The 57,671-nt window shown below is 67.2% G+C and carries 39 protein-coding genes and 1 riboswitch (2 of these 40 cut by a window edge); of the genes, 20 read left to right on the top strand and 19 right to left on the bottom strand.

What is annotated here, in order from left to right:
- On the bottom strand, positions 1 to 79 hold the beginning of the coding sequence (gene rpsL / locus ACFJI2_RS29050) for a 30S ribosomal protein S12 (RefSeq protein WP_107869949.1). The gene continues 305 nt to the left of window position 1, outside the view; only the first 79 of its 384 coding nucleotides appear in the window; the start codon lies at positions 77 to 79; its stop codon lies beyond the left edge, outside the window.
- A 243-nt stretch (positions 80 to 322) separates the two neighbouring features.
- Between rpsL and ACFJI2_RS29045 the strand changes: the two genes are divergently transcribed.
- The 3 genes from ACFJI2_RS29045 (at position 323) to ACFJI2_RS29035 (ending at position 4,644) form a co-directional block, all read left to right on the top strand.
- Positions 323 to 1,303, top strand: a complete 981-nt coding sequence (locus ACFJI2_RS29045; RefSeq protein WP_377702954.1) for a GlcNAc-transferase family protein — start codon at positions 323 to 325, stop codon at positions 1,301 to 1,303.
- A 96-nt stretch (positions 1,304 to 1,399) separates the two neighbouring features.
- Complete coding sequence (locus tag ACFJI2_RS29040; protein WP_377702953.1) at positions 1,400 to 3,343, top strand: phosphoethanolamine transferase; 1,944 nt, start codon at positions 1,400 to 1,402, stop codon at positions 3,341 to 3,343.
- A 107-nt stretch (positions 3,344 to 3,450) separates the two neighbouring features.
- Entirely contained in the window at positions 3,451 to 4,644 is a 1,194-nt protein-coding gene (locus tag ACFJI2_RS29035) for a DUF1624 domain-containing protein (RefSeq protein ID WP_377702952.1), read from the top strand.
- A gap of 53 nt (positions 4,645 to 4,697) precedes the next feature.
- Here the strand turns inward: ACFJI2_RS29035 and ACFJI2_RS29030 are convergent, their stop codons facing one another.
- Positions 4,698 to 6,302, bottom strand: coding sequence for a DUF5597 domain-containing protein (locus tag ACFJI2_RS29030; RefSeq protein ID WP_377702951.1), 1,605 nt, complete (start codon positions 6,300 to 6,302; stop codon positions 4,698 to 4,700).
- Positions 6,303 to 6,366: 64 nt separating this feature from the next.
- The gene (locus ACFJI2_RS29025; RefSeq protein WP_377702950.1) at positions 6,367 to 9,471 is read right to left on the bottom strand and encodes a TonB-dependent receptor; all 3,105 of its coding nucleotides are present in this window, start codon (positions 9,469 to 9,471) and stop codon (positions 6,367 to 6,369) included.
- A gap of 344 nt (positions 9,472 to 9,815) precedes the next feature.
- Here ACFJI2_RS29025 and ACFJI2_RS29020 point away from each other — a divergent pair, with 344 nt between their 5' ends.
- From ACFJI2_RS29020 to ACFJI2_RS28975, 10 genes are all read left to right on the top strand, one after another.
- Positions 9,816 to 11,084, top strand: coding sequence for an efflux RND transporter periplasmic adaptor subunit (locus ACFJI2_RS29020; protein WP_377702949.1), 1,269 nt, complete (start codon positions 9,816 to 9,818; stop codon positions 11,082 to 11,084).
- Between the two features lie 20 nt (positions 11,085 to 11,104).
- A complete protein-coding gene (locus tag ACFJI2_RS29015) occupies positions 11,105 to 11,800 on the top strand; it encodes an ABC transporter ATP-binding protein (RefSeq protein WP_056392531.1) in 696 nt (231 codons plus the stop codon).
- A gap of 11 nt (positions 11,801 to 11,811) precedes the next feature.
- Positions 11,812 to 13,125: an ABC transporter permease gene (locus tag ACFJI2_RS29010; protein WP_377702948.1), complete on the top strand. Its 1,314-nt coding sequence runs from the start codon at positions 11,812 to 11,814 to the stop codon at positions 13,123 to 13,125.
- Positions 13,126 to 13,133: 8 nt separating this feature from the next.
- The gene (locus ACFJI2_RS29005; RefSeq protein ID WP_377702947.1) at positions 13,134 to 14,369 is read left to right on the top strand and encodes an ABC transporter permease; all 1,236 of its coding nucleotides are present in this window, start codon (positions 13,134 to 13,136) and stop codon (positions 14,367 to 14,369) included.
- 130 nt (positions 14,370 to 14,499) lie between these two features.
- Complete coding sequence (locus tag ACFJI2_RS29000; RefSeq protein WP_377702946.1) at positions 14,500 to 15,852, top strand: sigma-54-dependent transcriptional regulator; 1,353 nt, start codon at positions 14,500 to 14,502, stop codon at positions 15,850 to 15,852.
- A gap of 13 nt (positions 15,853 to 15,865) precedes the next feature.
- Entirely contained in the window at positions 15,866 to 17,209 is a 1,344-nt protein-coding gene (locus ACFJI2_RS28995; protein ID WP_377702945.1) for a sensor histidine kinase, read from the top strand.
- Positions 17,210 to 17,328: 119 nt separating this feature from the next.
- Complete coding sequence (locus ACFJI2_RS28990; RefSeq protein WP_377702944.1) at positions 17,329 to 17,856, top strand: FxDxF family PEP-CTERM protein; 528 nt, start codon at positions 17,329 to 17,331, stop codon at positions 17,854 to 17,856.
- Positions 17,857 to 17,899: 43 nt separating this feature from the next.
- Positions 17,900 to 18,670 (top strand): spermidine synthase, encoded by a 771-nt coding sequence (locus ACFJI2_RS28985; RefSeq protein ID WP_377702943.1) that lies wholly within the window; start codon positions 17,900 to 17,902, stop codon positions 18,668 to 18,670.
- 204 nt (positions 18,671 to 18,874) lie between these two features.
- Positions 18,875 to 21,322 carry a TonB-dependent receptor plug domain-containing protein gene (locus ACFJI2_RS28980; protein ID WP_377702942.1) on the top strand — a complete coding sequence of 816 codons (2,448 nt, stop codon included), beginning with the start codon at positions 18,875 to 18,877 and terminating at the stop codon, positions 21,320 to 21,322.
- A 177-nt stretch (positions 21,323 to 21,499) separates the two neighbouring features.
- Complete coding sequence (locus tag ACFJI2_RS28975) at positions 21,500 to 21,940, top strand: hypothetical protein (RefSeq protein ID WP_377702941.1); 441 nt, start codon at positions 21,500 to 21,502, stop codon at positions 21,938 to 21,940.
- On the opposite strand, the gene ACFJI2_RS28970 is transcribed toward ACFJI2_RS28975, so the two are convergent.
- Positions 21,912 to 23,537, bottom strand: a complete 1,626-nt coding sequence (locus tag ACFJI2_RS28970; RefSeq protein ID WP_377702940.1) for a PLP-dependent aminotransferase family protein — start codon at positions 23,535 to 23,537, stop codon at positions 21,912 to 21,914. The genes ACFJI2_RS28975 and ACFJI2_RS28970 overlap by 29 nt on opposite strands.
- Before the next feature lie 68 nt (positions 23,538 to 23,605).
- Between ACFJI2_RS28970 and ACFJI2_RS28965 the strand changes: the two genes are divergently transcribed.
- A complete protein-coding gene (locus tag ACFJI2_RS28965; protein WP_377702939.1) occupies positions 23,606 to 24,247 on the top strand; it encodes a pyridoxamine 5'-phosphate oxidase family protein in 642 nt (213 codons plus the stop codon).
- Positions 24,248 to 24,260: 13 nt separating this feature from the next.
- Here ACFJI2_RS28965 and ACFJI2_RS28960 read toward each other — a convergent pair whose 3' ends face one another.
- The 10 genes from ACFJI2_RS28960 to ACFJI2_RS28915 form a co-directional block, all read right to left on the bottom strand.
- Positions 24,261 to 25,898, bottom strand: coding sequence for a hypothetical protein (locus ACFJI2_RS28960; RefSeq protein WP_377702938.1), 1,638 nt, complete (start codon positions 25,896 to 25,898; stop codon positions 24,261 to 24,263).
- Complete coding sequence (locus ACFJI2_RS28955) at positions 25,895 to 28,135, bottom strand: hypothetical protein (protein WP_377702937.1); 2,241 nt, start codon at positions 28,133 to 28,135, stop codon at positions 25,895 to 25,897. Before ACFJI2_RS28955 ends, ACFJI2_RS28960 begins: the two co-directional genes overlap by 4 nt.
- Positions 28,119 to 29,267, bottom strand: a complete 1,149-nt coding sequence (locus tag ACFJI2_RS28950; protein WP_377702936.1) for a BatA domain-containing protein — start codon at positions 29,265 to 29,267, stop codon at positions 28,119 to 28,121. Before ACFJI2_RS28950 ends, ACFJI2_RS28955 begins: the two co-directional genes overlap by 17 nt.
- Entirely contained in the window at positions 29,264 to 30,199 is a 936-nt protein-coding gene (locus ACFJI2_RS28945; protein ID WP_377702935.1) for a DUF58 domain-containing protein, read from the bottom strand. The genes ACFJI2_RS28950 and ACFJI2_RS28945 overlap by 4 nt, the downstream gene beginning before the upstream one ends.
- 12 nt (positions 30,200 to 30,211) lie before the next feature.
- Positions 30,212 to 31,210 (bottom strand): AAA family ATPase, encoded by a 999-nt coding sequence (locus ACFJI2_RS28940; RefSeq protein ID WP_377702933.1) that lies wholly within the window; start codon positions 31,208 to 31,210, stop codon positions 30,212 to 30,214.
- Complete coding sequence (locus ACFJI2_RS28935; protein ID WP_377702931.1) at positions 31,207 to 31,827, bottom strand: DUF4159 domain-containing protein; 621 nt, start codon at positions 31,825 to 31,827, stop codon at positions 31,207 to 31,209. The genes ACFJI2_RS28940 and ACFJI2_RS28935 overlap by 4 nt, the downstream gene beginning before the upstream one ends.
- A gap of 7 nt (positions 31,828 to 31,834) precedes the next feature.
- A complete protein-coding gene (locus ACFJI2_RS28930) occupies positions 31,835 to 33,172 on the bottom strand; it encodes a TldD/PmbA family protein (RefSeq protein ID WP_377702930.1) in 1,338 nt (445 codons plus the stop codon).
- Between the two features lie 14 nt (positions 33,173 to 33,186).
- The gene (locus ACFJI2_RS28925; protein WP_377702929.1) at positions 33,187 to 34,824 is read right to left on the bottom strand and encodes a TldD/PmbA family protein; all 1,638 of its coding nucleotides are present in this window, start codon (positions 34,822 to 34,824) and stop codon (positions 33,187 to 33,189) included.
- 191 nt (positions 34,825 to 35,015) lie between these two features.
- A complete protein-coding gene (locus ACFJI2_RS28920; RefSeq protein WP_377702928.1) occupies positions 35,016 to 36,353 on the bottom strand; it encodes a TldD/PmbA family protein in 1,338 nt (445 codons plus the stop codon).
- 16 nt (positions 36,354 to 36,369) lie between these two features.
- The gene (locus ACFJI2_RS28915; RefSeq protein ID WP_107869923.1) at positions 36,370 to 38,007 is read right to left on the bottom strand and encodes a TldD/PmbA family protein; all 1,638 of its coding nucleotides are present in this window, start codon (positions 38,005 to 38,007) and stop codon (positions 36,370 to 36,372) included.
- 286 nt (positions 38,008 to 38,293) lie between these two features.
- Here ACFJI2_RS28915 and ACFJI2_RS28910 point away from each other — a divergent pair, with 286 nt between their 5' ends.
- The 3 genes from ACFJI2_RS28910 (at position 38,294) to ACFJI2_RS28900 (ending at position 40,819) form a co-directional block, all read left to right on the top strand.
- Entirely contained in the window at positions 38,294 to 39,100 is an 807-nt protein-coding gene (locus ACFJI2_RS28910) for a class I SAM-dependent methyltransferase (RefSeq protein ID WP_377702927.1), read from the top strand.
- 141 nt (positions 39,101 to 39,241) lie between these two features.
- Positions 39,242 to 39,970: an aquaporin Z gene (gene aqpZ / locus ACFJI2_RS28905; protein ID WP_377702926.1), complete on the top strand. Its 729-nt coding sequence runs from the start codon at positions 39,242 to 39,244 to the stop codon at positions 39,968 to 39,970.
- Between the two features lie 6 nt (positions 39,971 to 39,976).
- On the top strand, positions 39,977 to 40,819 hold the full coding sequence (locus ACFJI2_RS28900) for a hypothetical protein (RefSeq protein WP_377702925.1): 843 nt from the start codon (positions 39,977 to 39,979) through the stop codon (positions 40,817 to 40,819).
- On the opposite strand, the gene ACFJI2_RS28895 is transcribed toward ACFJI2_RS28900, so the two are convergent.
- From ACFJI2_RS28895 to ACFJI2_RS28885, 3 genes are read right to left on the bottom strand one after another with little or no spacing between them, the layout of a single operon-like run.
- On the bottom strand, positions 40,820 to 42,430 hold the full coding sequence (locus tag ACFJI2_RS28895; RefSeq protein WP_377702924.1) for a serine hydrolase: 1,611 nt from the start codon (positions 42,428 to 42,430) through the stop codon (positions 40,820 to 40,822). It abuts the gene before it with no gap.
- Positions 42,427 to 42,924: a leukotriene A4 hydrolase C-terminal domain-containing protein gene (locus ACFJI2_RS28890; protein ID WP_377702923.1), complete on the bottom strand. Its 498-nt coding sequence runs from the start codon at positions 42,922 to 42,924 to the stop codon at positions 42,427 to 42,429. Before ACFJI2_RS28890 ends, ACFJI2_RS28895 begins: the two co-directional genes overlap by 4 nt.
- A complete protein-coding gene (locus ACFJI2_RS28885; protein ID WP_377702922.1) occupies positions 42,872 to 44,281 on the bottom strand; it encodes a M1 family aminopeptidase/hydrolase in 1,410 nt (469 codons plus the stop codon). Before ACFJI2_RS28885 ends, ACFJI2_RS28890 begins: the two co-directional genes overlap by 53 nt.
- Positions 44,282 to 44,362: 81 nt before the next feature.
- A riboswitch (yybP-ykoY riboswitch) is annotated at positions 44,363 to 44,505 on the top strand.
- 61 nt (positions 44,506 to 44,566) lie between these two features.
- On the opposite strand from ACFJI2_RS28885, the gene ACFJI2_RS28880 reads away from it, so the two are divergent.
- Positions 44,567 to 45,142, top strand: a complete 576-nt coding sequence (locus tag ACFJI2_RS28880; RefSeq protein ID WP_377702921.1) for a TMEM165/GDT1 family protein — start codon at positions 44,567 to 44,569, stop codon at positions 45,140 to 45,142.
- 58 nt (positions 45,143 to 45,200) lie between these two features.
- Here the strand turns inward: ACFJI2_RS28880 and ACFJI2_RS28875 are convergent, their stop codons facing one another.
- On the bottom strand, positions 45,201 to 53,783 hold the full coding sequence (locus ACFJI2_RS28875; RefSeq protein WP_377702920.1) for a GH36-type glycosyl hydrolase domain-containing protein: 8,583 nt from the start codon (positions 53,781 to 53,783) through the stop codon (positions 45,201 to 45,203).
- Positions 53,784 to 54,061: 278 nt separating this feature from the next.
- Positions 54,062 to 56,140: an aminotransferase class V-fold PLP-dependent enzyme gene (locus tag ACFJI2_RS28870; protein WP_377702919.1), complete on the bottom strand. Its 2,079-nt coding sequence runs from the start codon at positions 56,138 to 56,140 to the stop codon at positions 54,062 to 54,064.
- A gap of 128 nt (positions 56,141 to 56,268) precedes the next feature.
- Between ACFJI2_RS28870 and ACFJI2_RS28865 the strand changes: the two genes are divergently transcribed.
- Together ACFJI2_RS28865 and ACFJI2_RS28860 are read left to right on the top strand one after the other, a co-directional pair.
- The gene (locus ACFJI2_RS28865) at positions 56,269 to 56,754 is read left to right on the top strand and encodes an Lrp/AsnC family transcriptional regulator (RefSeq protein WP_056392588.1); all 486 of its coding nucleotides are present in this window, start codon (positions 56,269 to 56,271) and stop codon (positions 56,752 to 56,754) included.
- A protein-coding gene (locus tag ACFJI2_RS28860; RefSeq protein WP_377702918.1) for an HPP family protein crosses the window boundary here: on the top strand, positions 56,751 to 57,671 show its 5' portion. Its footprint extends 246 nt past the window's final position; 921 of the gene's 1,167 nt are visible here — the first part of the coding sequence; it begins with the start codon at positions 56,751 to 56,753; the stop codon falls past the right edge of the window. The genes ACFJI2_RS28865 and ACFJI2_RS28860 overlap by 4 nt, the downstream gene beginning before the upstream one ends.

Raw genomic sequence — 57,671 nt, 5'->3', positions numbered from 1 at the left:
TGTTTTCCAGCGCCGGCGATTTGCTCTTCACGCGAGCGGATACGCGTGGGTTGCGAATCAGTTGATTGATGGTTGGCATCGTTCTTAATCCAACAAAATTACTACCGTTGACGACCCGGACAGGCGTCCGGGGGCTAAAACCTAGTCCCAATTGCAGCACCGGGGCACGAACAGCCACCCACCAGGAGCGGCCTGCAAAATGCGTATACGATGCGCAGAATAAATTGAGAACTCGCGAGTATAGACTGGTAAACACTGCCAGTCAAACCCTTTCGCCGCCGGGAGGCTGGCCTTTGCGGCATTTCGGCAGCATACGTGCAATATGGAAACTGTTACCATTTCCACCATGGCGAACCAGAATATCCTCGTCAGCCTGGCGTCCTATCTGGACCCCATGCTGTTCTTCACGCTCCATGAAGCGGTGGCCAAGGCCGCCCATCCGGAGCGGCTGCGCTTTGCCGTGGTGGACCAGCATTATGCCAGCCAGCGCGCCGCCATCGCCACGCTGCCGTTCGCCGGCCTGATCCGCTACGTGCACGTGCAGGTGCAGGACACGCTGGGCGTGAGCTGGGCACGCAACCTGGCCTTCTCTTTATACGACGGCGAGCAGTACCTGCTGCAGATCGATTCCCACACCTGCTTCGAGCCGGGCTGGGACGAGTCGCTGCGGCGCCAGCACACGCAGCTGCTGGAACTGGCGCCGAAACCGGTGCTGAGCACCTACCCTTACCGTTTCGACATGGTGGACGGCGTGCCGCACTATACGCCGCCCGAGGGCAAGACCGTGCTGGTGCTGCGGCCGCACCCGGACACCCCGCTCACGCCCGGCGGCGACGTGGTGCTGCGCTTCATCGCCAAGCACCTGTTCACCGACCGGCCGGTGCCGGCCTGCCATATCGCCGGCGGCTTCGTGTTCTGCCACGGCAGCTTTGTCGACGAGGTGCCGTACGACCCCTATCTCTATTTCCACGGCGAGGAGCAGAGCCTGGCCGTGCGCGCCTGGACGCGCGGCTGGGACATCTACCACCCGCTGCACGTGCCGCTGTACCACTTGTACAAGGCGCCCAACACGCCGCACGACAGCCACCACTGGCACGGCGAAGTGGACCGCCTGCGCGCCTTCAGCGGCGCCTACCTGACGGTGCGCGCGGCCGAGCGCCTCAAGCGCCTGCTGTGCGGCGACGGCCTGCCCGGCGCCTACGGCCTGGGCAGCGAGCGCACGCTGGCGCAGTACGCCGCCTTCAGCGGCATCGACTACCGCGCCGGCACCGTCAGCGACCCGTTCCACGGCCAGCTCTGCTAGGCGGCCACGGGCCGGGGGCGGGCGGCCGTGCATAAAGCGCTCGCCGCGCGGCGCAAAGGGCCGGATAATGGGCAACTTTTTTTCATTTTCCGTGTCATGCGTCTTCTGTTTCGCCCCGCCCCTCCTCCTACCGCCGCCGGCTCACCGGCCGCCCGGGCTTTCCTGCTGCTGAGCTACCTGGCCCTGTCGGCCGTGCCCTTTATCCCCCTGCTGCTGGGCAAGCCGGTGGAGGCGCCGTGGCAGACGCTGGGCATGGAAGTGGTGGCCTGGGTGGCCGTGTGGGCCGTGTTCCAGCGCCCGGCCTGGTTCCACTGGCTGCTGCTGCCGGCCTTCCTGGCACTGCCCACCGAGGTCTACCTGATCGTCTACTACGGCCAGGGCATCTCCACCCACCACCTGGGCATTATTGCCGAGACCAGCCCCAAGGAAGCGATGGAATTCCTCGGCCGCACCGTGTACCTGATGGCGGCGGTGCTGGTGGGTGTGGTCGCCTGGTTCGGCCTGAGCTGGTACGTGGCCGTGAAGTCGCGCGCGCTGGCCTGGCGCGACGTGTCGCGCTGGGTGGCGCTGGCCATCGTGGCGGTGCTGGCGGGCGTGGCGGCCTACGGCTGGGAATTCGGCGTGGCGGGCAAGCCCCGGCATGCGTCCGCATCGGCTTCGGCAGCGCCGGCCTCGTCCGGGGCGGCCAGCGTGCACGCCTCCGGCTTTGGCGACGGCGCCTCGGCCGAGGTGGAAGACGCGGAAGAGGAAGACGAAGCGAGCGCCTCGGAAACGGGCGCCGTGCCGCCCGCCGCCCGCAGCGGCTGGAAGCTGGCGCCGCTGGCCTGGTGGGCCAAGGTGCCGGTGGACTTCGCCGCCTTCGGCAACACCTGGCCCTTCGGCCTGATGGCGCGCGGCGTGGACTTCTACAAGGAGCGCCAGCACCTGGCGGAGCTGGGCCGCCGCAGCAGCAGCTTCACCTTCAAGGCGCGCCAGGCGGAAGGCAATGGCGAGCCGCAAGTGGTGGTGGTGGTGCTGGGCGAATCGTCGCGCTACGACCGCTGGAGCCTGAACGGCTACGAGCGCGAGACCAACCCGCTGCTGGGCAAGGAAGGCAACCTGGTGGTGCTGCCCGACGTCATCACGTCCGTCTCGGCCACGCGGCTGTCGGTGCCGGTCATCATCTCGCGCAAGCCCGCCATGCAGAGCCTGAAGGACGGCTTCGCCGAAAAATCCTTTATCACCGCGTACAAGGAAGCGGGCTTCAAGACCTACTGGCTGTCGAACCAGATCTCCTTCGGCCAGTTCGACACGCCGGTGTCCGTGTTCGCCAAAGAGGCGGACGTGATCCAGTTCCTGAACCTGGGCGGCTTCACCAACAACTCCAATTTCGACCAGATCCTATTCGACCCGCTCAAGCATGCGCTGGCCGACCCGGCGCCGAAAAAGCTGATCGTGCTGCACACGCTGGGCAGCCACTGGAACTACAGCCAGCGCCACCCGAAAGAGTTCGACAAGTGGCAGCCCTCGCTGTACGGCGTCAACAAGCCCGCCTACACCGACCTGAAGATCAAGCCGCAACTCAACAACAGCTACGACAACTCCATCCTCTACACCGACTGGTTCCTGTCGCAGGTGATCGGCACGCTGAAGGAAAAGCAGGTGGCCGCCTCCATGCTGTACGTGGCCGACCACGGCCAGACCCTGTACGACGGCAGCTGCCGCCTGGCCTTCCACGGCCACAACACGCAATTCGAATTCCACGTGCCCGCCTTCGTCTGGTACTCGGACCAGTACCAGCAACGCTACCCGGACAAGGTGCAGCAGCTGATCAAGCACAAGAAGGCGCGGCTGGCGACGGAAAACATGTTCCACACCATGCTCGACATGGCCGACATCCGCTACGAGGGCGAGCGCCTCGACTGGAGCTTCCTGAATCCGAAATTCAAGCAGCACAAGCGCTACGTGGACAGCTACGGCTGGACCAACTACGACAACGCCATCATCAAGGGCGACTGCCGCGAAGTGATCGACAAAAACAAGCCGCTCAAGCAGGACTGAGCGCTGCGCGCACGGCAAGACGTTGGACGGCCGGGCAAAACGTGCTTTAATAAAGCCGACTGACTGCATATTCCTTTGATCGGCTTGACTGCGCGCACCGCCGCCCCATGACCGCGACCACCACCACTGCCACCGCCCGGCTCACCGCCATCGACATGCTGCGCGGGGTGGTAGTGGTGCTGATGGCGCTGGACCACACGCGCGATTTTTTCGGTCCGACAGGGTTCGCGCCGGAAGACCTGGCGGCCACCACGCCGGCCTGGTACTGGACCCGCTGGATCACCCATTTGTGCGCCACCGTGTTCGTGCTGCTGGCCGGCACCTCGGCCTGGCTGCGCGGGGCAAGAAGTGCCGGCAGCGATGCGGCCGGACCCGGGCGGCCGGCGCTGCGCGCGCTGTCGCGCCACCTGGCCACGCGCGGCCTGCTGCTGGTGCTGCTGGAAGTGACATGGATTAATTTCAGCTGGCAGTTCGGCTACAACCTCATCGTGCTCCAGGTGATCTGGGCGCTCGGCATGGGCATGCTGCTGCTGGCCGTCCTGGTGTGGCTGCCGCGCTGGGCAGTCGCGTCGGTGGCGGCGCTGCTGATCTGCGGGCACAACACGCTGGACGCCTGGCGGCCCGGCGGCCTGGCCTGGCAGGCCCTGCACCAGGGCGGCTACCACCCGCTGAGCGAAACCTTCGGCATCCTGGTCGTCTATCCGCTGCTGCCCTGGCTGGGGCTGATGGCGGCCGGCTACGCGATCGGACCGTGGTTCGGCGCCGGGGTTCCCGCCCGCCAGCGCCAGCGCCGCCTGCTGGGCGCGGCCGGCGGGCTGCTGCTGGCCTTTCTGCTGCTGCGCGCCGCCAATGTGTACGGCGATCCCGAGCCCTGGTCGGCCCAGGGGCGCGGCTGGATGTTCGACCTGATGGCCTTCGTGCACGTGCACAAATACCCGCCGTCGCTGCAATACCTGCTGGTGACGGGCAGCATCGGCCTGGCGCTGCTGGCAGCGTTCGAACGCGTGCGGCCGGTTGGCTGGGTGCAGCTGTTCGGCCGCACGCCGCTGTTCTTCTATACCGTGCATGTGGCCCTGATCCACTTGCTGGGTAACATCTACTTCCACTGGCGTTTCGGCGCCGCGCCCGAATTCAACGGCCCCGTGCCCCGCATCCCCGCCGGGTACCAGCCCTCGCTGGCGGTGGTCTACGTGGCTTGGCTGTGCATGCTGCTGCTCATGTACGGCCTCACCCTGCTCTGGCTGCGGCGGCGCCGTGCGCCGCCCCAGATCAGGAATCGGATCGCCCCACCCGGCGCGTGAACTGCTCCGGAACGCCTGAAGCCCGTCATCCGCAGCGTCATCGCCGCCCGCGCTTAGCGGAATTTGTACAGCTTGACCTTCTGCGCGGACCAGCGCTCGCCGTCGAGGCGGATGTGGCGGCCCTGGTGGGTCTGGTCGCCGTTCATCCAGCGCTCTTCCTGCCACACGCCGTCCTTGAAATGGCCTTCGGTGGCCTTCTCGATGGCCACCGTGGCGCCGTCCGGATCGCGGAAGGTGACGGTGAGGCCTTTGCCCGCGACGACGAATTCATCGTCGCCGGTCTGCACCACCAGCCCGCCGCGCGCCTCGAATTCCAAGCTCTCGGTCTTGCCCCACTGGTTGGCCAGGCTCACCTCAAGCTGGTAGCCGCCCAGCGCGACCTTGGCCGGCGCGGGATCGACCACGCCGTCGTAGGACACGCTGGCCTTGAAGCCGCGCATCACGCCCCGGCCCTGCGCCTGCATGATCAGTGGCGTCATTTGCCTGAGCAGCGCATAGGCGCCGCGCAGCGGATCGTTGGGCGCGCGCTCGATGTCCTCGATGCCGAAAGGCGAATAGCCGATGGCGTCCAGCTCGCCGATCGAGAAGAAGGCGTTGGCGCCCAGTTCCGGACGGCCGATGCGGTTGCCCTCGGGGACGAACAGCGGATTGTCCGGGCGCTTGAACTGGCGCGCCCACTCGGTGAAGTTGGCGAAGTAAGTGTCGATGGCCAGGATGTCGACCGCCGGCGCGGCCGCCTTCCAGATATCGAACAGGTGCGGCAGCGGTCCCGCGCTCGGGTATTCGCCGGGCTTCTTGCCGGGCCGGTTCAGCGCCACGTTGACGAACATCGGCAAGCCATACGCGGCCTTGCCGGCCGCTGCCAGCTCGCTGGTGAAGGCGGCGTAGTACCAGGCCTGGAAGACTTCCTGCGCCTCGATGGTGTCGCCGAACACTTCGCCCCAGCTGCCCGCGCTGCGGCCGCCGTGGCTCTCCCACAGCTTGCGCACCATCGGGTGCAGGGTGGCGCGGTTGGCGGCCAGGTAGGCGGTCAGCTGCGCCGGCACCGGGCCGGCAAAGGCCGCGTTGGCCGGCGCGCTGTAGTCGCGCACGTCCGGCAACATGCCGATTTCGTTTTCGACCTGCACCATCAGCACGGTGCGCTGCGGGTCGGTTTGCTTCAGGTGCGCCATCATGGCCGCAAAGGCTGCCGCGTCGGCCTTCAGCGTGGCCGCGCTGAACGGCGACAGGATGTCCTGCGCCTCGCCGGCGCGGTTGCGCGCGCGCGGAAAGCGCTGCTGGTCGCGCTTGACGAAGGCCGGCATATAGGTTGACATGGAGTTCTTCCAGGCGCCGAACCACAGCAGGATCAGCCGGCTGTTGCTGGCGCGCGCCTGTTTCAGCATGCCATCCAGCACGGTGAAATCGAAGCGGCCTTCCTGCGGTTCCACCTGGTCCCATTGCACCGGAGCCAGCACGGTATTGACGCCTGCCTCTTGCAGCGGTTTCCACAGTTTTTGAAGCGAAGGAAGATAGGAGGCGGAGGAGTTGTGCAACTCGCCGCCAAGTACCAGGAAGGGTTGGTTGTCGACGATGAGCTGCACGGCCGTGCCCTGCTTGCGCAAATGCGGCACGGGTGCATCGCTGGCCGCGGCCATGGCGGGCGATGCGAGGAGCATCGCCGCCAGGGTTGCAGCAGGCCGCCATCGCTTCGGGAAGCGAGGGTTCATGCGGCCCTTTCGCTTAGAACTTCATGCGCAGGCCGACTGCGAAGGTGCGGCCTGGATCGTACTGCGACATGGTGGCGTTCGGGAACTGGAAGTAGCCGCGGCGCTTGGCCTTGTTCAGGTTCACGATGTCGAAGGTCAGCGATGGCAGGCCTTCGCGGTCGAACACCTGGTCCAGCTCGATGGCCGACGAGAAGTCCCACTGCTTGTACGTGTCGCCGAACAGCGCCGCTGCGGTGATGCCGCTCTGGTTCGCCGTCGCCACCTGGCTGCCCTGCGAGTAGGTGTGCATGAAGCGCGCCATGTAGCCGTGGTTCTCGTAGTACACGCTGAAGTTGTTGGTCTTCTTCGGCACGCCCAGGGCGATGAAGCCGTTGGAGCCTTCGCCGCTGGCCTTCTGGTTGATCAGGGTCAGCGTCTCGTTAAAGCCGAAGCCCTTGATCGGCAGTATCTTATCCAGCGGCTGCACCCAGCCCAGTTCCAGGCCGCGGATGCGCAGGATGCCGTCGGCGTTGCGTGGACGGGTCATCACCACTTGCGCCACGTCCGGGCCGCCGCGCGAATCGATCGCCTGCTGCTGCGTCGGGATCAGCGTGCCGTAGTTGATGCCGTACTGCGCCAGCGCGCTGAACGGCATGCTGATGTTTTCTTGCACCGTGAAGCCGTTCACGCGCTTCTGGAAGCCGGTCAGCGAGACATAGCCTTCGCGGCCGGTGTACCAGTCGAGGCCCAGGTCGATGTTATCCGACAGGTAAGGCTTCAGGGCCGGGTTGCCCATGGTGCCCGTATCGGCCGACACGCCGGAGAAGTTGATGCCCGGACGCAGTGCGTTCGGATCGACGCGGGTCATGCTGCGCGACGCGGCGGCACGGAACACGATGTCCTTGCGCAGGTCGACGGCGATGGTACCGGACGGCAGCGTGTTGCTGTAGTCGGTATCCTGGTACACCCACGAGCTGATGTTCGGATACTTGCTGCCGTTCAGCGGCAGGTTGGCATTGCGCGGATCGGACTGCGAGTTGAGCGCGCCCACCTGCTGGTTGGTGCGCACGTAGCGGACGCCCACGTTCCAGCGCGTGTTGAAGCCGGCCGGCGCCAGTTCGCCGCTCGCCTCCATGTACACGGCCTTGGTCTTCTCGCGGATGTAGCCGGCGCTGGCGCCGGTGGACGACGCGCCCGAATCCGGCGCCGTGCTGTTGTAGTAGTCGTAGTTCGAATCCTTGCGGAAGCGATCCCAGTCCAGCGCCAGGTTGCCGTACGGGCCGGGCACCAGGTAGCCCGGCAGCGCGGCGTTGGTGATCAGCGAACCCTGGTAGGTCAGCGGCGCGGTCTGGCCCGCGGTGTAGCCGGTGCCGTAGCCCGGATACAGCGCGGCGGCGCTGGCGCCCGGCGTGCTGGCGCCGTTGCATGGCGGCGCGCCGTTCGGGCCTTGCAGGAACACGGTCGGGTTGTTGCCGCAGACGGCAGCCTGCCACGCAGCGGAGTTGTCCTGCGCGCGGATAGTGCGGTCGATGTCATCCCAGGCGAAGCCGCCCTTGATGGTCAGCTTCTTGTCGCCCCATGCCAGGTTGGTGTGGAAGCCCTTGGTCTCGGTTTCGCGCAGCTCGTTCTGGATGTTGACGCGGCCGCCGGTCCACTGGTAGTTGGCCGGGTTGCTCAGGTCCAGGCTGGAGGTGATGGTCGGCACGCCGCCGCTGTTGGCGTAGGTGACGGTGTTGCCGCTGTTTGGCGCGGTGATCGGCATGACCGTCGGCGCTTCGTGCGTGAAGCGGCTGCGGTTGTAGTTACCTGCCACGTCCAGCGCCAGCGTCGGCGTGATCTTCCATTCCGCACCCGGGTTGATGCCCAGCAGGTCCACCTTGTCGTGGCGCGGGCCGAACTCGATGAAGTTCAGCGCATTGGCGAAGGTGCCGGAAGTGACGGTGCAGCCGTTGGCGCAATCGGTCTTATCGACCTGCATGTTCAGCGGGATGCCGGCATTGTTGCGCACTGCCCAGGTGTAGGCGTTGCGCTGCATGTCGTCGTCCTTCTTGCTGTACATGGTGTCGACGTAGAAGTGCAGGTTCTCGGTCGGACGGTATTCGCCCGACAGCACCGCCGAGATCTTGTCCTTGGTGCCGTAGTATTCCATGGTGCGGCCCAGGCGCGGGATGATCGCGTTGTCGATCTGCTGGATGGTCAGGCCCGGATTGTGGGCCAGCAGGAAGGCCTGGTCGATCGGCGCGCCCGTCACCAGGCCGTTGCCGGCGCCGGCCGGCACGGTGGCCGGGATGGTCCAGTTGCCGCCGCCGGTGTTGTTGCGGGTCGGCGAGCTGCTTTGCGCTGCGGTCAGGTTGGGGTTGGTCCAGCCGACGGTTTCAAAGCCGGTGGTGCGCGCTTCCTGGCGCGAGAACGAAATGCCGCCCAGGATACCGTACTTGCCGTCCCAGGTATTCGACCAGATGGCCGTGCCGCGGCCGCCCGCCTTGTCGGCGATCTGCTGCTTGGTGCCGGTCAGGCTGATGGAGGTCTGGCGGCCTTCCTTGTCGAACGGGCGCGCGCTGCGCAGGTTGACCACGCCGGCGGCGCCGCCTTCGATCTGGCCTGCGGTCGGGCTCTTGCTGACGGTGAGCTTGGTGAACAGGTCGGTCGGCAGCAGGTCGAGGTCGACCTCGCGGTTGGTGTTGGCGCCGTCGATCGGGCCGGACGAGGCCACCGCCACCGGCGAATTGTTCAGCAGGATTTTGGTGAACGAGGAACCCAGGCCGCGGATCTGGATCGTCATGCCCTCGCCCGTCACGTCGCGGCTCACGCCCACGCCCGGCACGCGGGCCAGCGATTCGGCGATGTTCTTGTCGGGGAATTTACCGAGGTCTTCGGCGTTGATGGAATCCTGGAAACCGACGGATTCCTTTTTGTCCTTGGCCGAGGAGATCAAGCTGTTGCGGAAACCCGTCACTTTCACGGTTTGCAGCGCTGCTCCGCTGTCCTGTACCGGCTCGGCAGCTGCCGCTACCGGCGCGGCCGGCGCCGTGGCCGCCTCCTGTGCATATGCCTGTGCAATGACGCTGGCCATTACCGTCAGACCCAATACCACCTGCTTGCGCGCCTGGGCGGCGTGCCTTCCGTGCTGCTTGATCATCTTCGTCTCCTGGTGTTTTTTGATGCTGCTTTTATCAGTGTAGGAGCGTTTTGTCGGGCTTGTCAACATTTTCTAACATCGAATGTTATGCGCAACCATTTTGTGTTTCCTGCGCGGATACAGTGCGTTACAGCCGATACGAATCAGCATCATGGTGGCTGGAAACGACGTTATGTTTAACGCAAACATCTGCACGCGGGCAGCCTGTCCGCCCCGGACAGGCACGGACAGGCGGACAGCGGACAGAAGCTGTCCAGCCCTTCCAAATCAAACACTTAGCGGCGTAAGCAAGGCTGGCATGGTTTCTGCATTGACGTGCTTACATTTTTCATAAGCATACGACCATGATACGAGACACCTCCCACCAAGACACCGTCATCGCGCCGCCGCCGGGCCGGAACCTGAAGCGCAAGCTGGTCGCGCTGGCGGTGGCCGTGGCGGTGGTGGCAGGCGGCGCCGCGCTGTACGGCAACTGGGCCGGCAGCAGCCATTCGGTGAGCGCGGCGCGGCTGCGCATCGCCGACGTCACGCGCGGCACCCTGATACGCGACGCCGCCGTCAACGGCCGCATCGTGGCGGCGGTCAGCCCCACGCTGTACTCCACCTCCCCGTCCACCGTCACGCTCAAGACGCACGCCGGCGACACCGTGAAGAAAGGCGACGTGCTGGCCATCCTGGAATCGCCCGACCTCACCGACGAACTGAAACGCGAGCAGGCCACCTACCAGGAACTGGCGGCCGAAGTGGCGCGCCAGCAGATCCTGGCGCGCAAGCAGAAGATGCTGGCCAAGCGCGACGCCGACACCGCCGAGATCGACCGCCTGTCCGCGCAGCGCACGCTGGAACGCTACGACAGCGTGTCCAATGAGGGCGTGGTGGCCAAGATCGACTACCAGAAGGCCAAGGACGCCTTGCAGGCGGCCGAGATCCGCGCCCGCCACGCGGCGCAGGCGGCGGACCTGGAAAACGACAACGTGATGCTGGAACTGAAGACCAAGTCGGCCCAGCTGGAACGCCAGAAGCTGAACCTGGCCAACGCCCAGCGCAAGGTGGACGAGCTGACCGTGCGCGCGCCGGTGGACGGCTTTATCGGCACCCTGTCGGTGCCGAACCGCAGCGTGGTGCCGGCCAACGCGCCCTTGATGACGCTGGTGGACCTGTCGGCGCTGGAAGTGGAAGTGGAAGTGCCGGAGACCTATGTGGCCGACCTGGGCCTGGGCATGAGCGCCGAGATCCAGGTGGGCGGAGGCAAGGCCATGGGCAAGCTGTCGGCGCTGTCGCCGGAAGTGGTGAAGAACCAGGTGCTGGCGCGCGTGCGCTTCGACGGCAAGCAGCCGGAAGGCCTGCGCCAGAGCCAGCGCGTGAGCGCGCGCCTGCTGATCGACGAAAAACCGAACGTGCTGATGCTGCCGCGCGGCTCCTTCGTGGAGTCCGAGGGCGGCCGCTACGCCTACGTGCTGCGCGACGGCGTGGCCGTGCGCACGCCGATCAAGCTGGGCGCGACCAGCGTGACGGCGGTGGAAATTCTGAGTGGACTGAAACAGGGCGACAAGGTGGTGGTCGCCGGCACCGAAACCTTCGAGAACGCCGACCGCGTCTCGATCAACCAATAATATTTTTTAAGAGGCCATCCATGCTGCGCATGCAAAACCTGAGCAAAGTCTACCGCACCCACATGATCGAAACCCACGCGCTGCGCGGCTTCGAGATCAACGTCAAGCAGGGCGAATTCGTCACCGTGACCGGCCCGTCCGGCTCCGGCAAGACCAGCTTCCTGAACATCGCCGGCCTGCTGGAAGAGTTCACCGACGGCGAATACATCCTGGACGGCACCAACGTCAAGGGCCTGGACGACAACGCCCGCTCGCGCCTGCGCAACGAAAAGCTGGGCTTCATCTTCCAGGGCTTCAACCTGATTCCCGACCTGTCGCTGTTCGACAACGTGGACGTGCCGCTGCGCTACCGCGGCTTCAACGCCGCCGAGCGCAAGGAGCGCATCGAGGACGCGCTGTCCAAGGTGGGCCTGGCCTCGCGCATGCGCCACTACCCGGCCGAACTGTCCGGCGGCCAGCAGCAGCGCGTGGCCATCGCGCGCGCGCTGGCCGGCTCGCCCAAGCTGCTGCTGGCCGACGAACCGACCGGCAACCTGGACACCGCCATGGCGCGCGGCGTGATGGAGCTGCTGGAGGAAATCAATGCGCAGGGCACCACCATCCTGATGGTGACGCACGATCCCGAACTGGCGGTCCGTTCGCAGCGCAACGTGCACATCATCGACGGCCAGGTGTCGGACCTGGTGCGCAAGGCGCCAACCCTGGTGCAGGCATAAGGAGCGCGCCCATGTTCTCCTACTACTTCCTGCTCGGCGTGCGCAGCCTGCGGCGCAACCCGGCGCTGACCGCGCTGATGGTGCTCACGCTGGCCGTGGGCGTGGCCGCTAGCATCGCCACGCTGACCATCCTGCACGTGATGTCCGGCGACCCGATCCCGTCCAAGAGCGACCGCCTGTTCGTGCCGCTGCTGGACAACGGCCCGCTGCAAGGCTACACCCCCGGCGACAAGCCGAACGACCGCCAGCTGTCCTACATCGACGCGGCCAACATCGTCGCCAGCAAGCAGGGCGACCGCCGCACCGTGATGTACGGCGTGGCCGGTCCCATCGAACCGGCGCGCAAGGACCTGAACGTGTTCAACGTCAGCGGCCTGGCGCCGACGCGCGACTTCTTCGCCATGTTCGAAGTGCCCTTCCTGTACGGCCAGGCCTGGAGCGAAGCGCACGACGCGGCCGGCGCCGACGTGGTGGTGCTGAGCCGCAAGCTGTCCGAAAAGCTGTACGGCGACGCCGATCCGGTGGGCCAGCGCGTGACGCTGATGGGCTTTGAGTACCAGATCACCGGCGTGTACGACACCTGGAACCCGGTGCCGCGCTACGTGCGCATCATCGGCGGCCCGGGCGCCTTCGGCAGCGAGGACGAGTTCTACATCCCGTTCGCCGCCGCCATCCGCCACCAGTACGGCCACAACGGCAGCATGAGCTGCAGCGCCTACCGCGACCCGGGCTTCGACGCGCTGCTCAAGTCCGAATGCACCTGGCTGCAGGGCTGGATCGAAATGCACTCGGCCGCCGACCGCCCCGCGCTGCAGAACTGGCTGGACGCCTACGCCGCCGAGCAGCACAAGCTGGGCCGGCTGAAGCGCAACGCGCCCACCCACCTGTACAACGTGGGCGAGTGGCTGGAATTCCTCAAGGTGGTGGGCAACGACAACAAGCTGTCGGCCTGGCTGGCCTTCGGTTTCCTGGTGCTGTGCCTGGTGAACACCATCGGCCTGCTGCTGGCCAAGTTCTCGGTGCGCGCGCCGGAAGTGGGCATCCGCCGCGCGCTGGGCGCCTCGCGCAAGGAAATCTTCAGCCAGTTCCTGATCGAGACCACGGTGGTCGGCCTGGCCGGCGGCATCCTCGGCCTGCTGCTGGCCTTCGGCGCGCTGGCCCTGATCGCCATGCAGTCCAAGCAGCTCACCGTCGTGGCGCACATGGACTGGTTCATGATGGGCGCGACCTTCCTGATGGCGGTGGCCTCGGCCGTGCTGGCCGGCCTGCTGCCGACCTGGCGCGCCTGCCAGGTGACGCCTGCCCTGCAACTTAAATCCCAGTGAGGACAACCATGGAAATCCGTCCCATCTTTTCCGCGCTGATGCGCAACAAGACCGGCCCCATCCTGGTGGCGGTGCAGGTGGCGCTCAGCCTGGCCATCCTGGCCAACGCGCTGCACATCGTGAACATCCGCCAGGCGGTGGCCGCGCGGCCGACCGGCGTGGCGGCCGAGAACGACATCTTCCACCTGCAGGTGCGCAGCCTGCGCGAGAGCGGCCACGAGGAACAGCTGGCCATACAAAAGGCGCAGGCGGCCACCTTGCGCGCGGTGCCGGGCGTGCTGTCGGTGGCCGACGTGAACCAGGTGCCGCTGTCGCGCTCGGGCAGCTACAACAGCTTCGTCGTCAGCCAGAAGCAGGACAAGGAAACGGCCAACACGGCCTACTACATCTCGCCGGATTCGCTGGTGAAGACCTGGGGCCTGAAACTGGTCGAAGGCCGCGACTTCAATGACGCCGACGTGATGGAGATCGACCAGAACACCAGCAAGGAACAGCCCATCATCATCATCATCAGCAAGGCGCTGGGCGAAAAAGCGTGGCCGGACGCGACCAGCTACGTGGGCAAGACCATCTACATGGGCATCGGCCCCGAGGGCCGGCCGGCGCGCATCGTGGGCGTGGTCGAGCGCCTGCAGTCGCCCGGAGGCCAGGTGGACGCGAGCGGCGAAATCACCAGCATCGTGCCGGTGCGCCTGACCGGCGACAACTACTCCATGTACACGGTGCGCGCCGAGCCGGGCCAGCGCGAGCGCGTGATGAAGGAAGCCGAGGAAGCGCTGCGCAAGGCGGGCAACAACCAGGTGGTGGTCAAGTCCAAGACGCTGGAAGGCGACCGCAAGGACCGCTACCGCGCCGACGTCGGCCTGTCGTGGATGCTGATCACGGTGAGCGCGCTGCTGCTGCTGATCACCGCCAGCGGCATCGTCGGCATGGCCAGCCTGTGGGTGACGCAGCGCCGCAAGCAGATCGGCGTGCGGCGCGCGCTCGGTGCGCGGCGTGTGGACATCCTGCGCTACTTCATCACCGAGAACATCCTCATCACCAGCGTGGGCGTGACGGCCGGCGTGCTGCTGGCGCTGGGCCTGAACCAGCTGCTGGTAAGCAAGCTGGAAATGGCACGCCTGCCGGCCGGCTACATGCTGGCGGGCGCCGGCGTGTTCTGGGCGCTGGGCATCATCGCCGTCTACGGCCCAGCCTGGCGCGCGGCCTCCATCTCCCCCGCCCTGGCCACCCGCAGCGCCTAACCGCCACTGGTCGCCACGGGCAGCGCGATCAGCCGCGCGCCGCCGCAAGCAGCCTGAGCCGCATTCGGGGTCTGACCCCGAATGCGGCTCAGCTCGCCTATTGCGCCGGTTTTTGCGCTATGCTGGCGGGATGCCTACTGTCCTGATAATCGACGATAACGCCGCCATCGCCGTGGCGCTTGAAGTGCTGTTTTCGCTGCACGACATCGACGCGCTGCGCGCCGCGTCGCCCGAGGAGGGCCTGGCGCTGCTGGAGCAGCGCAGCGCCAGCATCGACCTGGTGATCCAGGACATGAATTTCACCGCCGACACCACGTCCGGCGAGGAGGGCGTGGCGCTGTTCCGCGCCATCCGCTCGCGCCACCCGGACTTGCCGGTGATCCTGCTGACCGCCTGGACTCACCTGGACGCGGCGGTGGACCTGATCAAGGCCGGCGCGGCCGACTACCTGGCCAAGCCCTGGGACGATAACCGCCTGATCGCCACCGTCACCAATCTGATCGAGCTGGGCCAGGCCAACCGCGCCTTGTCGCAGCGCATGCAGAGCGAACTGCGCCAGCGGCGCGACCTGGAAAAGCACGAGCTGCGCGGCATGGTGTGGCAGGACCCGGCCACCGAGCGCGTGATCCACCTGGCCGTGCAAGTGGCCAGGTCGGACGTGCCGGTGCTGATCAGCGGCCCGAACGGCGCGGGCAAGGAGCGCATCGCCGAGATCATCCAGGCCAATTCGGCGGTGCGCGACGGCCCTTTCGTGGTGCTCAATTGCGGCGCCCTGCCGGCCGAGCTGATCGAGGCGGAGCTGTTCGGCGCGGACGCCGGCGCCTACACCGGCGCGTCCAAGGCGCGCGAGGGCAAGTTCGAGGCGGCTGACGGCGGCACCCTGTTCCTCGACGAGATCGGCAACCTGCCGCTGGCCGGGCAGATGAAGCTGCTGCGCGTGCTGGAGACCGGGCGCTTCGAGCGGCTGGGCTCGAACCGCGAGCGGCAGGTGCGGGTGCGCGTCATCAGCGCCACCAATGCCGACCTGCAAGCGATGATACGGGCCGGGACCTTCCGCGAAGACTTGTTCTACCGCCTGAACGTGATCGAGCTGCACCTGCCGCCGCTGGCGGGCCGCCCGGCCGACATCCTGCCGCTGGCCCTGCACTTCCTGGGCGGTCGCAAGACGCTGGACGCGCGCGCGCAGGCGGTGCTGCAGGCGCACGCCTGGCCGGGCAATGTGCGCGAGCTGAAGAACGTGATGCAGCGCGCCTGCCTGCTGGCCAGCGGCGAAGTCATCACGGCGGCCGACCTCGGCCTGCCGGCCGCCGCGCTGGCGCCGTCGCTGTTCGCCGCCGCCGCGGACGCCGAGCCGGACCGCGCGGCGATCGCGCAGGCGCTGCAGCGCGCGCACGGCGTGGTGGCGCAGGCCGCCGCCGAGCTGGGCCTGTCGCGCCAGGCGCTGTACCGCCGCATGGAGCGGCTCGGCATCGCGCGCGCATGATGGGCGCCGCGGCATGAGCGGCCGGCGCGACCTCGGCATCCGCCTGTCCTTGCTGACGCGCTGGTCGGCGCTGGTCGGCACCCTGCTCACCCTGGGCATCGTGATCGCGCTGGCGCTCACGCGGCTGCTGCCGGACCAGCCCACGCTGGTGGTGGGCATCTGCCTGCTGGCCGTGATCCCGATCGCCATCATCACCATCCGCGCGCAGCTGGAACACATGCTGTCGCTGTTCCGCGCGCTCACCGGCACCGTCACCAGCTACAAGGACGGCGACTTTTCCTTCAGCCTGCACTGGCCGCAGAACGACGAGCTGAGCGACCTGGTGGGCGCGCACAACGAACTGGGCCATGTGCTGCGCGAACAGCGCCTGGGCCTGGTGCAGCGCGAGCTGCTGCTCGACACCATGGTGCAGAACACGCCGGTGGCCATGCTGCTGGTGAGCGACGGCGGCCCCATCGTGTATGCCAACATCGCCGCGCGGCAGTTGCTGCACCAGGGCCGCCGCCTTGAAGGTCACCGCCTGGACGCCATCCTGGAACACGCCGCGCCGGCGCTGGTGGAGGCCATGGCACGCGGCGGCGACGGCCTGTTTACCACCGGCGAGGCGGAAGACGAGGAGGTCTACCACCTGGCCCGGCGCAGCTTCAACCTGAACGGCCGCAAGCACGAGCTGCTGCTGCTGCGCCAGCTGACGCTGGAGCTGCGACGGCAGGAAGTGCAGACCTGGAAGAAGGTAATCCGTGTCATCAGCCACGAGCTGAACAATTCGCTCGCGCCGCTGACTTCGCTGGCCCACTCGGGCGCCGAGCTGGTGCGGCGCGGCCAGACCGAGCGCCTGCCGCAAATCCTTGCCACCATCGAGGAACGCACGCGCCACCTGGAAACCTTCATCCTCGGCTACGCCCGCTTCGCCAAGCTGCCCACGCCGCGCCTGGAAGAGCACCACTGGCCGGCCTTCATTGCCCAGCTCAAGGACCAGGTGGACTTCACGCTGGCCGGCGAGCCGCCGCCAGAGGCGGCCTGCTTCGACGGCGCGCAAATGGAACAGGCGCTGATGAACCTGCTGAAGAACGCGCACGAATCCGGCTCCCCGCCGGACGGCGTCAGCCTGGAAGTGCGGCGCGTGCAGGGCATCATCCGCATCGAGGTGCAGGACCGCGGCCCGGGCATGAGCGACGCCGTGCTGGCCAACGCGCTGGTGCCCTTCTACTCCACCAAGCGCAGCGGCACCGGCCTCGGCCTGGCCCTGGCGCGCGAGATCGCCGAAGCCCACGGCGGCCGCATCACGCTGGCCAACCGCGACGGCGGCGGCCTGACGGTGACGCTGATCCTGCCGCTGCAAGCGAGCTGTACATGATATGGCTCAGCTATTTTGTTTAACTTTTAATTAACAATAATTATTGGATAATATTGCAGTTTCATCTAACTTGAACTCAGCTGCTGCCCTGTCACTGCTGACTTCAACGGAGATCCGACATGAAACTGCTCAACTACCTGGCTGCCGCCGCGCTGGCCGCCGCCTGCGGCCACGCCGCTGCTGAAGACCTGACCAAGCTGGTCACGCTGACCGGGGCGCCGCCGCTGCAAACGGCCGGCTATTCGATGACGCACCTGCTGTCGGGCGATTTCACCGATACCATCACCTTCACGCCGACCGTCGGCTCGTCCTTCGTGGACGCCAGCCTGATCACCATCGGCCTGGACGCCACCAACATCGACTTTCACAGCATTATGCTGGGCAGCACGCCGATGACCATCACCACCGACGGCGGCGGCCTGGTGGAAGCGGCCGCCACCTATCACAGCAGCATGGCCGGCCTGCTGGAAATCACGGTATGGGGCACGGCCGGCGGCGGCGGCCCGGCCGGCACGCCGATCAACGCGGTGTATTCCGGCACGCTGAACGTGCTGGCGGTGCCGGAACCCGCCACCTATGGCATGCTGCTCGGCGGCCTGGGCGTGCTGGGCTGGCTGGCGCGGCGGCGGAGCGCCCAGGCGGGGTAAGGGCATAACAGCGTGGCGGCACGGCGGCTGGTAAACTAGGCGGATGAAATCGCTTCCCATTGCCGCCCGCTACAACCAGCCCGGCCACCCGCCGGCCACCATCACCGAATTCCAGGGCGTGCGCTCGCTGCACCTGGGCACCTCCTGGGTGCAGGGCGCCATGCGCATCGCCAAGCCCGACGCCATCGAACTGGAATACGTGCAGATGATGATGATGTGGATGCTGTTCCACGACCAGCCGCGCCACATCGTGCAGCTGGGCCTGGGCAGCGCCGCGCTGACGAAATTCTGCTACCAGCGCTTCCCGGACGCGAACGTGACCGCCGTGGAGCTGAACCCCAACGTGATCGCGATCTGCCAGGCGCTGTTCGGCCTACCGCCCAACGACGGCCGCCTGAACGTGGTGGAGATGAATGCGCTCGACTTCGTCATGGACCCGGCCAACCACGGCAGCGTGGACATCCTGCAGGTGGACCTGTACGACGAGGAGGCGCGCGGCCCGGTGCTGGACACGCCGGAGTTCTACCAGGCCTGCTACGACTGCCTGGGCGAGAACGGCATCATGACCACCAATGTGTTCGGCGAGTTCAGCAACTACGACAAGAACCTGCAGGCCATGGAACTGGTGTTCGACGCGGTGGTGTGGCTGCCCGAGGTGCACGACGCCAATATCGTCGTCATCGCCTTCAAGCATGCGCCGCAAATCGATTTCAGCGTGCTGTACGAGCGCGCGGGCGCCATCAAGAACCGGCTGAATTTGCGGGCCAAGGCGTGGGTGGACGGGCTCAAGGGGTGGATGCTGGATCAGCAATAAACGGCATTAATCAGCGTCCAAAGGACAACAATACGATATTACTCGGAAGAAATCACGCAAATAAATAAAGATTATTCGTTTTTACAACAAATGCACCGAAAGAATGCGTTAACTCTTGGTCCACTCAATCGTGCGCGTTAGTATTTTCGCACCGCCGGGGTACAAGCCCGCCGCGTCACTATAACGAGAGAGAATGGACTTTACATGAAGATAGCAGCACGCCAGGCTTCGCCTATCCGTTTCAAACGCACCTTGCTTGCCAGCGCCGTCCTGCTGGCCGCCTCCCAGGCTTACGCACAGACCGCACAGACCGCGCCGGCCGGCGAAGAACAGACCGTGGTCGTGCTGGGTTCGCGCTCGACCGCCAAGACCGCGCTGGACACCTCGTCGCCGGTCGGCCTGATCAACATGAAGGACATGCAGTCTGCCGGTCCGCTGGAGCTGGGCAAGCTGCTGCAAACGCTGGACCCGTCGTTCAACTTTTCCACCACCTTCATCAGCGACGGCACCGACATTATTCGTCCGGCCACGCTGCGCTCGCTCGGCCCTGACCAGCTGCTGGTGCTGGTAAACGGCAAGCGCCGCCACCAGCAGGCGCTGGTGAACGTGCAGCAGACCATCGGACGCGGCTCGGCCGGTACCGACATCAACGCCATTCCGCTGTCGGCCATCCACCACATCGAAGTGCTGCGCGACGGCGCCGCCGCCCAATACGGCTCGGACGCCATCGCCGGCGTGATCAACATCGTGCTGAAGTCAAACGTGAACGAGACCGCCGTGAGCGGCCAGATCGGCACCACCAAGGAAGGCGACGGCGACATGATGTCCGGCAGCGTGAACCGCGGCTGGGCGCTGGGCGAGAACGGCGGCTTCATCAACCTGTCGCTGGAAGGACGCAAGCGCGACGAAACCAACCGCGCCGGCGTCGATTCGCTGCGCGTGAACCCGCCGCGCGTGACCCAGCGCATCGGCGACAGCGACGCCAAGGACGCCTACCTGTGGTGGAACGCGGCCCTGCCGATCGACAAGTCGAGCGAGTTCTACGCCTTCGGCGGCTTCTCCAAGCGCAAGGGCGATTCGTCCGGCTTCTACCGCTCCAAGGGCGACGGCCGCAATGTGCCGTCGGTGTACCCGGAAGGCTTCCTGCCCAACATCCGCACCACCGTGAAGGACGGCTCCTACGCCTTCGGCTACCGCCGCGACCTGGCCAACGACTGGAAGGCCGACGTGAGCATCAACCACGGCATGAGCGAGCTGGACTTCCACGAGAAGGAAACCATCAACATCTCCTACTGGTTCGAGCCGAAACCGGGCGGCGGCATCTATGCACAGTCGCCGTTCGAGGCCGACACCGGCAAGCTGAAATTCAACCAGACCACCTTCAATGCCGACGTCAAGGGTCCGGTCAAGCTGGGCGGCGCCGAGATCTTCGTGGCCACCGGCTTTGAATACCGCCAGGACAACTACGAGATCGTCGCCGGCGATCCAGTGTCCTACCAGTACGGCCGCACCAACAACCCGGCCATCGTGATCAAGGACCAGAACGGCGGCGTGGCCGCATCGGGCACCCAAGGCTTCCCCGGCTACACCCCGGCCACCGCCGTGGACGAGGGCCGCCACAACATCGCCCTGTTCCTGGATACCGAATACCGTCCGTTCAAGGAACTGCTGCTGGCCGGCGCGGTGCGCTACGAGAAGTACTCGGACTTCGGCAACACCACCACCGGCAAGTTCAGCGCGCGCTGGGACCCGACCAAGGAATTCGGCCTGCGCGGCAGCGTGTCGTCCGGCTTCCGCGCTCCTGGCGTGCAGCAGAAGTTCTACAGCTCCGTGTCGACCAACCTGAACTCGGCCGGCCAGCTGACCGAAACGCTGACCGCACGCGAAGGCAGCGCCGTCACCACCGCGCTGGGCATCAAGCCGCTCAAGGAAGAAACCTCGCGCAACGCCTCCTTCGGCATGGTGCTGCGTCCGGCCAAGAACATGTCGCTGACGGCGGACGTGTACCAGATCAAGATCAAGGACCGCATTGTGTTCTCGAGCGAGATCTCGCCTGAAGCGAACGGCGGCCCGATCGCCAACGTGCTGAACCCGCTGAAAGTGGGCCAGGCACAGTTCTTCACCAACGCGGTGGACACCAAGACGCGCGGCCTGGACATCGTCGCCGACCACACCACCAAGTTCGATGCGTCCACCCTGGTGCTGTCCGGACAGCTGGGCTTCAACAAGACCGAAGTGACCAAGCGCCACTCGCCGTCTAGCCTGCTGAGCGGCGAACAGCTGTTCAACCAGGCGCAGGTGACGCTGATCGAACGCGGCCAGCCGCGCAAGCACCATGTGGTGGCGGCCGACTACACGCTGGGCCAGTGGAACGTGAATACCCGCGCCAACTACTACGGCGAAGTGCAGGGCGAAGGCTTCAGCCCACTGCAGACCTGGGATGCGAAGTGGATCGTGGACGCGAGCGGCCGCTACAACTTCAGCAAGCGCACCAGCGTGTCCGTGGGCGTGAACAACCTGTTCGACACCTACCCGTCCGAGTGGACCAACGGCGGCGACTTCCCGAAACTGGGCTTCAAGTACTGCTGGGAGACCTGCCCATTCGGCGTGAACGGCCGTTCCATGTACGTGAAGTTCGACACGGTGTTCTAATCCCCGCAGCAAGCGCCTGAAAAAGGGCGGCATGTGTATATTGGTGAGACTTCTCGCCACCCGCAGCAAGTACACTGCCGCCCCGCTCACACCTTTCAGGACGCACCATGCAACCCATTCCAGTACGAGGGCACGTGGAGCGCACCGTGCGGTAACCACACGCGTGAAACCACCACCATGGCAGCCACCAACGCCGGCAACAGCCTGCAGTTCAACCTGAAGACCGATTTCTACGCCAACCTCAATTGCACCGGTGCGGTTATCGCCACCGCCACGTATTCGGGGTCCGTGGTCACGCTCAATTTCACCAACACCGTGCAAAACGCCAGCATCAAGCTCGCCAGCGGCGAAACCGTCACGGGGACGGTGGACGTGGGTTCGGCAGTGGCCAACGGCCAGACCGTCACGCTGAGCGGCACGGGCGTCACCTCGCGCATCGTCGACGGCAAGATCGTCTGGCGCCTTGAATTCAGCGAAGGCTCGGCCGACGCGCAGTTCGAGCCACTCAGCGGCACCGGCACCGGCGCACTCACGCTGCGCAACGGCGAGCTGTGGACGCTGGTCCCAGCCGGCACGGGCGGCACTAGCTTCAGCGTCGAGAACCGCCTGACGCGCTAAGCGCAGGGCGCGCCTCGTAGGCGGCCAGGTGGATCACTGCCGCCAGCCGCCGCACAAAGCCATCCATCAGGTCCACCGGAATCTGCGCATAGCCGAGCATCAGGCCGTGCCAGGCCGGGGCGCGTCCTTCGCCCGCTCCCGCTCCCGCTCCCGGTCCCGTTCCCGCTCCCGCTCCCGGTCCCGTTCCTGCGCCTGCCGTGGCGTGCGAGCCGAGCGAATGCGCCACGATGCCTTGCCGCAGCAGGCGCGCGCTGATGTCGGCGTCGTCCAGCGCCGGGTCCGTAAAACGCAACGCCAGGTGCATGCCGGCCGAGGCGCCGTGCACTTCCGCGATGGCGCCGAGGTGCCGCTGCAGCGCCGCCACCAGCACGTCGCGCCGCTGGCGGTACAGGCGGCGCATGCGGCGCAGGTGCAGGGCGAACTGGCCGCTGCGCAGGAACTCGGCCAGCGCCAGCTGATCGGCCACACGCCCGCGCGCGGCGGACTGCGCGCGCATCCTCGCCAGCGGCTCGGCCAGGCCCTGCGGCGCCACCAGGAAGCCGATGCGCAGCGCCGGGAACATGGTCTTGCTGAAGGTGCCCAGATACAGCACCGGCGCGGCCGGCGCCAAGCCCTGCATGGCCGACAGCGGCGGGCCGTCGTGCCGGAACTCGCTGTCGTAGTCGTCCTCGATGATCAGCGCGCCGGCCGCGCGCGCGTGCTCGATCAGCGACAGCCGCCGCTCCAGTGTCAGCACACCGCCCAGCGGATACTGGTGCGAGGGCGTGGTGTAGATCAGGCGCGGCGGACGGCTGAGCCAGTCCCGCGGCGTGGGCGCAATGCCGTCTTCGTCCACGGCGATGCCCTCCACCTTCAAACCCGCGCCGCGAAACGCGGCCAGTGCGCCCAGGTAGCCGGGGTGTTCAATCCACACGGTGTCGCCGTCGTCGGCGCAGGCGCGGGCGCAGAGATCCAGGCTGCTTTGCGTGCCGTCCGTGATGAAGACCTGGCTGGCGTCGCACAGCACGCCGCGCGAGGCGCGCAGATGATCGGCGATGGCGGCGCGCAGCACCAGCTCGCCGGCCGGATCGCCATAGTTCAGTTGCGCGGGATTGAGGCCGCGCCAGGTCTTGTCCAGCAGGCGGCGCCAGTGCGCGGCGGGAAAGGCGTCCAGCGCCGGCACGCCGGGCACGAAGGCGCCCATCTGGTGGGCCGGGCCGCCCACCTCGCGCAGGTTGCGGGCGCGGCGCGACAAGCTGGGATGCGGTGCGCCCGCAGCCGGCGCGGCAGCCGTTGCAGCCGTTGCAGCCGTTACAGCCGTTGCAGCTCCCGCCGCCCTCGCCGCCACCGCTACCGCAGTGACGGGCGCAACCAGCGTGCCGCGCCGGTCGCTCACGGCGTAGCCCTCGCACACCAGCTGCTCATATGCGTACAGCACCGTATTGCGCGCCATGCCCAGCTCGGCCGCCAGGGTGCGCGTGGCAACCAGCCGCGTGCCCGCCGCCAGTGTGCCGTCGCGGATTGCCGCGCGCAGGCATTCATGCAGCATGCGCTGGCGCGGCCAGCCCTGCTGCGCGTGCTGCTGCATGAAAGACGAAACGAGCAGAGAGTAGTCCATCGTGGCTCCAAAATATTCGATCACCCTGGACCTTTTTTCAGGGCCAGAAGTTGATTATATTGCCAAATATGAAAACACATCCAACAACCCGCACCCGCGTACGCCGCATTCCCACCAACGCCAGCTACGAGACGGCCACGCTGCACGCCATCGTCGACGACGCCTACGTCTGCCACATCGCCTTCACCGACGACAGCGGCCCGCACTGCATCCCCACCGCCTGCTGGCGCGAAGGCGGCCATCTGTACATCCATGGTTCGAACGGCAGCCGCATGCTCAAGCGCCTGGCGGAAAGCGAAGCCTGCGTCACCATCATGCACATCGACGGCCTGGTCATGGCCCGTTCGGCTTTCAACCACTCGATGAACTACCGCTCGGCCATGGTGTACGGCCAGTTTGAAGTCGTGGAAGGCGACGCCAAGCGCGGCGCGATGGAAGCGTTCATGGAACAGCTGCTGCCGGGCCGCCAGGCGCAAATACGGGGCGGCAGCGACAAGGAATACGCCGCCACCACCGTGATGCGCATTTCACTGGAAGAAGCGGCGTGCAAGGTGCGCGCCGGCGGCCCGGAAGACGACGAAGAGGACATGGCCATCGACACCTGGACCGGCGTGCTGCCGCTGCAGCGCGTGCGCGCCGCTCCCATCCCGGCCGAAGGCGCAGGCGATGCTCCCGCCTACATTCAACAGTGGCAGCACCGCGCGGGCTGATCCGGGTGCGGCGTCAGGACCGCTCTCGGCGCCAGAGCAGCAGCAGGCTGGCGCCGCAGATCAGCGCGAACGGCCAGGATGGCAATGGCGTACGCGGGCTGCCGGCGGTTGCCGGCTCAGGGGAGCGGGCGGCGTAGCGCGCCGTGGCGTCCTGGCGCAAGGCCTGCTGCCACGAGGGCCAGTCGTTTGCAGCATAGATGTAAATGCTGTGCTGCGAATCGCCACTGCGCAGCGTCTGCCAGCCGGCTTGCTGCGGCCAGAAAGCGGCGCAGACGGCGTCCGCCTTGGCGCGGCGCGCTTGCAACCGTGCCGCAGCCTGGCCGTCAATGTGCAGTGCGGCGCCGGCATCCGCGCCTTCGATGCAGACTTCGGTGCGCAGGCCGGCGAGCGGCATGGGGTCGTCCTGCTGCCAGCGGATTTTCTGCGTGGCGCCGGAGGCGGCGGTGTCGAACAATGCTTGCCACCATTGGCCGAGCGCGGCGGGCGACGAGATGCCATAGCGGTGCCAGTCCGATACGCCTACCCATACAATGCGTCCCTTCTTCCAAGTGCGCTGCCAGAGCCAGGGGCGGCCCTTGTCATCCGCTGCGGCGGCGGCCCAGGTGTCGCCCGGCATCCCTGCGGGATTCAGCGCGGCGGGCGGCATGGCACGCTGCTCGCCGCCGATGCTGAACTGGCGCTGGTCTTCCTTTTCGGTGGTCGGGGACTGGGGCAACAGGCGTAGGGCCAGTTCGCGCTGCCAGATGGCGGCATCGCCTGCATTGCCGGCCAGGATAATGAGTGGCACGCCTTGCCCAGTCTGCGCCAGCAGCGCGGCGCGCGCCGGGGCAGGCTGCGCTTCGAACCAGGCTGCGTCGATAATCTGCGCGTTCGGCTCGGTCAGCCCGGTGCGCGCAGCCTCGGCGCGGCTCAGGCCTTTGCCCAGCGTGGTTTGCCAGTCGAGCGCGGCTCTGCTGTCGGTGAGCAGCTGGTTCAGCGCACGGGCGTCGAATGATGGCGCGCCGAAGCGGCCTATGATCTGGAGTGGAACGGGCGGCGTGACTTGCAGCGGTACCGGGCCTTGTGCGACTGCCTTGCCGCCGGCATCGAGCAGGCGCGCTTGCAGCAGCAGTTGCTCGGCGAGCGGCGGCTGCCAGGAGAGCGTCAGCGGGCCGGCGGCTGCGGACCTGGCGGATTCGGCGAGGAGCTGGCCGTTCTCGGCCAGCAGCTGCAGGCGCCAGCCGGGCTGCGAGGCGGTATGCTGCGCCGTTAGCCTGAAGCTGCGGCCTACGGGCAGCGTACGGGGGAAGTCGAGGCGCAGCAAGTCGCCCTGCGGCGCGGTCCAGCGCAGGGGACGCGCTGGCAGGTCGTCCCACTGCGCCGCGCGCAGGCCATGCCCGGTGAGCGTGATGGAGCCGGCTTGCGGAACGGCGAGCAAGGCGCGCGATAAGGCGTCGCCCGGCGCATCGGTTGCGATGGCGATTGCACCGGCGCTGGCAGCGGGCTGCGTGGGACCGGCCAGCATTGCGGCCAGTGCGGCAGCGGCCAGCAGCGCCAGGGCCGCATTGAGCGGCCGGCGTTTGCGCGCGTACAGCGCTGCGCTGAGCAAGCCTGCCAGCAGCACGCCCGCGCTGGCCCATCCGGCGCCGGACCAGTCGATACTCGCCATCATGGCTGCTCCTTGCCGCGCCAGGCCTGGCGGAATTTACTGTCGGACTGCGGCTGCGCTTGCAGGACCACTGCCGGCGCTGTCAGCGTGGCGCGCAAGTAGGCGCGCAGCACGGCGCGGCAATCGGTGCAGCCGTCGGCTACATCTTGCACCGCGCGCTGCGCGGCCAGCTTCTGCTCATCCCCGCCTATGCGCGCAGCGATGATTTCGCGCGCGCTCTTGCTCCACAAGGCCGGCAGCGCCCCGCCTGCGCCCAGCGCCTGCACTAGCTCGCGCACTTCCTGCGGCACCTTGTCGTCCGCTGCGCCCTGCGTGCGCTTGTAGCTCTGCGCGCCGACCACGTCGCCGGTCAGGCGCTTTTCTTCCTTGATAGCCGGCGGCACGAAGGCGGTGCGGTGCAGGTACACGCGTTCGGCCTGCTGCAGCTCCTTGATGGCATCCAGCGCCTTATATTCGGGCGCCAGCGCGGCCCTGGGCGACACGGCGCGCAGTTGCTTCTCGGCGTCCCACATGGCTTTCAGCGCGCGGCGCAGTACTTCCTTGGTCTTAGGGTCGAAGATGGTGGCGTTGTCGGTTTCGTCGTGCTTGTGGCCGAACTCGGCGACGATGCTGGCCATGCTGCCGTCCTTGAGTCCGCCACCGCTGGGCGCATGGGCGGCCCCATGTTCATGTTCATGTTCATGTTCATGTTCATGTTCGTGTTCGTGCTCGTCGCCGAACAGCGTCGATTCCTCGCCCAGGAACTGGCCATAGCGCAGGCGCAGGCGGGACTGGTCGCCGGCGATGGCTTCGCTGCGTTCGCGCAGCGTGGCGGCATTCAGCTTGGGCATGTCGGCCAACAGCTGCTCGGTATCGATGATGATCTGGCGCTGGCTGCGCAGGCTCTCTGGCTTGACCATGGTGGGCAGCGCGGAGGATTCCAGGCTTTCGGATTGCGGGCCTGGCAGGCGCAGCGTGTAGGTGGGCGTTTGCGCGGTGTGCGGCTGGCCGGGCGCGTTGTCGGTGGCGCGCAGGAAGAAATACAGCTCGTCGCCGGGCTCCATGCCCAGTTCAGCGAGGGACCAGTTTTTCTGCCAGTTGCGCGTGCGCGGGTCCGGCGATTTCGGCAGCGGCATTTCGCGGTCGCTGAAACGGATGTTCTCGCCGCTGCCGCGCGCCAGGGTCAGGTGCAGGCTTGCGCGGGCGATGCCGTAGTCGTCGCGTGCGGCCACCGACAGCTGGACGGTTTGCGCGCCGGCGGGCAGCACCTGGATCGCTTCGGTGGGCGCGACGATGGAAACTTGCGGAGCCTGGTCGATGGTGACGCGGATGTTATGGCGGCCGGCGTTGCCGCTGCCGCTGGCGCCGCGCACGCGCCAGAAAAGGGACTCGGTGGCGGTCCAGGTGGCGCAGTCCCCTGACAGGGCGAGGGCTTGGCCGTCGCTCAGTTCGATGGTGGCGGGCGGTTCGCCGGCGCGCTTGTAGCACCAGCGTACCTGGCTGTGCTGGGGCACCTGGATGTCGCCGGCGTCGGACTCGAAGGCCGCCACCATGGTGTAAGCGGGCGGGGTGATGCGCAGGACGATGTCGCCCGGCGCAGCCAGTTTGGTTTGGCTTGGGGCGGACTTGCCGGCTGAACGTGCAGGGGCGGCGTTGGCCAGTTGCCAGCCGTAGGCGCATGCCGCGCCCAGCACGCTCGCAGCGATGGGCAGGACAGCAAGGCGGATGCGGGCGCGCGCGATGGCGCGGTAGTCATCTTCGCGCAGTACGTCGAGCAGGCGCGCTTGCAGGCGGGTGCGCTGCAGGCGGGCGATGGGGGTAGCCGGTTCGGCTGCGAGCAGCGTGCTGCTGTCTTCCAGCGCGGGAACGGCGGCGTCCAGCCAGCGTGGCCATTCGGCGTTGACGCGGCGGCGCAGAGCGCGCACATCAAGCACCAGCCAGGCCAACCAGGCTAACAGCAAAGCGAGTGGCGCGGCGGCGAAGCCGATTGACGGGGCGGCGGATGCGGCGGCAGATGCAGCGGAGGATGCGGCGGCGGATGCGGCGGCAGATGCAGCGGAGGATGCGGCGGCTGATGCGGCGGCTGATGCGGTGGCGGCTATGCCTGCGGCGACGCCGGCGGGCGCGCGCTGCGCCGCTGTGAGCGCCAGAAGGAGCAACAGGGGCAGCAGCGTGGCGCCCCACAGCGGTGCGCGGCGCAGCAGGACGGCGCGCCACAACTGGCGCTGCACGGTGGAGCGGAAGTCAGCGTCGGCGGACATGGGTCATCAGGCGTTCAAGGGCAAACAAGGCAAGCAGGACGTAGGCCAGCCAGGCGGCGGGCGGCGTGTTCGGCATGGCCAGCGGGGTGCTGCGGCGCGGCGGGAGCTGCACGGCGGGCATGGGGTATGGCTGGGCGGGGCGGGACAGCGCCTGCCAGCTCTCGTACAGGACGCTGGCAGCTTCGGCGCTCCGGGGCGGGAAGGCTGAGGAGATCCAGAGACGGCCGCGCGGGCTGTCAGTGATCTGGAGCGGGAGGCCGTTGATGGTCAGCGGCTTGGCCGGGGGCTCGCTGGCGCCGAATGCGGCCGCAGGACCAGGCGCGGGCAGCCACCAAAGCGGCGCTCGCCAGCCAGGCGGAGGCGCCGCCGGCGAGTCCCAGACGATCAGCCCTGTGCTGGTGCCCGGCTTGTCTTCAATGACGTAGTGCCCACCACCGGCAGCGTCGAACGCGGCAAACAACGCGCGCCACGCGGCCATGCGCTCCGGCGGCGCGGACACGACAACGCGGTGTTCAGCGCGCTGGGCAGCATCCGGCGCGCCGGCTGCGGGCGCGGGGGTGGGCAGTATGCGGATGTCGGTGGCATGCGCCAGCCTTGGGATCTGCGCGGGCATGGGGATGGATTCGGCGAGGACCAGCAGGCGCGCGCCGGGGCGCCACTCGTGCTCATTCGCCTGTAGCCATTGCAAGGCGTTGCCGGGCAGCGGCATGCGCGGCGCAGCGCTCATGCCAGCGGCGGCGATCTGCTGTTCGAGCCAGGCGGATGGCGCCGGTGCGCCTCTGCGCGCAGACACGCTCGCGGGACCGCGCAATTGCGCCGGCTCGGGAGAACTGGCGGCCTGGCTCGTGCGGGCGGCTAGCGCGGGATCGATGAACACGGTGTCGCCGCGCCACGGCATCGTGGTGGCGGCGAGCCAGGCGATCAGGGCGGCGAGCAGCAGGCAGCGCAGGGCCAGCAGGGTCAGGTCTTCCCAGCGCCAAACACGCGCGGTCTGCGGTGGGGCGGCGGGCAGGAAGCGGGCAGTGGCCAGCGGTTCCGATTTGACGCGCTGGCGCTTCTGGCGGTGCCACCAGATGGGCAGCAGCAGCACGGGCAACGCCAGCCACCACAAGGCCTGGCCGCTAGCGATCATCGCGCCCTCGCACGTGGCGATGCCAGCTGCAGCCAGCCGCGCAGCACCGTCGTCAATGCCTGCTCGATGCGCGCCTCGTAATAGGGAACGTCATGCTGGCGGCAAGCGCCGCTGACCGCCGCAAAATGCGCGCTCAGCGCGGCGCGGTAGGCGGCGCGGCCGGATTCGTCGAGCAAATGCAGACGCGCTGCGGCGGCGCCGGCGCCGCCGCCTTGCGCGAGCGGCGTGTCGGCCTCCGGATCGCGGTAGCCGGAGCCAGGGTTAAAGCTGGCGTCGACTTCGGCTTGGGTGCGCACGGCCAGCAGGCGCACGTCGTGCTGCATATGGCGCAGGCGCAGCAGCGTTTCGGAAAGTGGCGACGGCCACTCCAGGCAGTCGCTGGCGGCGAACACCAGGCTGGGCGCGCGCGCGAAATGCAGGCTGGATTTGAGCGTGGCCGCGTCCGGCATGGCGCCCTGCGCACGCGCCCTGGCCAGCTGCGCCAGCACGCGCTGCAACTGGCGCGGGCCGCGCGAGGCGGGCGTAAATTCGGTGCGGCCGTCCGTGCATACCACCAGCCCGAACGCGTCGCCCTGCCGCTGCGCCACGGCGGCGATGCAGCCCAGCACCGTGGCGGCGAAACGCAGCTTGTCCACATTGGGCACTTCGCGGCTCGGTTCGGACATCGATGCGGTGGCGTCCAGCCAGAGCCAGGTGGCGACGTGGCTGTCGCGCTCCGCTTCGCGCACGTAGTAGCGGTCCGCGCGCGCCAGCAGCTTCCAGTCGACGCGGCGCCACTCGTCGCCCGGCGCGTAAGCCCGGTACTCGGAGAACTCCACGCCCGCGCCGCGCTCGCGGCCCGCGTGGATGCCGTGACCCAGCCCCGCCAGCACGTGGCGGATAATCAGGTCCAGGTCGTTGGTATGCGCCAGCAGCGCGGGTGAGTCCAGCATCTGCAGTCCAGCTTAGTCCGGGCGGATATCGTTGCGCAGCGCGGCCAGGATGTCTGCGATGGCCACGCCGTCCGCTTCCGCTTCGAAGTTGCGCAGCACGCGGTGCGCCAGCACAGGCAGCAGCATGGCGGCGATGTCCTCGCGCGTGACGGCCAGCCGGTTGTGCATCAGCGCGCGCGCCTTGGCGGCCAGCACCAGCGCCTGCCCCGCGCGCGGACCGGCGCCCCAGCCCACGTGCTTGCGCACCGCCGCCACACTGCTTTCCTTCGGCCGCGTGGCACGCACCAGCCGCGTCGCGTACACCAGCAGGTGTTCGCCGATCTCAATGTCGCGCACCAGCTGCTGCAAGCGCAGCAAGGCGGCCACGTCCATCACCGGTTGCGCATCGGCCAGCCCGGCGTGCGTGGTGGCCGATACCATCGCCACCTCCTCCGCTTCAGTCGGATAGCCGACGTCGATGCGCAGCAGGAAGCGGTCCAGCTGCGCTTCCGGCAGCGGATAGGTGCCGGCCTGCTCGATCGGGTTCTGAGTGGCCAGCACGAAGAACGGTTTGGGCAGCTTGTGCGTCTGGCCCGCGAAGGTGACGGCGCGTTCCTGCATCGCCTCCAGCAGCGCGGACTGTGTTTTCGGCGGCGCGCGGTTGATCTCGTCCGCCAGCAGCACCTGCGTGAACACGGGTCCTTGCTGGAAGCGGAACTCGCGCTTGCCGGTGGCGTGTTCCTCTTCCAGGATCTCGGTGCCGACGATATCGGACGGCATCAGGTCCGGCGTGAACTGCACGCGGCGGAATTCCATCTCGGTGGCCTGTGCCAGCGATTTCACCAGCAGCGTCTTGCCCAGCCCCGGCACGCCCTCCACCAGCGCGTGGCCGCCGCCCAGCAGGCAGATCACCAATGAGTCGATAACGTCCTGCTGGCCGATAATCACCTGCGACATGCTGGCCTTGAGCGCAGCCACCTTGGCGCACAGCGCGCCGATTTCGTTTTCGTTCCACTGCACCGACACTGTCATGCTCCCAATGCGTACTGAATTATGTTGACCGCGAAGCGGGTGTTGTCCACCACCAGCCAGCGCTTGTTGCGGAAGTCGTAGTCCCACTCGCAGCCGTAGTCCTTGTTGCTGTACAAGACCCGCACGCGGCCGCCGAACTCGATCGCCTTCAGGTAGTCGTGCACCAGGTCGTCGCCCCAGCCGTTCAGCTCCACGCTGGTGTTGGGCGGGCCGTCGAACTTGAAGAAGCTGGAATACACCGGATGGTTGTTCGGGATCTTGTGCAAGGCTTTCGGGCCGAACATCTTCGCCAGCTCGGCCTCGAAGGATTTGGAGAACAGGCCGTCGATGTCGTGGTTGCAGTCATCCACGAAGACGAAGCCGCCGCCCCGCACGTAGCGCTCGAAGTTCTTGCGCTCGGCGGGCGTGAACTGCACCAGCTTGTGGCCGGCCAGGTAGCAGAACGGCGCTTCGAGCATCCTGGGATCGGACAGCGCCACGATGCGCTCAACGGGATCGACGCGCAAAGTCGTGTATTCGACCAGCGAGTTGAGCACGTTGCTCGGCATGCGGATGTCCACATCCCAGTCGCCCGACTCGTAGGTCAGGCGGGTGAAGTAGAAGTCGAAGCTGGCCATGCAATCCTTATACGGCGTCCGACAAGGAAGTGAAGTTGAAGTCGCGCACCTTCATCGCCGGCAGCAGCATCTGGAAGCTGGAGTTGGTGCCGCCCACGACCACCGGCTTGCCCAGTTCTTCGATGTTGTTCAGCATGGCGACCGGGCTTTCGTTGAAGCGGAAGTTCTTGATCGGGTGCTTGATCTTGCCGTTCTCGATGTAGAAGGTGCCGTCGCGCGTCAAGCCGGTGAGCAGCTGCGATTGCGGATCGACCATGCGGATGTACCAGGTGCGCGTGACCAGCACGCCCTTCTTGGTGCTGGCGATAAGCTCCTCGGTGGACTTGCTGCCGCCGGCCATGATGATGTTGCCGTGGCGGCCGATGGCGCGCTTGCCCTGCTTCTGCGCCCAGTAGCGCGTGTAGTCCATGCCCGCCACCACGCCGTTCTTGATGATGTCCGCGCGCTCGCGCGCCAGCATGGAAGCGCCGTCCCACGGCAGCACCGGCACATCCGGGTTCCACGGGTCGGCCCATACGTTCACCTGCTCGTCGTACAGCTTCTCTCCCACGCGGTTGCCGCCGCCCTTCTTCGACAGGAAGCTGCGGCCCTCGTCCGCGTTGCGGGCGTCGAAGGCGCCGAACATGAAGTTCAGCATGTCGGAGGTGGCATCCGGTTCCAGTATCACCGTGTAGCGGCCCGGTTCCAGCGCCTTGGCGTCCACCGAGCGCGCCGCCTTTTCGATGGCGATGGCCGACGCTTCGCGCGCGTCGAACTTGCCGGCGTCGTTGGCGTAGCGCTTGGCCCAGCCGGAGCCGCGTCCGTCTTCGGTGCGGGTGGTGACGGTGAATCCGAGGCTGGTCAGTTCCTGGTAGCCGAACACGCCGTTCGAGTTGGCGTGCGCCTGGAACGAGGTGTTATCGTCGAAGAAGCCGGCCGCCTTCAGGTTGGCCTTGCGCGCCGCCTCGATGCTGCGGAACGCCACTTCGGCGCGGTACTCGGGGTCGATGGCGGCGGTGTTCTTGTGCCAGGTAGGCGTGGCCTTGTACTGCTGCGCCTTCACGTTGGGCATGAACTCCGGATTCTCAGGCGCCAGGCGCGCCACGTCTTCGGCGCGGCGCACGGCCTTTTCCAGCGACTTGTCGTCAAACTCGTTGATGGTGGCGGTGCCCACGCGCTTGCCGAAGGAGACGGTGACGTTGAGCTGCGTGTCCTCGGCCAGGCCGGCGGTGGACACGGCGTTGTTGGCATAGCGGATATTGCCTTCGCGCTCGCCGCTCAGGTTGACGCGGCATCCATCGGCCTTCGAGAAGGCGATGGTCTTTTCGCAGATGCGCTTGGCTTCTTCCTGGGTCAAAAATTTCATCTTGCGCTAGCTCCTTAGCCGATCTTGCGGGCGGTGTTAATGACGTTCACGCCGTTGAAGCGCGTGGTGCTCGAACCGTGCGACACGGCGCTCACCTGGGAAGGCTGGCCCTTGCCGTCGAAGAAGGAGCCGCCCATGCGCCAGTCGCGCTCGTCGCACATGGCCGAGCAGGCGTTCCAGAATTCCTGGGTGTTGGACTGGTAGGCCACGTCTTCCAGCGGCTGGGTGATCTTGCCGTCCTTGATCTCGTAGAACAGCTGGCCGCCGAACTGGAAGTTGTAGCGCTGCTGGTCGATGGAGAAGGAACCGCGTCCTGCGATGTAGATGCCCTTCTTCACATCCCTCACCAGTTCGTCCGGCGTGAGGCGCTTCTTGCCCGGCTGGAGCGACACGTTGGGCATGCGCTGGAACTGCACGCTGCTCCAGCTGTCCGCATAGGAGCAGCCGTGCGACTCTTTTTCACCGATGATGTGGGCCTGGTCGCGCGTGGCCTGGTAGTTCACCAGCACGCCGTCCTTGATGATGTCCCAGCGCTTGCACTGCACGCCTTCGTCGTCGTAGCCCACGGTGGCCAGCGCGCCCGGCGCGGTCTTGTCGGCCACGAAGTTGACGATGTCGGAGCCGTACTTGAATTTCTTCGACTGCCATTTGTCCAGCGTGGCGAAGCTGGTGCCGGCGTAGTTGGCCTCGTAGCCCAGCACGCGGTCCAGCTCCGTGGCGTGGCCGACCGATTCGTGGATGGTCAGGAACAGGTGCTCGGGGCTGAGCACCAGGTCGTACTTGCCCGGCTCCACGGTCTTGGCGCTGAGTTTTTCGCGCGCTTGCTTGCCGGCCGCGCGGGCGTCCTCGATCAGGTCGTAGCCGTCTTTGTACAAGGTGGTCACCCCGCCCGGCGCGCGGATCTTGTGCTCCGGTTTGGCGTCGAAGAATTCATAGCCCATGACGGCCGGAGAGGACAGGCCCTGGCGCGTGCGGAACTTGCCGCTGGCCTTGTCCACGGCGGTGGCGGTGAACGGCGACCAGAGGCGGTGCACGTCCTGGTCGATGTAGGAGCCGTCGGTGGAAGCGAAGTACTTCTGCTGGTTTACCTGGAACAGCGTGGACTGCATGAAGCTGGCACCCGCGTCCATGCCGGCCTTGTTGGCGGCGATCAGCATCTCGGCCTTGTCCTTGATGGGCACTGCGCGCCAGTCCTTCCTGAACGGGGTGGCCCAGGCCACTTCGCCCATGCCCTTGACGGGCGCCAGCTGCACCGGCGCGCTTTGCAGGCGCGCGTTGGCCTTGGCGATGGCCACCGCCTGGCGCGCGGCTTCGGCCACCGCGTCCAGCGTCATCACGTTGGTGGAGACGAAGCCGTAGGCGCCGTTGGCCAGCACGCGCACGCCCACGCCGCTCGATTCGGTGTTGACGATGTTCTCCACGTTCAGGTCGCGTGTGGTGATGAACTGGTTCAGGTAGCGGCCGATGCGCACGTCGCAGTAGCTGGCGCCGGCCTTGGTGGCGGCATTCATGGCGGCGTCGGCCAGCGACTTCTTGAACTGCACCGCCATGGGGTTAAGCAGCTCTTCGGCCGCGATCGCGTTGCCGAAGACAGGCACCAGCAGGGTGCCGCCGGTGATGGCACCCACCTTTAAAAATGTACGTCGTTCCACTTTTTCTCCTCACTGGGGGTTAGCGCCTGGGCGAGCGCCCTGCCTGACCCGCCATACATTGTCACTTTGCGCGCGTCTCGTGGACGCTTTGGCGGGTTACGGCTTCGCCTAACCCGCCCTACGTTGTTGCATTGCTCGCGTCGGGTGGGTGCGTAGGGCGGGTTAGCGCGCAGCGCGTAACCCGCCGAGTCTTATACCGCGTCCGACAGGGACGTGAAGTTGAAGTCGCGCACCTTCATCGCCGGGATCAGCAGCTTGTACGGCGACTCGTCGCCGCCCAGTATCACCGGCTTGCCCACTTCTTCAATATTGTTCAGCATCGTCACCGGGCTTTCGTTGAAGCGGAAGTTCTTGATCGGGTGCTTGATCTTGCCGTTCTCGATGTAGAAGGTGCCGTCGCGCGTAAGGCCGGTCAGCAGCAGCGATTGCGGGTCCACCATGCGGATGTACCAGGTGCGCGTGACCAGCACGCCCTTCTTGGTGTTGGCGATCAGCTCGGCCGTTTCCTTGTCGGTGCCGGCCATGATGAAGTTGCCCGGCGTGCCGACCGCGCGCTTGCCCTGCTTCTGCGCCCAGAAGCGCGAGTAGTCCAGCGCGGCGACCTTGCCGTTCTTGACGATGTCCATGCGCTCGCGCGCCAGGAAGCTGCCGCTGTCCCACGGCGTGACGGCGATGTCCTTGTCCCACGGGTCGGACCAGATGTTGACCTGCTCGTCGAACAGCTTGTCGCCCAGGCGGTTGGCGCCGCCCTTCTTGGACAGGAAGCTGCGGCCTTCGTCCGCGCTGCGCGCGTCCAGCGCACCGAACATATAAGCCAGCAGGTCGGAGGTGGCGGCTGGTTCCAGGATCACCGTGTAGCGGCCCGGCTCCAGCGCCTTGGCGTCCACCGAGCGCAGCGCCTTTTCGATGGCCACGTCGGACGCTTCCCTCGCATCGAACTTGCTCACGTCGCCCGCGTCGCGCCGCACCCAGCCCGAACCGCGGCCGTCTTCGGTGCGCACCGTCAGCGTGAAGTTCACGCCGGTTTCTTCCTGGTGGCCGAACACGCCGTTCGAGTTGGCCACCGCTTCGAAGGAGGTGCTGTCGGTGAAGAAGCCCGCCGCCTGCAGCTTGTTCTTGCGGCTGTTCTCGATGCTGTAAGCCGCCACCTGCGCGCGGAAGTCGGGGTCGATGGCCGCCGTGTTCTTGCTGTAGGTGTTGCTGGCCTTGTAGTCCTGCTTGCTCACCGCAGGCATGAATTCCGGATTGTCCGGCGCCAGGCGCGCCAGGTCTTCAGCGCGGCGTACGGCCTTTTCCAGCGACTTGTCGTCGAACTCGTTGATGCTGGCCACGCCCTGCTTCTTGCCGAAGGCAACGGCCACGGTCAGCTGGCTGTCCTCCACCAGGCCGGCGGTGGACACGGCGTTGCGCGCATAGCGGATGTTGCCGGTGCGGCTGCCGTTTACGCGCACTTCGCATTCGTCGCCCTTGGACAGCGACAGCACTTTGTCGCAAATGCGCTTGGTTTCTTCCTGACTCAAAATCTTCATGTCGTTAATCCTGTCCTCAGCCGATCTTGCGGGCGGTGTTGATCACGTTGATGCCGTTGAAGCGCGTGGTGCTCGAACCGTGCGAGACGATGGACACCTGCGATGGCTGGCCCTTGCCGTCGAAGAAGGAGCCGCCCATGCGCCAGTCGCGCTCGTCGCACATGGCGCTGCACGCGTTCCAGAATTCCTGGGTGTTGGACTGGTAGGCCACGTCCTCCAGCGGACGGGTGATCTTGCCGTCCTTGATCTCGTAGAACAGCTGGCCGCCGAACTGGAAGTTGTAGCGCTGCTGGTCGATCGAGAAGGAGCCGTCGCCGACGATGTAGATGCCCTTCTTCACGTCCTTGATCATGTCGTCCGGCGTCAGGCGCTTCTTGCCCGCTTCCAGCGATACATTGGGCATGCGCTGGAACTGCACGCTGCTCCAGCTGTCCGCGTACGAGCAGCCGTGCGATTCCTTCTCGCCGATGATGTGGGCCTGGTCGCGCGTGGCCTGGTAGTTCACCAGCACGCCGTTGCGGATGATGTCCCAGCGCTTGCACTTCACGCCTTCGTCGTCGTAGCCGACCGCGCCCAGCGAACCCGGGGTGGTCTTGTCGGCCACGATATTGACCAGGTCCGAGCCGTACTTGAACTTCTTCGACTGCCATTTGTCCAGCGTGGCGAAGCTGGTGCCGGCGTAGTTGGCCTCGTAGCCGAGCACGCGGTCCAGCTCCGTCGGATGGCCCACGGATTCATGGATGGTGAGCCACATGTGTTCGGGGCTGAGCACCAGGTCGTACTTGCCCGGCTCCACCGACTTGGCGGTCAGCTTGGCCTTGGCCTGCTTGCCGGCGTTGCGCGCGTCCTCGATCAGGTCGTAGGAGTTGCGGTACAGGGTGGTGACGCCGCCAGCGGCCTGGAACTTGTCTTCCTTGCGCGCGTCCAGGTATTCATAGCCCATGCCGACCGGGGACGACAGGCCGGAACGCGAGCGGAACTTGCCGGTGCCCTTGTCCACGGCGGTGGCGAAGAACGGCACCCACAGGCGGTGCACGTCCTGGTCGATATAGGAGCCGTCGGTGGAGGCGAAGTACTTCTGCTGGTTCACCTGGAACAGCAAGGACTGCATGAAGCTGGCGCCGGCGTCCAGGCCGGCCTTGTTGCCGGCGATGAGCAGCTCGGCCTTTTCCTTGATCGGCACGGCGCGCCAGTCCTTCTTGTACGGCGTGGCCCAGGACACGGTGCCCGCGCCCACCACCGGCGCCAGTTGCAGCGGCGCGCTTTGCAGTTTGGCGTTGGCCTTGGCGATGGCCACGGCCTGGCGCGCGGCGCCCGCCACGCCGTCCGGCGACACGTCGTTGGTGGCGGCGAAGCCGTAGGCGCCGTGGGCGATGACGCGCACGCCGACGCCGGCCGATTCGGTATTGGTGATGTTCTCCACGTTCAGGTCGCGCGTGGTGAGGAACTGGTTCAGGTAGCGGCCGATGCGCACGTCGCAGTAGCTGGCGCCGGCTTGGGTGGCCGCCGTCATGGCCGTGTCGGCCAGCGATTTCTTGAAGGCGGTGTCCGCCGGCTTGAGCAGCTCTTCGGCCGCGATCGCCCTGCCGTAGGCGGGCAGCAGCATCGTGCCCAGGGCCAAACCACTGATATTGAGGAATGCACGTCGTTCCATAATCTCTCCAAAAGAACCTTCGCCGGAAAGCACACCATGACGCAAGTTTTGTGCCATTGCAAATATTGTGTGGTCGGCTGTGACATTGCTGCGGCCGGGCTGCACCGCGGCTTGCCGATCGCAAGCGGACGGTGTCCGAAGTGTCCGCGCGAGTGTCCGGGCGGTGTCCGGGCAGTGTCCGGCACCGCAGCGGCGGACACTGTCAAATCCGCTTGACCCGGCACCCGAGTTCCCCGATGATCGGCGCAGGCGACCGCCACGCGTCGTCAACAACCTGGAGACATGCATGAAGAAACTGATACTCGGCGCCGTGATCGCCTGCGGCCTGGCCGGCCCCGCCCTGGCGGACGACGCCCTGAAAGCGGCCATCGCCAATCCCGCGCGCACGCCGGCCAACGTGGCGCGCGACCCGGCCCGCCATCCTTACGAGACGCTCACCTTCTTCGGCATCAAGCCGACCATGACGGTGGTGGAGCTGTCGCCGGGCGGCGGCTGGTACACCGAGATCCTCGGCCCCTACCTGCGCAAGGACGGCAAGCTGATTGCCGCCGGCAGCACGCCCGGCTCGGCCAACGAGAACGTGCGCAAGGCCGCGGCCCGTTTCCAGGAAAAGCTCAACGCCGTGCCGGCCTCGTACGACAAGGTGGTGCTGGGCGCCTTCGAGCCGAACAACAACGTGTTCAGCTACGCGCCGAAAGGCAGCGCCGACATGGTGCTCACCTTCCGCAACATCCACAACTGGATCGGCAACGGCGACGCCAGCCTGAAGGCGCTGTTCGCCAGCGTGTATGACACGCTGAAGCCGGGCGGCGTGTTCGGCGTGGTGGAGCACCGCCTGCCGGCCAGCGTGAAGCAGGACGACAAGGCCAGCTCCGGCTACGTGCATGAAGCCTATGTGATCAAGCTGGCCGAGAGCGCGGGCTTCAAGCTGGCCGCGAAGTCCGAAGTCAACGCCAACCCCAAGGACAAGGCCGACCATGAAGGCGGCGTGTGGGCGCTGCCGCCGACCTACACCAACAAGGACAAGGACCGCGCCAAGTACGAAGCCATCGGCGAGAGCGACCGCATGACGCTCAAGTTCGTCAAGCCTTAAGCCCCAGGCCCGGCGCCGGCCTGCAGCGCGCCGGCAGCCCGCTTACAGCCCGCCGCCGCGCGGCGGCGGGCGATCCAAGGATGGACATTTCGCGCCCCCCGGTATAAATTGTTAATTCGTTAAATTTACTAAGGGGGGTACATGAAATCATATGGCGCGGAATTTGTCGGCACCTTCTGGCTGGTGCTGGGCGGCTGCGGCAGCGCGGTGCTGGCAGCGGCGTTTCCCGGCGTCGGCATCGGCCTGCTGGGCGTATCGCTGGCTTTCGGCCTGACCGTGCTGACGATGGCGTACGCCATCGGCCACATTTCGGGTTGCCACCTGAATCCTGCGGTATCGATCGGCCTGTGGGCCGGCGGCCGCTTCCCCGCCAGCAAGCTGCTGCCCTACATCGTGGCGCAGGTGCTGGGCGGGATCGCCGCCGGCGGCGTGCTGTACCTGATCGCCAGCGGCAAGGCTGGCTTCAGCCTGGCCGGCGGCCTGGCGTCGAACGGCTACGGCGAGCATTCGCCGGGCGGCTATTCGCTGACCGCCGCGCTGGTCACTGAAGTGGTGATGACGATGATGTTCCTGATCGTGATCCTGGGCGCCACCGACCGCCGCGCGCCGGCCGGCTTCGCGCCGCTGCCTATCGGGCTGGCGCTGACCCTGATCCACCTGATCAGCATCCCCGTCACCAACACCTCCGTCAATCCGGCGCGCAGCACCGGCGTGGCCGTGTACGTGGGCGACTGGGCGGTGGGCCAGTTGTGGCTGTTCTGGCTGGCCCCTATCGTCGGCGCCGTGCTGGGCGCGCTGGTGTACCGCTTGATCGCACAGGACGAAGCGGCCGCCGTGCCGGAAACCGTCGCGCCGGTCAAGGCGGCCTAAGGTTCCATGCCGCCGCTACGGCTGCTGGCAGGCCTGCTGCTGCCTTTGCTGGCGGCGGCGCTGCCTGCACCGGCTGCGGCGCGGCAAAGCGCCGCCGCGCCGCAGCGCTTTGTACTGCCGGCCGTATCGGCCAGCGCACGCGAGCATGCCGCCTACTTCCCTCGCCTGCTGCGCCTTGCGCTGGACAAGACCGTCGCCACCGACGGCCCCTACGAGCTGGCCTACTACGGCAACGAGCTGACCAGCTTGCGGCGCAATATTGAACTCAAAAACAATGGCGTGATCAACGTGATGTGGGACGGCGCCAACCGCCAGCGCGAAGCCGAACTGCTGCCGGTGCGCATTTCCCTGATCAAGGAGTTGAACGACTACCGCGTGTTCCTGATCCGCAGCGAAGACGCGGCCCGCTTCGCCGCGGTGCGCACGCTGGACGAGCTGCGCAAGCTGAAGGCCGGCGCCGGCGCGAACTGGCCGTCGGCCGACGTGCTGCGCTTCAATGGCTTGCCGGTGGAGACTTCCGGCGGCTACGAATACCTGTTCCCCATGCTGCGCGTGAAACGCTTCGACTACATGCCGCGCGGCGCGCAGGAGGCATGGGCGGAGATGGAGCTGCACCAGGGCGAAGGCCTGCAAGTGGAGAGCACCATTTTCCTGCACTACCGCGTGCCCTTCTATTTCTTCGTCAGCCGCAGCCGGCCGGAGCTGGCGGCGCGCATCGAACGCGGACTGCGCATGGCGCAGAAGGATGGCAGCTTTGAGCGGCTGTTCAACAGCATCCCCGCCTTCCAGCGCGGGATGGCGGAGATCGCGGCGCGCAAGCGCCGCGTGTTCGAGTTGCGGTTGCCCTGACTACTTCTTCGGCGGAGGAACCGGCGTCAGGTTCAGGTCCTGGAAGTCGTAGCTGAAGTCGGTCTCGGCCGACACCGGCTTCATCTTCATGCGCTCGATGCTGCCGTCCGGATTCAGCGCGAAGCTGACGTAGGCGTCGGCGTTGAAGTTGCGCTGGCGCCAGCGCACGATGAAGGTGTCGTGCTGGAAGTGCTCCAGGTCGCCCACCAGGTCCGGCGTTTTCACGAAGCGCATCACCTGCTTCTGGCCCTCGCGCTTGATGGTCACCAGGCCGTACCACGGGTCCTGGTATTCGCCTTCGTATGCCGCCAGCGCCAGCGAGGGCGACGACTTGGCCGCGCGCGCGGACGAGGCCTTGCCCACCTTGGCCAGTTCTTCCTTGTGCTTGGCCTGCTCGTCAGCCGCCACGATGCCGATCCAGTCGGTGGCCGGCGCGTTCATGTACTGGTCCAGCAGGCGCCATTGCAGCGCGGCCATCGAACCGCTGTTTTCGGCGTTGGTCAGGATGGCGATGCCCAGTTTCTCTTCCGGCACCATCAGCACGCGCGAGTAGAAGCCTTGCAGCGCGCCGCCGTGCAGGGCGATCTTGCGGCCACGGTAGTCGCGCAGCTGGAAGCCCAGGCCGTAGGCGGCGAAGTTGGGCCTGGTGGCGGCCAGCGGCGGCTTCGGCTCGCTGATCTTCATCGGCGTCTGCGCGGTCCACATTTCGCGCAGCTGTTTTTCGCTCACCAGTTGCTTGCCGTCCGGCGTCTTGCCGCCGCCCAGCAGCATATTCATCCAGCGCGCGATGTCTTCGGCGCTGGTGTTGATGCCGACCGCGCCGATGGCGTTCTCCACCGGCATGGGCTTGACCACGGTGGTGGTTTCGCCGACCTTGCTGTGCGGGGCCGAATAATCGGCCGTCTTCAGCATGTCCGCCACGCTGGTGGTGGTGCCGTCCATGCCCAGCGGCGCCAGGATGCGCTCGCGCACCGCCTCGCTCCATGGCTTGCCGGCCTTGTCGGCGATGATCTTGCCGGCCACGATGTAGAGCAGGTTGTCGTAGGCGTAGCTGTTGCGGAAGCTGGTGGCGGGCTTGATGTAGCGCAGGCGGTCGATGATTTCGTCGCTGGTGAAGGTGGAAGTGGGCCACCACATCAAATCGCCCGCGCCCAGGCCCAGGCCGCTGCGGTGGGTCAGCAGGTCGCGCACGGTCATGGAGCCGGTGACGTAGGAGTCATACATCTGGAAACCCGGCAGGTGCCTGGTGACGGGGTCGTCCCATTGCAGCTTGCCTTCGTCCACCAGCATGGCCAGCGCGGCCGCCGTGAAGGCCTTGGAATTGGACGCCACCTCGAACAGCGTGCGGCCCGTGACCGGCGCCGGGTCGCCCAGCTTGCGCACGCCGTAGCCCTTGGCGGCGATGACCTTGCCGTCCTTGACGATGGCGATGGCGATGCCCGGCACGTCGAACGTTTTCAGGACACGGTTCACGTCCGCGTCCAGGTCGAAGGCGGCCTGCGTGGACGCTGCGGAAGCGGCAGGGGCCGGGACCGGCGTCGCATCCGCCCACGCGGCAGTGCTGAAGGCCAGCAGCAGCGCGGCGGCCAGTTTGGTGCTCACTGCTGTCATTTTTTCTCCTGCAGCTTGTTGACGGCTTTCTGGGTATCCGGGTGATAGCGAGGACGGGCTTCCTTGTACAGCGCCAGCGCCCAGTCGCGGTCGGCCGGGTTCTTCAGCAGCGCGGTGTACAGCGGCAGCACGAACTTCTTGCGGCCGACGCTCATCAGGAAGCTTTTCAGCGGCGCGCGCACGTCGTAGCCGGCCTTCACGGAAGCCAGGTAGAAGCGGAACGCCACTTCGTTGTTGCCGGTCCTGGCCAGGCCGAACGCCTGGTCCAGTTCCTTCAGCTGGGCCGCCGTGGCCTTGCCGTCGATGTCGTTCAGGAAGTGCATCCACTCGATGGCGATCCAGTTCTTGGTGGCCAGGCTGGCGGTGGGCAGTTCGCCGCTCAGCCAGGCGTCGCGCTGCGCATCCAGTCCAGCCAGGCGCGGCGACGTGACGCGCTTGGCGCTAGCCGGCACGCCGGCGCCGTACAGCCACTCGTCCAGTTCGGCCTGGGTCATCACCTCGGGATGCTGGGCCAGCAGGTTTTTTCTGCAGGTAGCTCACGAACTGCTCGGTGGTGGCCGACTGGAAGGCGTGCTGGTCGAACCAGCCGCGCAGGAAGGGATCGAACACGGCGCGGCCGGCGCGCTGCTCCAGCGTGTGCAACAGCCAGGCGCCCTTCGGATAGGCCAGGCCCTCGTCGGTGTAGGTGGCGCTGCCGGTGTCCGGGTCGCGCGTGATGAGCGCCTGCTTGGCCTGCGGGATGTCCTTCAGCGACGCGAACAGTTCTTCCTGCTCCAGCTGCAGGCCCATCTGCGCCACCTCGGCGCCGTACAGGCTTTCCACGATGCGCGTGGTGACGTAGGTGGTGAAACCTTCGTTCAGCCACCAGTGCTTCCACGACGCGTTGGTGACCAGGTTGCCGGACCAGGAGTGCGCCAGTTCGTGCGCGATCAGGTCCACCAGGCTGCGGTCGCCCGCGATCATGGTGGGCGTGAGGAAGGTCATGCGCGGGTTTTCCATGCCGCCGATGGGGAAGGACGGCGGCAGCACGATCATGTCGTAGCGCCCCCAGCGGTAAGGGCCGTACAGCGATTCGGCCGCGTCTATCATCTTCTCGGTATCGGCCAGCTCGTAGGCGGCGGCGTCGATGCGGGCCGGCTCGGCGTACACTGCGGTGCGCGGGCCGAGGTTGCGCACTTCGATCTCGCCGATGGCGATGGCCAGCAGGTAGGACGGAATCGGCTGCGGCATCTTGAATTTCCAGCCGCCCTGGCCGGTGCCCTTCTGGTCGTTCTCGGCGCTCATCACCACGCGCAGGCCGGACGGCGCTTCCACGCGCGCGCTGTAGGTGAAGCGCACGGCGGGCGTGTCCTGCACCGGCGCCCAGGAGCGCGCATCGATGGTTTCGGACTGGCTGAACATGAAGGGACGCTTGCCGGACATGGTCTGCTGCGGCGTCATCCACTGCAGCGCGGACGCGGTGGGCGCGGTGCGGTAGTACACGCGCACCTTCTCGGGCTGGTTGGCCAGCGCGATGCGCAGCGCCTGGCCCTTCTCGGCGTCGGGCTTGTCCATCATGTAGGAAGCGGCGCTCCAGCGGCCATTCGGCTGCAGCACCTGCACCTTGGCGATGCTGAGCTGGCGCGTGTCTAGCACCAGCGAGCGGGCCGACTTGTCGAGCCAGCTGAGGGTCAGTTCGGCGTAGCCGCTGAGTGTCTTGCGGTTGAAATCCGCTTTCAGGTCAAGGTGCAGGTCCGTGGTGCGGACCTGGTCGTAGCGGGCATAGCTGAGCGGGTCTTGCGCCATGGCGGCGCTTCCGGTCTGGGCCAGCAGCGCACACAACAGCAAGCGCAGGGGGGTATGGTTTTGCATAGGCTTCTTTGGTTAAGAAAGGGCGCGGAGCAGAATAGCATAGAAGGGGAGGGAAATCAGTCTGCTATAATGCGCGCTGAACTTTAGGGAGTAGTCGGCTTCCGGCCCCACCGGAAGAATCTGCGTCAACATAATCGGCCCGCAGGCCGTGGCGCAGATGGCCGCCGCCAGGTGCACCAGCACCGGCCGCGCAGCTTGACGAGACTATCGATCGAGGGGCGGCCGCTATGGGCCGGAGTCGCCCCTGGATCTTTGGTTAACGTCCGGCCCTGAAGACCTCACAACATGGAAGCTTTCCTCCTCTCCACCGGCATCGTTGCCCTCGCTGAAATCGGCGACAAGACCCAACTGCTCGCGTTCTGCCTCGCTGCGCAATTCCGCCGTCCGATCCCGATCGTGCTGGGCATATTCACGGCCACCGTGGCCAACCATGCTTTTGCCGGCGCCGTCGGCAGCTTTATCACCGGCCTGATGGGGCCGGAGGTGCTGCGCTGGGTGCTGGGCCTGTCCTTCCTGGCCATGGCGGCGTGGATACTGGTGCCGGACGAGATCGACGAGGATGATCAGCCGCAGGCCAGATATGGCGTGTTCGTGGCCACCGTGATCGCGTTCTTCCTGGCTGAGATGGGCGACAAGACGCAGATCGCCACCGTGGCGCTGGCGGCGCGCTTCGACAGCCTGCTGGCCGTCGTGGCCGGCACCACCTTCGGCATGATGCTGGCCAATGTGCCGGCGGTTTACCTGGGCAAGAGCGTGGCCGCCAAGATCCCGCTCAAGCTGGTGCACGGGATTGCCGCCGCGATCTTTGCCGCGATCGGCGTGGCCACCTTGCTGGGGGCCGGCGCCGCCTTGGGCGTTTGATGCGGTGGCGGCGGCTCTCGGCGGGTTACGCGCTGCGCGCTAACCCGCCCTACCCGCCCTACCCTGCCAGCACCAGCGTGGCGGCGTGCGGCTGGCCGTCGTCCACCAGCTGGATGTCGGCGCCGGGCTGCGGCGCGCCGTCCACCGTCAGGCCGGCGGCGCCCTCGCGCTTGATCTCGATGGTGTAGACGCTGGCGCCGTAGCGGTAGGTCAGCGTGTAGCCCGGCCACGCGGCGGGGATGCGCGGCGCCAGCGACAGCTTGTCGGCCATGCGCGTGAGGCCCAGCAGGGACTCCAGGATCAGGCGGTACATCCAGCCCGACGACCCGGTGTACCAGCTCCACCCGCCGCGCCCGACGTGCGGCGATACCGCGTACACGTCCGCCGTCACCACATAGGGCTCGACCTTGTACACCGCGCTCGATTCAGCCGTGCTGCCGTGCTGCACCGGGTTAATCATGCGCATCAGCTCCCAGGCCTTCTCCACGTCGCCCATCCTGGCGAACGCCATCACGGTCCAGATGGCCGCGTGCGTGTACTGGCCGCCGTTCTCGCGCACGCCCGGCACATAGCCGCGGATATAGCCCGGATTCAGGTCGGCCTTGTCGAACGGCGGATCGAGCAGCTGGATCAGGCCGAAGTCGCGCCGCACCAGGCGCTTGTCCACCTGCGCCATCGCCCCGTGCACGCGCTCCTTGCTGGCCGCGCCGGACAGGATGCCCCAGCTTTGCGAGATCGAGTCGATCTGGCATTCCTCGTTCTCGTGCGAGCCGAGCGGCGTGCCGTCGTCGAAGTAGGCGCGGCGGTACCACTCGCCGTCCCAGGCGTTCTGCTCGACGTTGGCGGACAGCTTGCGCGCCTCCTCGCGGCACTCGGCAGCGAAGGCGGCGTCACCGCGCTTGTCGGCCACTTCCGCAAAGCGCTGCAGCACCTCGTACAGGAAGAAGGCCAGCCACACGCTCTCGCCCTTGCCCTCCTCGCCCACCTTGTCCATGCCGTCGTTCCAGTCGCAGGAACCGATCAGCGGCAGGCCGTGCACGCCGAAGCGCAGGCCGTTGCGGATGGCGCGCATGCAGTGCTCGTACACGCTGCCGGTGACGGCCGAACGGGTCGGCATGTCGTAGTAGGAGTCCTCTTCCGGCTTGACCGGGCGGCCTTCCAGGAAGTGCACCACCTCGTCCAGCACCGTCAAATCGCCGGTGGTGGCCACGTAGCGCGCCACGCCCAGCGGCAGCCACAGGTAGTCGTCCGAGCAGTGCGTGCGCACGCCCCGGTCCGACGGCGGATGCCACCAGTGCTGCACGTCCCCTTCCAGGAACTGGTGCGCGCAGCACAGCACGATATGGTCGCGCAGCAGCTGCGGTTCGGTGTGCACCATGGCCATCGCGTCCTGCAGCTGGTCGCGGAAGCCGAAGGCGCCGCCGGACTGGTAGTAGCCGCTGCGCGCCCACATGCGGCAGGCGATGGTCTGGTACATCAGCCAGCCGTTGGCGATCACGTCCAGCGACGCTTCCGGCGTGGCGATCTGCACCGCGCCCAGCACCTTGTCCCAGTGCGCGCGCACCGCAGCGAGCGTGTCGCGCGCGGCGGCCTGGCCGCCGTGCTTCTGCACCATGCTGGAGGCGTCCGCGTTGCGGCGTCCGCCCAGGCCGAGCAGGAACACGATCTCGCGCTCCTGGCCCGGCAGCAGCTCGAACGGCACCTGGATGGCGGCGCAGGAATCGAGCGCGGTGCCGACCTTGCCGGACAGGCGCACCCGGTGCAGCGCCTGCGGATTGGCCAGCGTGCCGTTGCGGCCCAGGAACTCGGTGCGGTCGGCCGTCACCGAACGGGTGGTGGCGTCGGCGTTGAAGAAGGCCACCCGGCCGGAAAACTCGGTGTTGTACGGATTGCGCGCGAACAGTGCGCCGCTGATCGGATCGAGCTCGGTGATGATGTGCATGCCGGACTTGGAACGCATGTCGCCCAGCACCCATTCCACGTAGCCGGTGGCCGACAAGCGGCGCGGCATCTGCGAATCGTTGCGCACCTTGAGCACCGTGTAGCGCAGCGGCGCGTCCAGCGCCACATAGGTGGTCAGCTCGGAAGCGATGCCGGCCTCGGTGTGCTCGAAGCTGCTGTAGCCGAAGCCGTGGCGCGTGACATAGTCGCCGCTGCCGCGCGCCGGCAATGCCGTGGGCGACCAGAAGCGGCCGCTCTGCTCGTCGCGCAGGTAGAACGCTTCGCCGCTGCCGTCGGACACCGGGTCGTTATGCCACGGCGTGAGACGGAACTCGTGCGCGTTCTCCTGCCAGGTGTAGGCCTGGCCGCTTTCGGAAATGACGCTGCCGAACTGCGGATTGGCCAGCACATTGGACCACGGCGCGGGCGTGCGCTGCCCCTCGCTGGTGACGATCACGTATTCGCTGCCGTCGGCCGAGAAGCCGCCGATGCCGTTGGCCAGCTGCAGCCCTTGCGGCGTGTGCAGGTGCGGGCCGGCCTCGTCGTATTCGCCGCGCGGGTCCGCCATCAGCGGCGGCATGCGCAGCGGCGCCGGGCCGGGCCGCTTGAGCTGCTCGGCCAGCGTGCCGCGCTCGTCGCTGATGATGACGCGCGCCACCGACTGCAGCAGGATCCGGTCTTCCGGTGCGATCTGCTCGCCCATGCGCACGAAGATGCCGCCCGGCCGGTCGATGGCCTGGGCGTCGATGCCGGAGGCGATCAGGCCCATGATCTGGTCCTGCAGCGCCTGCCGGTAGCCGGACAGGTCCTCGTACCAGATCACCAGGTCCACCGTCAGGCCTTTCAGGCGCCAGTAGGCGTGCGCCTGCACCATCTGGCGCGCCAGCTCGATGTTGGCCGGGTCGCGGATCTGCAGCAGCACGATGGGCAGGTCGCCGGAAATGGCGTAGGCCCACAGGCCGGACTGGCCGCGCTGGTTCTTGCTCAGGATGCCGGCGTCGGCGCGCAGCACGGCGTTCGGGTAGATCACGCTGTTGGCCAGGCGGCCGTACAGCTGCGCGTCCGTTTCGCTGGCGTTGAGCTGGCGCAGCACCACCTGGCTGTGGGTCCAGGCCAGTTCGAACACGCGGTCGGCCAGGTGGCGGTCCTGGTATTTGTCGATCAGGTGCAGCGCGGACTCGCGCGTGTCGGTCATGCCGGTGACGATATCGACCGTGGCCGATTCGTCCGGCTCCAGCACGATCTGGTAGCGGATCGACACGATGGGGTCCAGCACCGAGCCTTCGGCGCCGCTCAGCGGGCCGGCCTCCTTCATGGCGCGCGGCGCGACGGCGGTGTTGCCGCGCCCGATGAAGCGCGCGCGGTCGGTTTCGTAGGAGACGTTGCTGATGGCCGCGTCGTGCAAGGTCATCAGGTGCAGCATATAGGGCATGTGCTCGCCCTTTCCGCGCGGACGGCGCGTGCACAGGATGGCCGTTTCCTGCGGCAGGATCTCGGTCTGCACGAACAGCTTGGAGAAGGCCGGGTGCGCCGCGTCGGCCGGCGCGGGCGCCATCACCACTTCGGCGAAGCTGGTCACTTCGATGGTGCGGCGGCGGTCGGACTTGTTGGTGATGCGGGTGCGCCGCATTTCGATATCGTCCTCCGGCGACACCACGATCTCGGTGTACAGTTCCAGCTCGCGGTCGCTGCGGCGGAACTCGGCGCGGCCTTCGGAGAAGATCACCTCGTACTTGCGCGGCTCGGCCAGCGTGGGCTGGTAGGTGGTGGACCAGAAGGTGCCGTCGTCCAGGTCGCGCAGGTAGCAGAAGTTGCCCCAGTTGTCGCGCGTGCTGTCCTCGCGCCAGCGCGTCACGGCCAGGTCCTTCCAGCGGCTGTAGCTGCCGCCGGCGCTGGTCACCATCACGTGGTAGCGGCCGTTCGACAGCAGCTGGGTTTCCGGCACCGGCGCGCTGGGCTGGGTCAGGATGCGCATCGGCAGCGCCTGTTCCTGCGCCGCCGTGCGGATGGCGGCCTGCTCGGCGGTATTGGAATAGAAGGCGCCCGCCTGCGGGCTGCGCTCCTGCAGCACCAGCAGGGTCGATTGCAGCAGCGGGTCGGCTTCGAAGCGGCGCTGCATGGGCCGGTCGTGCAGCAGATAGCTCAGCGACAGCAAGCCCATGCCCTGGTGGTGCACCATGAAGGAGCGGACCACCGCGTGGTTCTGGCCGCGCGGCAGGCGCGCCGGCGTGTAGTCGATCGCCTCGTAGAAGCCGTAGCGGCCCATGAAGCCCATGCCGGCCATCTTCTGCAGGTTCAGGCAGGACGCTTCCGGATGCACCATCAGGCCCATCATGGAGGCATACGGCGCCACCACCAGGTCGTCCGCCAGGCCGCGCTTGAGGCCCAGCCCGGGCACGCCGAAGGCGCGGTACTGGTAGTTCAGCGCCGCGTCCACCGTGTTGTAGCCGGACTCGGAGATCCCCCACGGCACGCTGCGCTGCTTGCCGTAGTCGATCTGCGCGGCGATCACGGAATTGTAGGTCTGGTCCAGCAAGGTGCTGGGGTAGTTCGGCATCACCAGCAGCGGCATCAGGTACTCGAACATCGAGCCGCTCCACGACAGCAGCACCGGCTTGCCGCCCAGCATGCACAGCTGGCGCCCCAGCGCGAACCAGTGCTCCTGCGGCAGCTGCCCCTGCGCGATGGCGACAAAGCTGGCCAGCCGCACTTCGGAAGCCAGCAGGTCGTAATAGCTGGCGTCCAGGCGGCGCTCGGTGACGTTGTAGCCGATGGCCAGCAGGTTGGTGGTGGGGTTGAACAGGAAGCCATATTCCACCTGGGCGTATTCCTGCGCCTGGCGCGCCAGCTCGGCCAGCTGCTCCATGCGCTGGCGCGCCTGCGCGGCGCCCTGCGCCACCAGCCCGGCCAGCAGCTGCTGCCGCTCGCGTTCGCCCGGCGCCAGGTCGGACTGCGCGCTGGCGCCTTGCGGCATGGCGGCCAGTTCGCGCAGCGTGGGGATGCGCAGCAGGTTGGCGTCGAACACCTCGCCGGCGGTCACCCACGGCGCCAGCAGCAGCAGATCGTCCAGCGCGGCCTTGCACTGCACGGCCAGCGCCGCCGCCCACGTCTGCGCGGTAGCGTCGGCGGGCTGGTAGGCCGCGCTGATGGCGGCCATGCGCTGGAGCCAGGCGTGCAGTTCGATCAGGTTGGACGGATACAGCGGGCGCATCGGCGCAATTTCCTTTTGCAGCTGGATCAGCTCCTCGGGCAGATCGGCGCCGCCGCCCGGCGCCTGCGCCACCGCCTCCATCAGCACCAGGATGGAGGTGCCGATGCCGTCCACGATACGCGGCGACAGGATGGGCTGGTCCGCCATCTGCAGCAAGCCTTGCTGCAGGGTGAGCAAATGGCCGGCCAGGTTGCCGCTGTCCACCGTCGAGATGTAGATCGGGTACAGCGGCTTCATGGTCAGCGTGTCGTACCAGTTGTAGAAGTGGCCCTGGTGGCGGTCCAGCTTGGCCATGGCCCCCATGGTGCCGGCGGTGCGCGCCACCAGCTGCGCGCCGCAGATGTAGCCGAAGTCGTGCGCGGTCAGGTTGGCCAGCAGCGCCATGCCGATGTTGGTGGGCGAGGTGCGGTGCGCGATCACCTGCACCGGGTGCTCCTGCATATTATCGGGCGGCAGCCAGTTGTCTTCCGGCCCGACGAAGGTGTCGAAATAGGCCCAGGTCTTGCGCGCCACCATGTGCAGGAAGGTGTTCTGCTCGGGGCTCAGTTCGGCCCGTTCGCGGCGCAGCGGCTGGCTGATCCACCATGCCACCACCGGCGCGGCCAGCCAGCCGCCCAGGAACACCAGCGCGGCGGCGAAGGCGTGCGGACGCCAGGCCACCAGCGCCGTGCCGGCCACCAGCGCCAGCGCCGGCGAGGCCCACATGGTGCGCCAGTAGTCGGCCAGTTCATTGCCGTTGCGCGACAGGGCCGAGGCGCGCCACTGCAGCATGCGGCGCTTCGATACCAGCATGCGCCACATGGTGCGCACGATGGCGTCCAGGCCGAAGAAGGATTCGTAGGGCAGGAACACCAGCGTCAGCAGCGCGTGCGAGAACTGCATGCCGCTGCGGCGCGCGGTGGCGTTGATGTGCTGCGTCCACAGGGTGTCGCGCGGCTTGTGCACCAGGTCGTAGATGGTGCTGGCCAGCGGCGGCACGAAGATCACCGCCAGCACGGCCAGGGTCCAGAACCACGGGTCGGGCAGCGCGCTCCAGGCCAGCAGCAGCGACAGGATCAGCACCGGCGCCACCAGGCTGCGGCGCAGGTTGTCGAACAGCTTCCAGCGCGACAGCGCGGACAGCGGATTGCGCTCGCGCTGGCCGCCGCGCAGCGGCACCTTGCCCACCAGCCAGGACAGCAGCTGCCAGTCGCCGCGTATCCAGCGCTGGCGGCGGCTGATGTCGTCGCTGTAGCGGGCCGGGTACTGCTCGTACAGCTGGGCGTCGCTCAGCAGGCCGGCGCGCAGGTAGCAGCCTTCCAGCAGGTCGTGGCTGAGGATGCGGTTGTCCGGCAGGCGCGCACCCAGCACGCGCTCGAACACGTCCACGTCGTAGATGCCCTTGCCGATAAAGGAGCCTTCGTAGAACACGTCCTGGTAGACATCGGACACGGTGCGGGTATAGGGGTCGATGCCCGGCTCGCCGCCGCACAGCTTCTCGTAGCGCGACGCCTGCTCGCTGGGCAGGCTGACCGCCACGCGCGGCTGCAGGATGCCGTAGCCTTCGGTGACCCGGTTGCGGCGCGCGTCGATCACGGGGCGGTTCAGCGGGTGCTGCATGGTGGCCACGAACTGGCGCGCGGCGTCGCGCGGCAGCTGGGTGTCGGTATCGAGCGTGATGACGTACTTGAAGGTTTCCAGGTCGCTGGTGTCGCCCACCACCAGCGAGAAGCGGTCGCGCGCGCCGCCGCGCAGGAAGCGGTTCAGGTCTTCCAGCTTGCCGCGCTTGCGCTCGCGCCCCATCCAGGCGTTCTCGGACGCGTTCCACAGGCGCGGCCGGTGCAGCAGCAGGAAGGGGCCGGCCGGCGCGTTGCCCTGCGGCCCGGCGGTCGGCGCGGCGCCGCGCGGCGTGGCGTCGGCGCCCGGCGTATACAGGTCGTTGAGGCGGCGGATCTCGTCCTGCGCCTGCTGCAGCAAGGCGGCGTCGCCCGGCAGCACTTCCTCGCTCGCGTCGGCGAAATCGGTCAGCAGGCAGAAACGCAGGTTGCTGTCGCGGTTGGCCAGGAAGCGCACCTCCAGCTGCTCGCACAGCTCGGCCACGTTGTCCTTGCTGTAAATGAGCGTGGGCACCACCACCAGCGCGCGCGCATCGGACGGGATGCCGTGCTTGTAGTCCATGCGCGGCAAGGGGTTGGGCCGCGTCAGCAGCGTGGCGGCCCAGTTCACCAGCGCCAGCGCCAGCTGGCTGCTGCACAGCACGGCCAGCAGCGCCAGCACGGCCAGCTGCCAGCCCTGCACGCCTTCGTTGCCGGCGCGCTCCACCAGCAGGCCGCTGAGGACCACCGTGATGGCGGCGATGGCGCCCAGGTAGGAGGTGAGCGGCGAGGCGCGCGTGGTGCGCTGGATGGACGCCAGCGGCGGCAGGCGCACGCCGGCCTGCTGTTCCAGCGCCAGCACGCCGTTGCCCACCAGGTAGTAGCCGATGTGGGCGTGGCGCGGGTCCGGGCCGTCGCGCCGGGCGCCGGCCAGCTGCAGCGCCATCACGGCGATTTCCGGCTCGCTGTACTGCGAGCGCTTGGCCAGCTTCTCGATCACGTGCCGGTACTGGTCGCGCGTGGCGAAATCCATTTCGCCGTAGATGTCGGCCGGGTCCAGGCGCAGGGTCTGTTCGACCGCGCTCATGGTTTCGACGAACTCCTGCCAATCCATGGTGCCGAGGAAGCGCAGGCTGCCGATGCTGTTGGCGATGGACACCTGCTCGGCGGCCTGGTGCTGGATCTCGGTCTGGATCTGCTGTTCGATGGTCTGGCCCGATTCGGCCAGGCGGTGCGTGATCCACGTCAGCGCCAGCGTCAGCGTGGCGCTCTGGCCTTGCAGGCGGCGCGCCAGTTCGGCCACGAAGCCGCTGGTGATGGGCGGATTGGAGCGCGCCATGTCGGCCACCAGCAGGATCAGGCCGCTGGGGTTCTTGTCGGCGATCTCCATCATCTGGTCGGCCCAGCTGTTGGCCAGGTCGCGCTCGATGCGGTTCTCGGCCACGCGCGCGGCCACGCGGCGCAGGTTCTCGATCAGCGCCAGGCGCAGCATGATGGGGATGGCCCACAGTTCGCCCAGCTTGAGCGTGGCCACTTCCTGGTAGGCGTCGACAAAGCGGCACAGGCTTTCGGGATCGACCCGGCCGTCGCCGTGGGCGATGATTTCCAGCGCAATCTGGTACACGCGCGGCGTGCCGTCCGGCGCCCCTTTCGACAGGCGCGGCAGCTCCTTGCTGTAGTTCTTCGGCAGGTGGCGCCGCGCCGTGCGGATCTGCTCTTCGATCAGGTAGGAGTTATCCAGCAGCCACTCGGAAGCCGGCGTGATCTGGCGCGCATGCTTGACCGCGTCGGTCAGTTCGTCGCAGGTCTGGGCGATCACCTCGGCATTTTCAGCCAGGCGCGCCAGCAGGCGGTCCGGGCCGCCGCGTTTGCTCAATTCATGCGTCTGGGCCAGCGTCTTGCCATGGGCCGCCATCTGTTGTGCGCTGAACAGCTCGGCACGTAAAGGGGAATCATCATCGTGCGCACCGCCCTGCAGGCGCCAGAGGTGGCCTCCCGGAAACCTATTGTCGCCTCAGGCAACAGTATCGGACGTTCATTCAACTTGGACCTCGCAATCTACCCTGACAAGCATTGTCAAGTATGGTCCAAGCAATGTTACGGAGGCGCACGACACGCGACGGTGCGCTGACGTACAGAAACACGCAAGCTCAGCTGTAACAGTAGGTTCCTTGCGTCAACTCGGGGCGGCTGTCATGCGGCCAGGGGCAGCGCGGCCGCCGGCAGCGCCGCCAGCGCCATGCCGCCGGCCAGGTCGTAGGCCTGCGCGTAGCCCAGGCGGCGCAGGCATTGCGCGGCCCGCGCGCTGCGGTTGCCGCTGCGGCAGAAGAACACCAGCGGCACTTGCACCGGCGCGCCCAGCCACTCGGGTATCTGGCCCGCCAGCTGCCCCAGCGGCACGCTGACGACCTTGCCGCCCAGCGCCGCCGGCAAGCCGACCAGATGTTCATGGCTTTCGCGCACATCGACCAGCACGGCGTCGGGATGGCGCTGCAGCAGCGCCTGCAGCGCGGCCGTGTCCAGGTGCAGCGCGGACTCGGGCTCGCCGGTGCCGCCCGCTGCCGCCGCCTGCGCCTGCAGGCTGCTGCAGAACGGCTGCTGCGCATCGCTGGCGGCGCACAGCAAGGTGTCTTCGCGCACCACGCCGGCCAGCTGCTGCGGCGCCAGCGCGCCGATGAAAGCGTGGCGCACCGCTGCCGCAGGCAAGGCGCGGCCATCGGCACGGCCCAGCAGATAGAGGGCCTGGTGCGCCCCCACCAGCACGCGGCGCAGCGCCTGCGCGCCCAGCGCCAGCAGCTCGCCGCCGCCCTGGCCGGCGCCCGGCCAGCCGAAAGCGTCCGCGCCCGGCGCCACGCCCAGCGCGCGCGACAACGTGGTCAGGTCGGCGCCGGGCGTGGTGCCCAGCACGGCCTGCACGCTGTAGCCCAGGCCGCGCACATGGGCCGCGATGCGGTCGCTCAATTCAGGCTGCGGGTCGATCACCACGCAGCTGCGGCTCGCGGCGTCGTGCACCAGCCAGCTGCACGCGCCGCCGCTGCCCAGCTGCAGCACGCCGTCCTGCGCCGGCAGGCCGCCGTCCGCCGCGATCAGGCCGCTGGCGCGCAGCGCGGCGCCGCAGCGCTCGATGCGTTCGCAGGCGCGCGCGATGGAGGCCTCGTCCGCCAGCGGGCCGAAGGACAGGCGGATGGCGCTGGCGGCGCGCCAGTCCGGCACGCCCATGGCCTGCAGCACGTAGCTGGGGGCGGCCTTGGCGGCGGAACACGCGCTGCCCGAGCTGACGCGCACACCGGCCGCGTCGAATACATCCATCAGCTCCTTGCTGGACAGGCCCGGCACCGAGAAATTGAGCGTGGTCGGCAGCGCGTGCTCGAAGGCGGCATTGAACACCACGCCCGGCAGCGCGCGGCGCAGGCTGGCCGCCAGGCGCTCGCGGAAGGTGCACAGCACGTCGTGCGGGCGGAACACGCCGCCCTGCTCCAGCGCCGCCAGCACCGCGTCCAGCGCGGCCACGCCGGCCATGTTCTCGGTGCCCGAGCGCTGCGCCGCCTCCTGCCCGCCGCCCACGATCAGCGGCGTGAACGGCGCGCCCTGGCGCACGTACAGCATGCCGATGCCCTTGGGCGCGTACAGCTTGTGGCCCGAGAACGGCGCGTAGTCGATGCGGCTGCGCGCCAGGCGCAGGCGGAACTTGCCCAGCGCCTGCACGCAATCGACCATCCAGTAGGCGGCGCAGCCGGTTTCCTCCAGCAGGCCCTCGATGCCGGCCACGTCCGACAGCACGCCGGTTTCATTGTTGGCCGCCATGGTGCACAGCATGGCCGTTTCCGGCAGGCGCGCGCGCAGCGCCTGCAAGTCGTGGCGGCCGTCGCCGTCGACCGGCAGCTTGCTCAGGGTGAGGTTCAGCCCCAGCAGGCGGTTCCAGTGCGCCAGCGCTTCCGGCACGGCCTTGTGCTCGGTGGCGCCGTACACCAGCATCGAACCGATGGCCTGGCCGGCGTCGCGCCGCTCGCGCAGCGCGCACAGGGCCGACAGCACGGCGGTCTGGATGCCCTCGGTGGCGCCGCTGTTGAACATCAGGCGGCCCTGCTCCACGCCGAGCAGGCGCATGGCGCGCTGGCGGGCACCGTCCAGCAGCGCCTTGGCCTGCAGGCCGGTGGTGTGGCTGCTGCTGGGATTGCCGTAGCAGTCCTCCATGGCGCGCACGGCGGCGGCGATGGCGGCGGGCAGGACGGGGCTGGTGGCGTTGCCGTCGAGGTAGATTTCTGGAGTCATGATGAGGCCGTGTGCAGGATTTCCGATACTCAACAGCTTACGCACTGGCGCGAAATCATATATTCCAAAATCACACTCCAAAGGCGCATAATATAGGATATTTATCCTATATTTTCCGCATTCATAGAATGAATCAGCTAGACCGTTACGATTACGCCATCCTGGGCGCCCTGCAGCTGGACGGCACGCTGTCGATCGCCGACCTGGCCCAGAAGGTGGGCCTGTCCAGCACACCGTGCTGGAAGCGCCTGAAACGGCTGGAAGAGGAGGGCTATATCGACAAGCGCGTGGCCATCGTCAACCGCCGCAAGGCCGGGCTGGGCGTGACCGTGTTCGTCAGCGTGCGCACCAGCCAGCACGACGAAAAATGGCTGGCGCGCTTCGCCGCCGCCGTGCAGGCGCTGCCGGAGGTGCAGGAATTCCACCGCATGAGCGGCGACATCGACTACCTGCTCAAGGTGGTCACCACCGACATCGAAGGCTATGACCGTTTTTACAAGAAGCTCATCAAGGCCGTGCAGCTGACAGGGGTATCGTCCGCTTTCTCCATGGAACAGATAAAATTCACGACCGAACTGCCGCTGCACCTCGTCTCCCACGGACTCCCTACATGACATTCCGCTTCCTCGAATTGCTGCGCCCCCTGCTGCCCGCCCAAAGCCACACCAGCTTCCGTGAACGGGCGCGCGCCAGCAGCGGGGCCATCCTCGCCCTGCTTGTCACCGGCCTGCTGTGCCGCTACTTCCTGCCCCACGAACCGGCGAGCATCTTCCTGGTCGGCCCCATGGGCGCCTCGGCCGTGCTGCTGTTCTGCCTGCCGGCCAGCCCGCTGGCCCAGCCCTGGTCCGTCATCGGCGGCAATGTGGTGTGCGGCCTGGTGGGCGCGGCCTGCGTGCGCTGGATGGGCGACTCGGTGCCGGTCGCCGCGCTGGCCGTGGCGCTGGCCATCGGCGCCATGTTCGTGCTGCGCTGCCTGCATCCGCCCGGCGGCGCGGTGGCGCTGACGGTGGTGATGGGCGGCCCGGCCATCCACGCGGCCGGCTTCTCCTTCCCGCTGGTGACGGTGCTGATCAACTCCTCGCTGATGGTGGCCGTGGCCATCGCCTACAACAACCTCACCGGCCGCCGCTATCCGCACCTGCAGCAGCCCACGCACGCCAACCCGCACGCCAGCCAAGACCCGCTGCCCACGCTGCGCCTGGGCTTCAAGCCGGAAGACCTGGACGCGGTGCTCAAGCAGTACAACCAGGTGCTGGACGTGAGCCGCGACGACCTGGAAGAGATCTTCCTGAAAACCGAGATGCGCGCCTACCAGCGCCGCTTCGGCGTGATCTCCTGCGGCGACATCATGTCCAAGGACGTGGCGACGGCGGAATTCGGCACCGCGCTGGAAACGGCGTGGCGCGACATGCGCGCGCGCAAAGTGGCCGCGCTGCCGGTGCTGAACCGCGCGCGGCGCGTGATCGGCATCGTCACGCAGACCGACTTCCTCGACCACAGCGGCCTGGACGACTATCACACCGTGACCCAG

This window comes from Pseudoduganella sp. UC29_71 (genome assembly GCF_042693265.1).
Classification (GTDB): Bacteria; Pseudomonadota; Gammaproteobacteria; order Burkholderiales; family Burkholderiaceae_D; genus Rugamonas.
The sequence above is the reverse complement of the archived record's forward strand: the minus strand, read 5'-3'. Positions and strand labels throughout refer to the sequence as shown.

Bases quoted from the DNA above. Each gene is read 5' to 3' on its own strand.
- ACFJI2_RS28940 (WP_377702933.1), bottom strand. From the start codon at position 31,210: ATGACAGTGTCGGTGCAGTGGAACGAAAACGAAATCGGCGCGCTGTGC.
- ACFJI2_RS29045 (WP_377702954.1), top strand. From the start codon at position 323: ATGGAAACTGTTACCATTTCCACCATGGCGAACCAGAATATCCTCGTC.
- ACFJI2_RS29005 (WP_377702947.1), top strand. From the start codon at position 13,134: ATGGAAATCCGTCCCATCTTTTCCGCGCTGATGCGCAACAAGACCGGC.
- ACFJI2_RS28990 (WP_377702944.1), top strand. From the start codon at position 17,329: ATGAAACTGCTCAACTACCTGGCTGCCGCCGCGCTGGCCGCCGCCTGC.
- ACFJI2_RS28900 (WP_377702925.1), top strand. From the start codon at position 39,977: ATGCCGCCGCTACGGCTGCTGGCAGGCCTGCTGCTGCCTTTGCTGGCG.
- ACFJI2_RS28910 (WP_377702927.1), top strand. From the start codon at position 38,294: ATGAAGAAACTGATACTCGGCGCCGTGATCGCCTGCGGCCTGGCCGGC.
- ACFJI2_RS28985 (WP_377702943.1), top strand. From the start codon at position 17,900: ATGAAATCGCTTCCCATTGCCGCCCGCTACAACCAGCCCGGCCACCCG.
- ACFJI2_RS29035 (WP_377702952.1), top strand. From the start codon at position 3,451: ATGACCGCGACCACCACCACTGCCACCGCCCGGCTCACCGCCATCGAC.
- ACFJI2_RS28950 (WP_377702936.1), bottom strand. From the start codon at position 29,267: ATGATCGCTAGCGGCCAGGCCTTGTGGTGGCTGGCGTTGCCCGTGCTG.
- ACFJI2_RS29015 (WP_056392531.1), top strand. From the start codon at position 11,105: ATGCTGCGCATGCAAAACCTGAGCAAAGTCTACCGCACCCACATGATC.
- ACFJI2_RS28975 (WP_377702941.1), top strand. From the start codon at position 21,500: ATGGCAGCCACCAACGCCGGCAACAGCCTGCAGTTCAACCTGAAGACC.
- ACFJI2_RS29030 (WP_377702951.1), bottom strand. From the start codon at position 6,302: ATGCTCCTCGCATCGCCCGCCATGGCCGCGGCCAGCGATGCACCCGTG.
- ACFJI2_RS29010 (WP_377702948.1), top strand. From the start codon at position 11,812: ATGTTCTCCTACTACTTCCTGCTCGGCGTGCGCAGCCTGCGGCGCAAC.
- ACFJI2_RS28980 (WP_377702942.1), top strand. From the start codon at position 18,875: ATGAAGATAGCAGCACGCCAGGCTTCGCCTATCCGTTTCAAACGCACC.
- ACFJI2_RS28875 (WP_377702920.1), bottom strand. From the start codon at position 53,783: ATGGCGGCCCATGGCAAGACGCTGGCCCAGACGCATGAATTGAGCAAA.
- ACFJI2_RS28995 (WP_377702945.1), top strand. From the start codon at position 15,866: ATGAGCGGCCGGCGCGACCTCGGCATCCGCCTGTCCTTGCTGACGCGC.
- ACFJI2_RS28935 (WP_377702931.1), bottom strand. From the start codon at position 31,827: ATGGCCAGCTTCGACTTCTACTTCACCCGCCTGACCTACGAGTCGGGC.
- ACFJI2_RS29025 (WP_377702950.1), bottom strand. From the start codon at position 9,471: ATGATCAAGCAGCACGGAAGGCACGCCGCCCAGGCGCGCAAGCAGGTG.
- ACFJI2_RS28920 (WP_377702928.1), bottom strand. From the start codon at position 36,353: ATGAAGATTTTGAGTCAGGAAGAAACCAAGCGCATTTGCGACAAAGTG.
- ACFJI2_RS28865 (WP_056392588.1), top strand. From the start codon at position 56,269: ATGAATCAGCTAGACCGTTACGATTACGCCATCCTGGGCGCCCTGCAG.
- ACFJI2_RS28870 (WP_377702919.1), bottom strand. From the start codon at position 56,140: ATGACTCCAGAAATCTACCTCGACGGCAACGCCACCAGCCCCGTCCTG.
- ACFJI2_RS29000 (WP_377702946.1), top strand. From the start codon at position 14,500: ATGCCTACTGTCCTGATAATCGACGATAACGCCGCCATCGCCGTGGCG.
- ACFJI2_RS29040 (WP_377702953.1), top strand. From the start codon at position 1,400: ATGCGTCTTCTGTTTCGCCCCGCCCCTCCTCCTACCGCCGCCGGCTCA.
- ACFJI2_RS28895 (WP_377702924.1), bottom strand. From the start codon at position 42,430: ATGACAGCAGTGAGCACCAAACTGGCCGCCGCGCTGCTGCTGGCCTTC.
- ACFJI2_RS28890 (WP_377702923.1), bottom strand. From the start codon at position 42,924: ATGACCCAGGCCGAACTGGACGAGTGGCTGTACGGCGCCGGCGTGCCG.
- ACFJI2_RS28960 (WP_377702938.1), bottom strand. From the start codon at position 25,898: ATGATGGCGAGTATCGACTGGTCCGGCGCCGGATGGGCCAGCGCGGGC.
- aqpZ (WP_377702926.1), top strand. From the start codon at position 39,242: ATGAAATCATATGGCGCGGAATTTGTCGGCACCTTCTGGCTGGTGCTG.
- ACFJI2_RS28880 (WP_377702921.1), top strand. From the start codon at position 44,567: ATGGAAGCTTTCCTCCTCTCCACCGGCATCGTTGCCCTCGCTGAAATC.
- ACFJI2_RS28970 (WP_377702940.1), bottom strand. From the start codon at position 23,537: ATGGACTACTCTCTGCTCGTTTCGTCTTTCATGCAGCAGCACGCGCAG.
- ACFJI2_RS29020 (WP_377702949.1), top strand. From the start codon at position 9,816: ATGATACGAGACACCTCCCACCAAGACACCGTCATCGCGCCGCCGCCG.
- ACFJI2_RS28955 (WP_377702937.1), bottom strand. From the start codon at position 28,135: ATGTCCGCCGACGCTGACTTCCGCTCCACCGTGCAGCGCCAGTTGTGG.
- ACFJI2_RS28965 (WP_377702939.1), top strand. From the start codon at position 23,606: ATGAAAACACATCCAACAACCCGCACCCGCGTACGCCGCATTCCCACC.
- ACFJI2_RS28915 (WP_107869923.1), bottom strand. From the start codon at position 38,007: ATGGAACGACGTGCATTCCTCAATATCAGTGGTTTGGCCCTGGGCACG.
- ACFJI2_RS28945 (WP_377702935.1), bottom strand. From the start codon at position 30,199: ATGCTGGACTCACCCGCGCTGCTGGCGCATACCAACGACCTGGACCTG.
- ACFJI2_RS28930 (WP_377702930.1), bottom strand. From the start codon at position 33,172: ATGAAATTTTTGACCCAGGAAGAAGCCAAGCGCATCTGCGAAAAGACC.
- ACFJI2_RS28885 (WP_377702922.1), bottom strand. From the start codon at position 44,281: ATGCAAAACCATACCCCCCTGCGCTTGCTGTTGTGTGCGCTGCTGGCC.